At 67.3% G+C, this 57441-nt stretch carries 51 protein-coding genes and 1 tRNA gene (1 of these 52 running past the window's edge); 33 read left to right on the forward strand and 19 right to left on the reverse strand.

Annotated features, from left to right (window positions below):
• Together OPU67_RS02630 and OPU67_RS02635 are read right to left on the reverse strand one after the other, a co-directional pair.
• Window positions 1-300 carry the 5' portion of a vgr related protein gene (locus tag OPU67_RS02630; protein ID WP_267617357.1) on the reverse strand. The gene continues 126 nt to the left of window position 1, outside the view, so only the first 300 of its 426 coding nucleotides appear in the window; it begins with the start codon at window positions 298-300; the stop codon falls past the left edge of the window.
• A gap of 101 nt (window positions 301-401) precedes the next feature.
• The gene (locus OPU67_RS02635) at window positions 402-923 is read right to left on the reverse strand and encodes a copper chaperone PCu(A)C (protein ID WP_267617359.1); all 522 of its coding nucleotides are present in this window, start codon (window positions 921-923) and stop codon (window positions 402-404) included.
• Between the two features lie 169 nt (window positions 924-1092).
• Between OPU67_RS02635 and dnaK the strand changes: the two genes are divergently transcribed.
• From dnaK to OPU67_RS02655, 4 genes are all read left to right on the forward strand, one after another.
• Window positions 1093-3015 (forward strand): molecular chaperone DnaK, encoded by a 1923-nt coding sequence (gene dnaK / locus OPU67_RS02640; protein ID WP_267617361.1) that lies wholly within the window; start codon window positions 1093-1095, stop codon window positions 3013-3015.
• Window positions 3016-3106: 91 nt separating this feature from the next.
• Complete coding sequence (dnaJ, locus tag OPU67_RS02645; RefSeq protein ID WP_267617363.1) at window positions 3107-4261, forward strand: molecular chaperone DnaJ; 1155 nt, start codon at window positions 3107-3109, stop codon at window positions 4259-4261.
• Window positions 4262-4879, forward strand: a complete 618-nt coding sequence (locus tag OPU67_RS02650) for a DUF6445 family protein (protein WP_267617365.1) — start codon at window positions 4262-4264, stop codon at window positions 4877-4879.
• Window positions 4880-4952: 73 nt separating this feature from the next.
• The gene (locus tag OPU67_RS02655) at window positions 4953-6164 is read left to right on the forward strand and encodes a hypothetical protein (RefSeq protein ID WP_267617367.1); all 1212 of its coding nucleotides are present in this window, start codon (window positions 4953-4955) and stop codon (window positions 6162-6164) included.
• Here the strand turns inward: OPU67_RS02655 and OPU67_RS02660 are convergent.
• Window positions 6161-8488, reverse strand: a complete 2328-nt coding sequence (locus tag OPU67_RS02660; RefSeq protein ID WP_267617368.1) for a patatin-like protein — start codon at window positions 8486-8488, stop codon at window positions 6161-6163. The genes OPU67_RS02655 and OPU67_RS02660 overlap by 4 nt on opposite strands.
• Window positions 8489-8560: 72 nt before the next feature.
• Between OPU67_RS02660 and radA the strand changes: the two genes are divergently transcribed.
• The 9 genes from radA to OPU67_RS02705 all read left to right on the forward strand — a co-directional run bounded on the left by radA (window position 8561) and on the right by OPU67_RS02705 (window position 19934).
• The gene (radA, locus tag OPU67_RS02665; protein ID WP_267617370.1) at window positions 8561-9928 is read left to right on the forward strand and encodes a DNA repair protein RadA; all 1368 of its coding nucleotides are present in this window, start codon (window positions 8561-8563) and stop codon (window positions 9926-9928) included.
• Window positions 9929-9943: 15 nt separating this feature from the next.
• On the forward strand, window positions 9944-10498 hold the full coding sequence (locus tag OPU67_RS02670; RefSeq protein ID WP_267617372.1) for a CvpA family protein: 555 nt from the start codon (window positions 9944-9946) through the stop codon (window positions 10496-10498).
• The gene (locus tag OPU67_RS02675; RefSeq protein ID WP_267617374.1) at window positions 10495-10938 is read left to right on the forward strand and encodes an iron-sulfur cluster assembly scaffold protein; all 444 of its coding nucleotides are present in this window, start codon (window positions 10495-10497) and stop codon (window positions 10936-10938) included. Before OPU67_RS02670 ends, OPU67_RS02675 begins: the two co-directional genes overlap by 4 nt.
• Window positions 10939-10988: 50 nt before the next feature.
• Window positions 10989-12620 (forward strand): MFS transporter, encoded by a 1632-nt coding sequence (locus OPU67_RS02680; RefSeq protein WP_267617375.1) that lies wholly within the window; start codon window positions 10989-10991, stop codon window positions 12618-12620.
• Window positions 12613-13704 (forward strand): alanine racemase, encoded by a 1092-nt coding sequence (gene alr / locus OPU67_RS02685; protein WP_267617376.1) that lies wholly within the window; start codon window positions 12613-12615, stop codon window positions 13702-13704. Before OPU67_RS02680 ends, alr begins: the two co-directional genes overlap by 8 nt.
• 75 nt (window positions 13705-13779) lie before the next feature.
• Window positions 13780-14361 carry a polyhydroxyalkanoate synthesis repressor PhaR gene (phaR, locus tag OPU67_RS02690; protein ID WP_267617378.1) on the forward strand — a complete coding sequence of 194 codons (582 nt, stop codon included), beginning with the start codon at window positions 13780-13782 and terminating at the stop codon, window positions 14359-14361.
• Window positions 14362-14421: 60 nt separating this feature from the next.
• On the forward strand, window positions 14422-15966 hold the full coding sequence (gene proS / locus OPU67_RS02695) for a proline--tRNA ligase (RefSeq protein ID WP_267617379.1): 1545 nt from the start codon (window positions 14422-14424) through the stop codon (window positions 15964-15966).
• A gap of 121 nt (window positions 15967-16087) precedes the next feature.
• Window positions 16088-17446 carry a M28 family peptidase gene (locus OPU67_RS02700; protein WP_267617381.1) on the forward strand — a complete coding sequence of 453 codons (1359 nt, stop codon included), beginning with the start codon at window positions 16088-16090 and terminating at the stop codon, window positions 17444-17446.
• A gap of 94 nt (window positions 17447-17540) precedes the next feature.
• Window positions 17541-19934: a ribonuclease R family protein gene (locus tag OPU67_RS02705; protein ID WP_267617383.1), complete on the forward strand. Its 2394-nt coding sequence runs from the start codon at window positions 17541-17543 to the stop codon at window positions 19932-19934.
• 10 nt (window positions 19935-19944) lie between these two features.
• Here OPU67_RS02705 and OPU67_RS02710 read toward each other — a convergent pair whose 3' ends face one another.
• Window positions 19945-20397 carry a universal stress protein gene (locus OPU67_RS02710; RefSeq protein WP_267617385.1) on the reverse strand — a complete coding sequence of 151 codons (453 nt, stop codon included), beginning with the start codon at window positions 20395-20397 and terminating at the stop codon, window positions 19945-19947.
• Window positions 20398-20534: 137 nt separating this feature from the next.
• On the opposite strand from OPU67_RS02710, the gene OPU67_RS02715 reads away from it, so the two are divergent.
• The 3 genes from OPU67_RS02715 (at window position 20535) to OPU67_RS02725 (ending at window position 24518) form a co-directional block, all read left to right on the forward strand.
• Window positions 20535-21962, forward strand: coding sequence for a 2-oxo acid dehydrogenase subunit E2 (locus OPU67_RS02715; protein ID WP_267617387.1), 1428 nt, complete (start codon window positions 20535-20537; stop codon window positions 21960-21962).
• A gap of 40 nt (window positions 21963-22002) precedes the next feature.
• A complete protein-coding gene (gene lpdA / locus OPU67_RS02720) occupies window positions 22003-23412 on the forward strand; it encodes a dihydrolipoyl dehydrogenase (protein WP_267617389.1) in 1410 nt (469 codons plus the stop codon).
• Between the two features lie 302 nt (window positions 23413-23714).
• Window positions 23715-24518 carry a methyltransferase domain-containing protein gene (locus tag OPU67_RS02725; protein WP_267617390.1) on the forward strand — a complete coding sequence of 268 codons (804 nt, stop codon included), beginning with the start codon at window positions 23715-23717 and terminating at the stop codon, window positions 24516-24518.
• A gap of 22 nt (window positions 24519-24540) precedes the next feature.
• Here OPU67_RS02725 and OPU67_RS02730 read toward each other — a convergent pair.
• A tRNA-Ser gene (locus OPU67_RS02730) sits at window positions 24541-24630 on the reverse strand.
• Between the two features lie 149 nt (window positions 24631-24779).
• Between OPU67_RS02730 and OPU67_RS02735 the strand changes: the two genes are divergently transcribed.
• The 9 genes from OPU67_RS02735 (at window position 24780) to mazG (ending at window position 32749) form a co-directional block, all read left to right on the forward strand.
• Entirely contained in the window at window positions 24780-25835 is a 1056-nt protein-coding gene (locus tag OPU67_RS02735; RefSeq protein WP_267617391.1) for a lytic murein transglycosylase, read from the forward strand.
• Between the two features lie 62 nt (window positions 25836-25897).
• Window positions 25898-27073: a D-alanyl-D-alanine carboxypeptidase family protein gene (locus tag OPU67_RS02740; protein WP_267617392.1), complete on the forward strand. Its 1176-nt coding sequence runs from the start codon at window positions 25898-25900 to the stop codon at window positions 27071-27073.
• Window positions 27070-27702 carry a dTMP kinase gene (tmk, locus tag OPU67_RS02745; protein WP_267617393.1) on the forward strand — a complete coding sequence of 211 codons (633 nt, stop codon included), beginning with the start codon at window positions 27070-27072 and terminating at the stop codon, window positions 27700-27702. Before OPU67_RS02740 ends, tmk begins: the two co-directional genes overlap by 4 nt.
• Complete coding sequence (locus tag OPU67_RS02750; RefSeq protein WP_267617394.1) at window positions 27699-28655, forward strand: DNA polymerase III subunit delta'; 957 nt, start codon at window positions 27699-27701, stop codon at window positions 28653-28655. The genes tmk and OPU67_RS02750 overlap by 4 nt, the downstream gene beginning before the upstream one ends.
• On the forward strand, window positions 28648-30195 hold the full coding sequence (gene metG / locus OPU67_RS02755) for a methionine--tRNA ligase (protein WP_267617396.1): 1548 nt from the start codon (window positions 28648-28650) through the stop codon (window positions 30193-30195). The genes OPU67_RS02750 and metG overlap by 8 nt, the downstream gene beginning before the upstream one ends.
• Complete coding sequence (locus OPU67_RS02760) at window positions 30195-30971, forward strand: TatD family hydrolase (RefSeq protein WP_267617397.1); 777 nt, start codon at window positions 30195-30197, stop codon at window positions 30969-30971. The genes metG and OPU67_RS02760 overlap by 1 nt, the downstream gene beginning before the upstream one ends.
• The gene (locus OPU67_RS02765; RefSeq protein WP_267617399.1) at window positions 30968-31750 is read left to right on the forward strand and encodes an MBL fold metallo-hydrolase; all 783 of its coding nucleotides are present in this window, start codon (window positions 30968-30970) and stop codon (window positions 31748-31750) included. The genes OPU67_RS02760 and OPU67_RS02765 overlap by 4 nt, the downstream gene beginning before the upstream one ends.
• Window positions 31747-31920, forward strand: coding sequence for a hypothetical protein (locus tag OPU67_RS02770; RefSeq protein WP_267617400.1), 174 nt, complete (start codon window positions 31747-31749; stop codon window positions 31918-31920). Before OPU67_RS02765 ends, OPU67_RS02770 begins: the two co-directional genes overlap by 4 nt.
• 61 nt (window positions 31921-31981) lie before the next feature.
• A complete protein-coding gene (gene mazG / locus OPU67_RS02775; RefSeq protein ID WP_267617402.1) occupies window positions 31982-32749 on the forward strand; it encodes a nucleoside triphosphate pyrophosphohydrolase in 768 nt (255 codons plus the stop codon).
• A 3-nt stretch (window positions 32750-32752) separates the two neighbouring features.
• On the opposite strand, the gene hflX is transcribed toward mazG, so the two are convergent.
• The 7 genes from hflX to dusB form a co-directional block, all read right to left on the reverse strand.
• The gene (hflX, locus tag OPU67_RS02780; RefSeq protein WP_267617403.1) at window positions 32753-34021 is read right to left on the reverse strand and encodes a GTPase HflX; all 1269 of its coding nucleotides are present in this window, start codon (window positions 34019-34021) and stop codon (window positions 32753-32755) included.
• A gap of 50 nt (window positions 34022-34071) precedes the next feature.
• A complete protein-coding gene (gene hfq / locus OPU67_RS02785) occupies window positions 34072-34665 on the reverse strand; it encodes an RNA chaperone Hfq (RefSeq protein ID WP_267617404.1) in 594 nt (197 codons plus the stop codon).
• 159 nt (window positions 34666-34824) lie between these two features.
• On the reverse strand, window positions 34825-36207 hold the full coding sequence (locus OPU67_RS02790) for a sigma-54-dependent transcriptional regulator (protein ID WP_267617405.1): 1383 nt from the start codon (window positions 36205-36207) through the stop codon (window positions 34825-34827).
• A gap of 45 nt (window positions 36208-36252) precedes the next feature.
• Window positions 36253-38478, reverse strand: coding sequence for an ATP-binding protein (locus OPU67_RS02795; RefSeq protein WP_420708943.1), 2226 nt, complete (start codon window positions 38476-38478; stop codon window positions 36253-36255).
• A 71-nt stretch (window positions 38479-38549) separates the two neighbouring features.
• Window positions 38550-39995: a sigma-54-dependent transcriptional regulator gene (locus OPU67_RS02800; RefSeq protein ID WP_267617406.1), complete on the reverse strand. Its 1446-nt coding sequence runs from the start codon at window positions 39993-39995 to the stop codon at window positions 38550-38552.
• A gap of 1 nt (window position 39996) precedes the next feature.
• Complete coding sequence (locus OPU67_RS02805) at window positions 39997-41088, reverse strand: two-component system sensor histidine kinase NtrB (RefSeq protein WP_267617407.1); 1092 nt, start codon at window positions 41086-41088, stop codon at window positions 39997-39999.
• 3 nt (window positions 41089-41091) lie between these two features.
• Window positions 41092-42108 carry a tRNA dihydrouridine synthase DusB gene (gene dusB, locus OPU67_RS02810; RefSeq protein ID WP_267617408.1) on the reverse strand — a complete coding sequence of 339 codons (1017 nt, stop codon included), beginning with the start codon at window positions 42106-42108 and terminating at the stop codon, window positions 41092-41094.
• A gap of 79 nt (window positions 42109-42187) precedes the next feature.
• On the opposite strand from dusB, the gene OPU67_RS02815 reads away from it, so the two are divergent.
• The 3 genes from OPU67_RS02815 to OPU67_RS02825 are packed head-to-tail and all read left to right on the forward strand — an operon-like array spanning window position 42188 to window position 44445.
• Window positions 42188-43348: a bifunctional 2-C-methyl-D-erythritol 4-phosphate cytidylyltransferase/2-C-methyl-D-erythritol 2,4-cyclodiphosphate synthase gene (locus OPU67_RS02815; protein ID WP_267617410.1), complete on the forward strand. Its 1161-nt coding sequence runs from the start codon at window positions 42188-42190 to the stop codon at window positions 43346-43348.
• A gap of 10 nt (window positions 43349-43358) precedes the next feature.
• Complete coding sequence (locus OPU67_RS02820) at window positions 43359-43925, forward strand: hypothetical protein (RefSeq protein WP_267617412.1); 567 nt, start codon at window positions 43359-43361, stop codon at window positions 43923-43925.
• A 7-nt stretch (window positions 43926-43932) separates the two neighbouring features.
• Window positions 43933-44445, forward strand: a complete 513-nt coding sequence (locus OPU67_RS02825; RefSeq protein ID WP_267617414.1) for a CinA family protein — start codon at window positions 43933-43935, stop codon at window positions 44443-44445.
• Here the strand turns inward: OPU67_RS02825 and OPU67_RS02830 are convergent.
• Together OPU67_RS02830 and lipA are read right to left on the reverse strand one after the other, a co-directional pair.
• A complete protein-coding gene (locus OPU67_RS02830) occupies window positions 44406-44867 on the reverse strand; it encodes a type II toxin-antitoxin system RatA family toxin (RefSeq protein WP_267617416.1) in 462 nt (153 codons plus the stop codon). The two genes, OPU67_RS02825 and OPU67_RS02830, sit on opposite strands and share 40 nt — an antisense overlap.
• Window positions 44867-45841, reverse strand: a complete 975-nt coding sequence (gene lipA, locus OPU67_RS02835) for a lipoyl synthase (protein ID WP_420708944.1) — start codon at window positions 45839-45841, stop codon at window positions 44867-44869. Before lipA ends, OPU67_RS02830 begins: the two co-directional genes overlap by 1 nt.
• 82 nt (window positions 45842-45923) lie before the next feature.
• Between lipA and OPU67_RS02840 the strand changes: the two genes are divergently transcribed.
• Window positions 45924-46637 carry an NYN domain-containing protein gene (locus OPU67_RS02840; RefSeq protein WP_267617420.1) on the forward strand — a complete coding sequence of 238 codons (714 nt, stop codon included), beginning with the start codon at window positions 45924-45926 and terminating at the stop codon, window positions 46635-46637.
• Between the two features lie 78 nt (window positions 46638-46715).
• Here the strand turns inward: OPU67_RS02840 and OPU67_RS02845 are convergent, their stop codons facing one another.
• Entirely contained in the window at window positions 46716-48044 is a 1329-nt protein-coding gene (locus OPU67_RS02845; RefSeq protein ID WP_267617421.1) for a tetratricopeptide repeat protein, read from the reverse strand.
• A gap of 321 nt (window positions 48045-48365) precedes the next feature.
• Here OPU67_RS02845 and gyrA point away from each other — a divergent pair, with 321 nt between their 5' ends.
• Window positions 48366-51197, forward strand: a complete 2832-nt coding sequence (gene gyrA / locus OPU67_RS02850; protein WP_267617422.1) for a DNA gyrase subunit A — start codon at window positions 48366-48368, stop codon at window positions 51195-51197.
• A gap of 4 nt (window positions 51198-51201) precedes the next feature.
• Here gyrA and OPU67_RS02855 read toward each other — a convergent pair whose 3' ends face one another.
• Both OPU67_RS02855 and OPU67_RS02860 read right to left on the reverse strand, forming a co-directional pair.
• Window positions 51202-51591, reverse strand: coding sequence for a VOC family protein (locus tag OPU67_RS02855; protein WP_267617423.1), 390 nt, complete (start codon window positions 51589-51591; stop codon window positions 51202-51204).
• Between the two features lie 79 nt (window positions 51592-51670).
• On the reverse strand, window positions 51671-52336 hold the full coding sequence (locus OPU67_RS02860) for a lysoplasmalogenase (RefSeq protein ID WP_267617424.1): 666 nt from the start codon (window positions 52334-52336) through the stop codon (window positions 51671-51673).
• 71 nt (window positions 52337-52407) lie between these two features.
• Here OPU67_RS02860 and trmFO point away from each other — a divergent pair, with 71 nt between their 5' ends.
• Window positions 52408-53793, forward strand: coding sequence for a methylenetetrahydrofolate--tRNA-(uracil(54)-C(5))-methyltransferase (FADH(2)-oxidizing) TrmFO (gene trmFO / locus OPU67_RS02865; RefSeq protein ID WP_267617425.1), 1386 nt, complete (start codon window positions 52408-52410; stop codon window positions 53791-53793).
• 4 nt (window positions 53794-53797) lie between these two features.
• Here the strand turns inward: trmFO and OPU67_RS02870 are convergent, their stop codons facing one another.
• The gene (locus OPU67_RS02870; RefSeq protein ID WP_420708945.1) at window positions 53798-54259 is read right to left on the reverse strand and encodes an EF-hand domain-containing protein; all 462 of its coding nucleotides are present in this window, start codon (window positions 54257-54259) and stop codon (window positions 53798-53800) included.
• 47 nt (window positions 54260-54306) lie between these two features.
• A complete protein-coding gene (locus OPU67_RS02875; protein WP_267617427.1) occupies window positions 54307-54972 on the reverse strand; it encodes a hypothetical protein in 666 nt (221 codons plus the stop codon).
• Between the two features lie 144 nt (window positions 54973-55116).
• Between OPU67_RS02875 and OPU67_RS02880 the strand changes: the two genes are divergently transcribed.
• Window positions 55117-57156, forward strand: a complete 2040-nt coding sequence (locus tag OPU67_RS02880; protein ID WP_267617428.1) for a pilus assembly protein — start codon at window positions 55117-55119, stop codon at window positions 57154-57156.
• The coding region (locus OPU67_RS02885) for a TadE/TadG family type IV pilus assembly protein (protein ID WP_267617430.1) at window positions 57156-57441 on the forward strand (286 nt) is incomplete at its 3' end. The genes OPU67_RS02880 and OPU67_RS02885, both read left to right, overlap by 1 nt.

Here is a 57441-nt window from a genome sequence, read left to right on the forward strand (position 1 = left end):
CCCGTAGCGCGCCAGCGGCCAGCCCGGCTTGAGCGCGTAATCGTAGCGACAGAAAGGGTGGCGCCGCAGAACGAGATGCCAGCGCCCCAGTTGCTGTGCCTGCCACACATGGGTCATCTCGTGGATGAAGTGCCCTTGAGAATCGAGCGGGGCGGCGGCGAAGTCGTCGCAATAATGCGGCGCTTGCGGGTGGAAATGAAGGTGGCCCATGGGTGCCATCGTCACCCCGCGCGGTTGCAGCGGGAAGAACTTGCGGCGCCTCACCGTGACGCGCGCATAGTCGATGGCGGTGCCGAACACCGTCCGGGCGAGAGCAACCTCGCCGCCCGTCAGCGGCCGCGCGCCCCCGACCGGGCAGGGGGCGACCGCGGCGGGCAGGCCGGTCCCGTCAAGCGCGGGCCTCAGCGCTCGTCCCCGGCCGCCCGCACCGGCGCCTCGAGCGTCTTGCTGCTGCCGTCGGAGAGGGTCAGCGTCAGCTTCGCCGTCGCGCCCGGCGTCAGGGCGCTGCCCGGATCCATCGCCATGACGTGCAGCCCGCCCGGCGCGAAGCTGACCGGCGCACTCGTGGCAAGCGCCACCTTGTCGGCCATCACCATCTGCATCTTGCCGGCGTTCTCGGCATAGTCGTGGATCATCGTCATCCCGGCGCCCTCGATCGCGACGCCGGTAAGGCTCACGCCGTCGGCGCCGCTGTAGGCGAGGTCGAAATAGGCCGCTGCCGGGTTGCCCGCGACGGGGGCGAGCACCACGCGGGCGTTGCTGACGGTCAGCGCGTCCGCCGCCGGCGCCCCGGCCTGTGCCCCCGCCTCGGTCCCGGCCTCGGCCTGCTGGGCAGGCGCATCGCTGCCCCCCGAACAGGCGGAAAGAAGCGGCAGCAGGGCAGCGGCGAGGGCCACCGGGAGGGCGCGGGGGAGGGAAATCACGGGAACTGTCTCCTTGTGGAAAGCGTGCCGAAACTAGAGGCGCGGCTCTCTTGTGCCAAGCGAAAGCACACCTATATCGCCCTCACAAACGAGCCGCCAAGGTGCTTTGCCGGGTCCCGGGAAGCCGACGGCAGCGGTGTCCAACAATGTCCTTATGGATGGGGAAACAATGGGTAAAGTAATCGGTATCGACCTCGGCACCACCAACTCCTGCGTCGCAGTCATGGACGGCGGCAAGCCCAAGGTCATCGAGAATTCGGAAGGCGCGCGCACCACGCCCTCGATCGTCGCCTTCACCAAGGATGGCCAGCGCCTGATTGGCCAGCCTGCCAAGCGTCAGGCGGTCACCAACCCCGACAACACCCTCTTCGCGATCAAGCGCCTGATCGGCCGCCGGTTCGACGATCCCATGACCAAGAAGGACATGGAACTCGTCCCCTACAAGATCACCAAGGGCAAGAACGGCGATGCGTGGGTCAACGCCGGTGGTGAGGATTACAGCCCCTCGCAGATCAGTGCCTTCATCCTCCAGAAGATGAAGGAAACCGCCGAGAGCTACCTCGGCGAGAGCGTGACGCAGGCCGTGATCACCGTGCCCGCCTACTTCAACGACGCGCAGCGCCAGGCGACCAAGGACGCAGGCCAGATCGCGGGCCTCGAAGTGCTGCGCATCATCAACGAGCCGACGGCTGCCGCGCTCGCGTACGGGATGGACAAGGAAGACGGCAAGACCATCGCCGTCTACGACCTTGGCGGCGGCACCTTCGACGTCTCGATCCTTGAAATCGGGGACGGCGTGTTCGAGGTGAAGTCGACCAACGGCGACACCTTCCTCGGCGGCGAGGACTTCGACAATGCGATCGTCGAGTTCCTCGCGGACTCCTTCAAGAAGAAGGAGAGCATGGACCTCAAGACCGACAAGCTCGCCCTTCAGCGTCTGAAGGAAGCGGCGGAAAAGGCCAAGATCGAGCTGTCGAGCGCGGCGACCACCGAAATCAACCTGCCCTTCATCACCGCGCGCATGGAAGGCGGCACCACCACGCCGCTCCACCTCGTCGAGACGATCACCCGCGCCGACCTCGAAAAGATGGTCGACGGGCTGATCCAGCGCACGCTCGAGCCCTGCAAGAAGGCGCTCGCCGATGCGGGCATCAGCAAGGATCAGGTCGACGAGGTCATTCTTGTCGGCGGCATGACCCGCATGCCCAAGGTGCGCGAAGTCGTGGAGCAGTTCTTCGGCGCCAAGCCGCACACCGGCGTCAACCCGGATGAAGTCGTCGCCATGGGCGCAGCGATCCAGGCGGGCGTCCTTCAGGGCGACGTCAAGGACGTGCTGCTGCTCGACGTGACCCCGCTCTCGCTCGGCATCGAGACGCTGGGCGGCGTGTTCACCCGCATGATCGACCGCAACACCACCATCCCGACCAAGAAGACCCAGACCTACTCGACCGCCGAGGACAACCAGAACGCGGTGACGATCAAGGTCTATCAGGGCGAGCGCGAGATGGCGGCGGACAACAAGCTGCTCGGCAATTTCGACCTGATCGGCATCCCCCCGGCGCCGCGCGGAGTGCCGCAGATCGAAGTGACCTTCGACATCGACGCGAATGGCATCGTCAGCGTCTCGGCGCGCGACAAGGGCACCGGCAAGGAACAGACGATCAAGATCCAGGCCTCGGGCGGTCTCAGCGACGCTGACATCGACCAGATGGTGAAGGACGCCGAAAAGTTCGCGGAGGAGGACAAGAAGCGCCGGGCGGCCGCGGAAGCGCGCAACCAGGCCGACAGCCTCGTCCACGCGACCGAGAAGCAGCTCGAGGAGCACGGCGCCAAGATCGACGCCGGCACGAAGGCTGACGTCGAGGCGGCTATTGCAGAGGTCAAGACCGCGCTCGAGGGCGGCGATGCCGACGACATCAACGCCAAGGCGCAGGCGCTCACGCAGGCGGCGATGAAGATGGGCCAGCAGATCTACGAAGCGCAAGCGGCCGCCGGCCCCGAGGGTGAAGCGGCTGCCCCGGCTGAAGATGCGCCGGCCGAGGACGTCGTCGACGCCGAGTTCTCCGAGGTCGACGAAGACAAGAAGGGCTAAGGCCCCGATGCAACCCAGCGTCCCGCCGCAGCGCCCGGAGCACCCCTCCGGCGCGGCGGCGGGCGGTGGCAACGGGGAATAGGTCACGACCATGTCCAGCGCCCAGCTCGATTACTATTCGCTTCTCGAGGTCACCCGCGACTGCGACGGGAACACCCTGAAGAGCGCCTATCGCAAGCTCGCCATGAAGTATCACCCGGATCGCAACCCGGGCGATGCGGAATGCGAGGCGAAGTTCAAGGCGATCAACGAGGCCTATGACTGCCTCAAGGACCCGCAGAAGCGCGCGGCCTATGATCGTTTCGGCCACCAGGCGTTCACCCAGGGGATGAACGGCGGTGGTGGCGGCGGCTTTGGTGGCGGCGGCTTCGGCGGAGGCGGCGACTTTGCCGACATTGGCGACATCTTCGAGACGATCTTCGGCAGCGCCTTCGGCGGCGGCGGCGGCGCGCAGCGCGCGCAGAACCGGCGCGGGGCGGACCTGCGCTACGATATGCAGGTGAGCCTCGAGGAGGCTTTCCACGGCAAGTCCACCGAGATCGAGATCGAGGTCAGCGCGCCTTGCGACACCTGTGACGGCACCGGCGCAACCCCCGGCACCAGCGAACGCCAGTGCAACCTGTGTCACGGCATGGGCTCTGTGCGCGCCAAGCAGGGCCTGTTCGTGATCGAACGCCCGTGCCCGACCTGCAACGGGCGCGGCACGGTGATCGAGAATCCCTGCCGCGTGTGCCGCGGCGAGGGCCGCGTCGACAAGCCGCAGACCCTCAAGGTCGATATCCCCGCAGGGGTCGACACCGGCACCCGTATCCGCCTGTCGGGCAAGGGCGAGGCAGGCCAGCGCGGGGCGCCGCCGGGCGACCTTTACATCTTCCTCCACGTGACGCCGCACCCGGTGTTCGAGCGCGAGGGCACGACGCTCGCCACCCGCGTGCCGGTGAGCTTCACCACCGCGGCGCTGGGCGGCTGCGTCGAGATCCCGGACCTCGACGGCTCGACCAACCGGCTCGACATCCCGGTCGGCATCCAGTCGGGCAAGCAGCTGCGCATCCGCGGAGCGGGCATGCCGGTGCTGCAAGGGCGCGGGCGCGGGGACATGGTGGTCGAGATCGTGGTCGAGACGCCCACGAAGCTGTCGCGGCGCCAGAAGGAAATCCTCGAGGAGTTCAAGGCGACCGAGACCGGCGACGAGTGCCCCGAGAGCCGCAGCTTCTTCGCCAAGCTCAAGGACGCCTTCGGGGGCTAGATGCTACCCTCGCTGCTGATCGTCGACGACTTCCTGTCGGACCCCTGGGCCGCGCGGCGTGCGGCGCTCGGGCTCGGCTATGACCCGGCCGAGCAGCACGGCAATTTCCCCGGATTGAACTCGACCCGCGCGCTCGACACCGCGCCGATCGATGCGGCGGTCTCGCGGCTGCTGGGCGTCCCGCTCGGCCCGGCGCCCGGCACGCAGCACGGGCACTGCCGCCTCACGGGCAAGGGCGCCAAGGGCAGGAGCGGCGTCCATGTCGACCCGGCCGCCTATTCCGGCATCCTCTACCTCTCGCGACCCGAGGACTGCGCGCGGCCGGATGCGGGCGGCACGGATTTCTTCCGCCACAGGCGCACCGGGCTCGAGGCCGTGCCGCAGGATCCGGCGAAGGTCGCCGCCTCGGGCTATGGCGACGTCAATGCGCTGATCGAGGACGTGGTCAACAAGGACACCTGCCTTCCCGCCAAGTGGGAGCGCACCCTGCGCATCCCGGCGCGCTTCAACCGGCTGCTGCTGTTTTCCCCCTGGCAGTTCCACAACGCCGCCCCCGGCTTCGGCACCAGCCCCGAGAATTCGCGCCTCGTGATGCTGCTGTTCTTCGCAGCCGCCTGATGGCCATTTTGGCGGAGCGGCGGATGACTCGTCCTCTCGCCAGTGGTATCTTCGCTTCCAAAGGGGGGCGGCGATGGTCGGAGGGATTGTCGGCAAAAGAGCTTTTATCAAGGCGGGTGCGGCCCTTGCGGCGCTGGGCGGTTCGGCGGCAGCAGCGGGCCAGAGCCAGCGACTGTTCGGTCTCGACATCCCCGACGAACTCGCCAACCTTCTGCCGAGCAAGCCGCTGGAATATGCCCGTCTTGCCGAATCCGTCATCGCACTGGAACGCGAGGCCGAGCGCAAGCGCCTGCCGCCATCACCCCTGTCGCCGCGCAAGCTATCGCCGATCGATGCGCTTGACGAGGCCATCTATCAGACCGTCCTGCCGCGCCTCGTCGCCCTGATCGACCGTACCGAGGCTATCGATCCCGCGCTCGCCGACAAGGCGGGCGGGTTGCTCGCGCAGTTGCACCTGACGCAGCATGAACTGCCCGAAGCCTTGCGCCTCGCCGTGGCGCCGCCCCCCGCCGCCACCGATCGGCGCGGAATGCTGCGGCGGGCGTCGTTTCTGGCCGGGCAAGGGATTGCGGCCGACATCCCGACAATCTCGCAGGAAGTCGTGCAACCATTCCCGCAGGTGCCCACGCCTCCCGAGGCAGGCGACGATTCGGCACCTCAGTCCATGCCCGACACGCAACCCGATGCGCCGCTTAGCCGGGCCAGGTCCTTCGATCCTCTGCGCGAGGAGTATCGCCGCTTGTTCTCTCGCCTCACCGTGCGCGCGGAACGCGCCGAGGCGGCCGAATTCCACCTCGCCATGATCCGCAGATCGCGCAATCGTTATGAACGCACGAGCGCGCGCACCGGGGTGCCTTGGTTCTTCATCGCCGTCACCCACGCGCTCGAATCCAGCTTCAATTTCCGCGCTCACCTCCACAACGGCGATTTTCCTCTGTCAGCCCGCACACGGCAGGTGCCCGCCGGACGTCCGCTCACGTGGCTGCCGCCCTCGGACTGGGAATCGAGCGCTGTCGATGCGATGAAGCTCTTGGGCTTTTCCGGGCAGACCGACTGGAGCCTCGAGCGCACGCTCTACCGGCTCGAGGCCTATAATGGCTTCGGCTACCGGCAATTGGGCGTCCCGACACCCTATCTGTGGAGCTTCTCGCAGCATTATGATCGCGGCAAGTTTGTCGCCGATGGCAAGTTCAGTCGCACGGCGCGTTCGCAGCAATGCGGAGCGGCGGTGATGCTGTGGCTGCTCGATTCCGCAGGCGAGATCGATTGGAGCGGGGTTGTCTAACCCAGCTTCTCGCGCACCTCGGCCCGGATCTGATCGATGAGCCCGCGCTGGCATCGCCCTGATGCTTCCTCTTCGTCGAGCACCGCGAGGAACGCCGCTCGCTTGCCTTCGCGCAAGGCTTCGGGCGCAACGCCACCGTTGACGGTGGACGCCAGCAGGTCGATCATCCGTTCTGCTCCGTGGAGGCGGCCCCACAGGTAGTCGTTCTCGCGGTAGTCACGGCTGAAGAAGGCGCCGAAATTGTAGAACTCGATGCCCCGCAATGTCGCCGCCGTCCCGCCTTCGCGGATGCTGAGCGCATCGTCGGGGGAGATGCGGTCGATCTTGACCGGGTTGAACTCGTCCAGACCCTCGCGCCGCGACAGGGGGAGGGTGGCGACGTCGTAGAAGGGAAAGCCGAGGTAGGTGAGCAGCATCCGCCGCTTGAGCAGGCGCGGCATATCCTCGAGCGCGTCGATCAGCATCTCCTCGGCCTTGAGGTCGGTGGCCGGAAGCAGGCGCTGGGTCGCGAGGTGATCGAGCACCGCGCCCGGCATCTTCAGCGCATCGAGCGCCAGGATGGCGAAGCGCGGGGAGTTCCTCACATCCTCGTCGGCAGCATGGTAGAGCGCGAGGATCTGGTAGAGCCGGTCGCGCGCGCGGTCGCTGGCGTCTTCGGGAATGTCGGGATCGAGCTGCCAGTCGCGCGCGAGCTTGCGTGCGAGCAGTTCCAGGCGCCGGATGCGGAAGCCGGTGTCATGCGCGCGGAAGAAGGCGATCGCCTCGGGCGTCGCGCCGCCGCCCGCGTCCGTCAGGCGGGTGAGCCCGCGCATCTCGAGCTCGCGGCGCAGGGCATGGGCGAGAGGGGCGGGGTCGGCCATCGGCTGGCCTGCCGATTTGAGCGTCAGCGCGGCGAGCTGGTCGAGGATGCCCTCGAACTTGGTGAGCGCATAGGCGCCGAAGGCATAGCCCGCGCGCTCGGCCGCGGCCTGCTGCGCCTTCGCACGCCAGCCTGCAAGGCGCTTGGGCGTCGGGCGGTCGAGGAGGAAGGTGTAGCCGAACAGCTTTTCCACCGCGCGGTCGATATCGGGCTGCAATTCCATCACGATCCGCTTCAGCCGCCCGGCATCGCGCGATTGCTGGGCGATACGTTCGAGATCGTCGCGGATCGGCTGTTCGCGCGGGATGGTGGAGATCGCGCCGAAGATCGCGCCGAAGAAACCGACCTCGCGCGCGCGCATCGCCGGGGTGGGCGCGGCGCCCTCGGGCCGGGGGTCGAGGTAGACGAAGCGGCGGTCCACCTCGCGCTGCGCGGGGCGGCCGTAGAGCGCGGCGAGCGCGGCGCCGAAGGGGGCGCCCACCAGCACCGCCCCGTCGATCAGCGCGACCTCGCTGACCGTGCCGCGCGCGACATGGGCGGGCATGGTGCGCCGCAGGAACCCCTCGCGGGTCTCCCAGCAATGGCCGACCTCTTCGGCGAGGCGGTCGATCTCCGCGAGGGTGAGCGGCGGGAAGGCCCCCGGAAAGCTCGCCGTGGCGCGCGCGGCCAGCACCAGTTCGAGCGGATCGGCAAGCCTGCCGCCCTGCCGCCCCGAGCCCCCTTGGCCGATCCGCGCGCGGAAGGTGATCGGCAGGCGGTGTTCGCTCTCCTCGACCTGCGGCGGGGAATGGAGCCGCAGCGTCTCGGGGTGGCCGCGAAAGTCGGTGGCCGTGACCGCGAGATCGATCGGGTAGCCTTCGGGGAGCAGCGGGATGCCATCCCCCTCCTCCTCCATGCGGCCGAGCGCCTCGTAGAGCATCATCGCGAATTTCTCGCCCGAAAAAGGCGGGCTGAACCAGCGCCCGCGCACGAGGCGGGACACCTTGGCGCGCACCTCGGCACGGGTCTCCGGCGAGACGGTCGCGCTCACCGCGTTGCCCGGCCGCGAGAGGAACCATTCGGCGATCGGCTGCGCCCACAGCTTGGCGTAGCGCCACATGGGCTCGGCCTCCGGATCGGTCAGCGCCTCGGCATCGGCGTTTGTCAGCCACAGGTCGGTCAGCGGCTCGAGGCTGTGCCCGGCATGAATCGCCTGGGCGAGGAACACCGCGTTGATGCCTCCCGCGCTCGCCCCGGTCAGGATGTCGGGAAGCACTCGCAGGCGCAGGCCATGATCGCGCTCGATCTGGCCGAGGAAGTCGCGATACGCGGCGGCCGACCCGTCCAGAGACACGGCTGTGGGATGGTGGAAGGCGCGGCTCGCCCGGGCGAGGTGCCAGACCTCCTTGGTGATCCCGTGCATATAGACCGCAAGGCTGACCCCGCCGTAGCACACGAGAGCAAGGCGCAGTTCCTTTTGGCGCATGAGGCTGTCTAGCGGGGATGCGCGGCGCAATGCAATTGCGTTCGTCATCTGTTCTCTTTATGGCACGCACATATGGCAAAAACGAAGCGCCGCTATGTGTGCCAGGAATGCGGCTCGGTCTCGCACCGCTGGCAGGGTCAATGCGCCGATTGCGGGCAATGGAACACGCTGGTCGAGGACGTTCCGGCAACGGTGTTCTCGCAGAAGCACGACCTGTCGAGCGGCGGGCGGGCGGTAGCCTTCGAGCCGCTGAATGCGCCGACGCAGCTGCCGGTGCGGAAGTCCACCGGGCTCGCCGAGTTCGACCGCGCGCTGGGCGGCGGGCTGGTGCCGGGTTCGGCAGTGCTTTTGGGCGGCGATCCCGGGATCGGCAAGTCGACCCTGCTGCTCCAGACCGCGGCGACCATCGCGCGGGGTGGCAATGACGTCGTCTATGTCAGCGGCGAGGAGGCGGCCGGGCAGGTGCGCCTTCGCGCGAGCCGCATGGGGGTGGCCGACGCGCCGATCCGGCTCGCCTCGGAAACCTCGGTGCGCGACATCCTGACCACGCTGTCGATGGCGCCGCCCCCGGCGCTGCTGGTAATCGATTCGATCCAGACCATGCATTCCGACACCATCGAGGGCGCGCCGGGCACCGTCTCGCAGGTGCGCGGCTGCGCGCTGGAGCTGATCCGCTACGCCAAGGAGAGCGGCTGCGCGCTGGTGCTGGTCGGCCACGTCACCAAGGACGGCACCATCGCGGGGCCGCGCGTGCTCGAGCACATGGTGGATGTGGTGATGAGCTTCGAGGGCGAGCGCTCGCACCAGTACCGCATCCTGCGCGCGCTCAAGAACCGCTTCGGCGCGGTCGACGAGATCGGGGTCTTTGCCATGGCCAGCGAGGGGCTGGAGGAAGTCGCCAACCCTTCGCTGCTGTTCCTCTCCGGGCGCGAGACTCCGCTCGCCGGGAGCGCGGTGTTCCCGGCGCTCGAGGGCACGCGGCCGGTGCTCGTCGAGATCCAGGCGCTGATCGTGCGCCTGCAATCGGGCGCGACGCCGCGCCGGGCGGTCGTCGGCTGGGACTCCGGGCGCCTCGCGATGCTCCTCGCGGTGCTGGAATCGCGCTGCGGGCTCAACTTCTCCTCGGCGGAGGTCTATCTCAACATCGCCGGGGGCTACCGCCTGACCGATCCGGCCGCCGATCTCGCCGTGGCCGCCGCGCTGGTCTCCGCGCTCGCCGACCGGCCGCTGCCCGACAAGGCCGCGTGGTTCGGCGAGGTGAGCCTTGCGGGCGAGATCCGCCCCGTCGCCCACGCGCCGCTGCGGCTGCGCGAGGCGGCGAAGCTCGGCTTCGCGCGCTGCTATGGCCCGGCGGGCGCGGCGCAGGAAGGCGCCGGGGCCCAGTATCGCGGCCTCGGCGCGCTCGCGAACCTCGTTGACCAGGTGGTGGGCAGCGCATAATCGTTGCGCTGCACCATGGCGCTTCTCGACCTCATCATCGCGATCATCGTCATCATCGCCGCGATCGGCGGGTTCCTGCGCGGGCTGGTGCAGGAGGTGCTGAGCCTCGCCTCGTGGATCATGGCCGCACTGGCGATCCACTATCTCCACCCCGCACTGACCGATGGCCTGCGCGCCTTCTACCGGAGCGAACCCGGCGTCTCGCTGCTTGCCTTCGCGCTGCTGCTGCTCATTCCCTATGCGGCGATGAAGGTCATCATCGGCAATGTCAGCGGCGCGTCCGACGGCGCGGTGCTCGGGCCCATCGACCGGGTGCTCGGCTTCGGCTTCGGCGCGATCAAGGGCGCGCTGATCGCGGTCTTCGCCTTCGCCATGCTGGTCACCGGCATGGACGAGACCTGGGGCTATTACGGGCGCCCGGCCTGGATCAGCGGCGCGCGCACCTATGCCGCCGCCGACGCCTTCTCGCGCCAGCTCCTGCCGCAGATCGCGATCCGCCGCGACCGGCTGCGCAGCGAGGCCGAGGCGCGCGAGGCCGCGGCCGAGCGCGCCGCACGGCGCCGGCGGTGAGCGGCGCGGGCACGGCGAAGCTCTATTCGCCCGCGCTGCTCGGCCTTGCAACGGGCCTCGCTCGCTTCCCGCTGACCGGCGACCTGCCGCTCGCCGCCGAGGCGCGCTCGCGAAGCTGCGGCAGCACCATCGCGCTCGGCCTTGCCTTGGCGGAGGACGGGCGGATCGCCCGGATCGGGATGCGGGTCAGCGCCTGCGCGATCGGGCAGGCCTCCGCCGCCTTGCTCGCCGAGGGTAGCGAGGGGGCCGAACCTGACAGCATCCTCGCCACCGCCGATGCGCTCCAAGCCTGGCTGGCGGGGCAGGGGGAGCTGCCCGGCGGCTGGCCGGGGCTCGCGCCGCTAGCCCCCGCGCGCGCTCATCCCGGACGCCATGAGGCGCTGCTCATCCCGTGGAAGGCCGCGCGCGAGGCGCTTTCCCAAGCCGTGGGCAAGCGCTAGGGACGAGGTGCAAGAGGTCGCCAAGCGGCGACGAAGGGGATGCAAGGGATATGTTGGAAGCGCAGGCGCTCGGCAGCCGCGAGCCGAGCGACAAGGAAATCCGCCTGGTGATCGGCGCCTCGAGCGCGGGCACGATCTTCGAATGGTACGATTTCTTCATCTACGGCACGCTCGCCTACATCCTCAAGGACGCCTTCTACGCCACCGACAACGAGACGCTGGGCCTGCTGCTGGTCTGGTCAACCTTCGCTGTGGGCTTTGCCTTCCGGCCGATCGGAGCGGTGCTGTTCGGCTTCCTCGGCGACCGGCTGGGGCGCAAGTACACCTTCCTCGTTACCGTCACGCTGATGGGCATCGCGACGGCGGGGGTGGGCCTGATCCCGACGGTCGCGACGATCGGCATGGCGGCGCCGATCATCGTTATCCTGCTGCGCATCATCCAGGGCCTCGCGCTGGGCGGCGAATACGGCGGCGCGGCGATCTACGTCGCCGAGCACGCCCCCCCGGAAAAGCGCGGCTTCTACACGAGCTTCATCCAGGCAAGCGTGGCGGGCGGCTTTGTGCTGTCGATCATGGTGGTGATCGCCTGCCGCGCGCTGATCCCGGCCGAGGCCTTCGCCGCCTGGGGCTGGCGCGTGCCCTTCCTGCTTTCGCTGATCCTGCTCGGCATCTCGCTGTGGATGCGCCTCAAGCTTTCCGAAAGTCCGGTGTTCCAGGCGATGAAGGCCGCCGGCGAGACCTCGGGCAATCCCTTCATCGAAAGCTTCACCTATCCCGGCAACCCCAAGCGCATCTTCGTCGCGCTGTTCGGGATCGCCGGGGTGCTGACGACGATCTGGTACACCGCCTTCTTCTCGGGGATGAGCTTTCTGCGCGGGCCGATGCACGTCGATGATCTCACGGTCGAGCTCGTGCTGCTCGTCTCGGGGCTGATCGCGATGAGTTTCTACCTCCTTGTCGGCAAGTGGTCGGACCGGGTCGGGCGCAAGACCCCTATCATCGTCGGCGCGATCCTGACGCTGGCGCTGCTCTTCCCGCTGTTCTGGGCGCTGGGTCACTTCGCCAACCCCGGCCTTGCCGAGGCATCGCGGCGCGCGCCGGTGGCGGTGAGCGGCCCGGCCTGCCAGACCGATCCCTTCGCCGAAATGTTCAAGCGCGAGCAGACGGACTGCGGCAAGATCCTCGAGACGCTGACGGCGGCCGGGGTGACCTACACGCTCACCCCCGCCGAGACGCTGAGCGTGACCGCCGGCGGGCAGCCGATCGCCATCTCGCCCGAATGGCTGACCGACGGTGCGGCGCGCAAGCAGGGCTTGCAGGACGCGCTGGCGGTGCACGGCTTCGATTTTTCCAAGCAGCAGCCCCCGCTGATCGGCATCCTCGGGATCATCGCGGTTCTGCTGGGCCTCGGGATGCTCTCGGCGCTGACCTATGGTTCGGTCGCGGCGCTGTTGTCGGAGATGTTCCCGCCGCGCATCCGCTATTCCTCGATGTCGATCCCCTATCATATCGGGGCGGGCTACCTCGGCGGATTCCTGCCGCTCATCGCCGGGGTGATCGTCGCGCGGACCGGCGATATCTATGCGGGCCTGTGGTACACCTGGGCCGTGGTCGCCTTCGGGCTGCTTGTCGCATGGTGGGGTATTCCCGGTGGGCCGCCGCGAGACTTTGTGGATGATTGACAGCTATTTGCCGCGGATGGCCCCGCAATCGGACCCTCACCTGCCCGCATCCACCTTGCGCCTGAACGTCGACAGGGACGCGCTGGCGGCCAACTGGCGCAGCCTTAACGCGCTCTCCGGATCGGCGCGGGCCGGCGCGGCGGTCAAGGCGGACGCCTACGGGCTCGGCGTCGACACCTGCGTGCCGGTGCTCCGCGATGCGGGGTGCGAGACCTTCTTCGTCGCTCACTGGGGCGAGGTCGCCGCGGTCGCCGTCCACGTTGCGGGCGGGCAGATCGCGGTACTTCATGGCCCCCTCAGCGAGGCCGACTGCGCCTTTGCCCGCGCCACGGGAGCCATCCCGGTGATAAACTCGCTGGAGCAGGCGGGCGTGTGGACTGCGACTGGCGGGGGGCCCTGCCACCTGATGGTCGACACCGGCATCAACCGCCTCGGCGTGGCGCTCTGTGAACTCGGCGATCCCGCGATCGCCGCGCTCCGTGTCGACCTGCTCATGAGTCACCTTGCCAGCGCCGACGAGACGACGGCGATGAACCGGATGCAGGCCGAACTGCTGGGCGAGGCGGCGCAGCAAGTGCCCCACCGTCGCCTCAGCCTCGCCAACAGCGCCGGCATCGCGCTGGGTGCGGCCTTCGCCTTCGACATGACCCGTCCCGGCCTCGCGCTTTATGGCGGCGTCCCGCGTGCGGAACTCGCCGAAGCGATCCGCCCGGTCGCCATGATCGCGGCGCAGCTGCTGCAATGCCGCAACATCGCGCCAGGCGAGGGTGTGGGGTACAATGCGACCTTCATCGCGCCCACCCATATGCGCGTCGGCACGGTATCGATCGGCTATGCCGACGGGTTCCTGCGCCAGCGCGGGCCCGGGAATGCCTTCCACCACGAGGGCCGCCGCCTGCCGATCCTCGGCAAGGTGTCGATGGATATGGTGGTCGTCGACCTCGGCGAAGCGCCGGACCTGCGCGCGGGTGACTGGCTCGGCGTACCGTGGAACCCCGCCGATGCAGCGCAGCAATCGGGCCTTTCGCCCTATGAGATGCTGACCGTCATCGGCACTCGTCTGCGCCGTACCGCGGCGTTATGACGAGCGCTTGTTGCGCTGCAATGTGTGCGGGTGCTAAGACCTCGCGATGCGCAACAAGAGGGTCGAATAAGCACCATGGCTGGCAGGACGAAAGCAGCATCGGCTGAGGGCGAGGCCATCACCATCAAGAAGTACGCCAACCGGCGGCTCTACAACACCGCCTCCTCCAGCTACATCACGCTCGAGGATCTTGCCCGCATGGTGCGCGAGAACGTCGAGTTTCAGGTGCTCGACGCCAAGACCGGCGACGACATCACCCATTCGATACTCACCCAGATCATCATGGACGAGGAGGCCAACGGCAGCCAGCAGATGCTCCCGGTGAGCTTCCTCAGGCAGCTGATCGGGATGTACGGCAATTCGATGCAGGCGATGATGCCTTCCTATCTCGAGGCGAGCATGGCCCATTTCCGCGACAACCAGACGAAGATCCGCGAAGCCTTCGAGAAGGGCATCAGCGCGACGCCCTTCGCCGCGATCCACGAGACCAACATGGCGATGATGCGCGCCGCGGCCGACGTGTTCATGCCGGGGCTGGGCAAGGGCAAGGCCAAGCCCGCAGCGCCATCGGCGGCTCCGGAAAGCCGCGACGAGATCGCGGCGCTGCGCGAGCAGATGGCCGCCATGCAAAAGAAGCTGGACGACTTGAGCAAATAACGGGAAAGGCGGCGCGCTCGCGGCGCAGGGCCGCAACCGTGTCAGCAGGAAGAATACCCCGTGTCCCAGATCCGCCACGCGCTCACCGTCAAGCGCGAAGACGATTTCGCCAAGTGGTACCAGGAGGTTATCTCCGCCGCCGACCTCGCCGAGGAATCGGGGGTGCGCGGCTGCATGGTGATCAAGCCGTGGGGCTACGGGATCTGGGAGCGCATCCAGCGGTTGATGGACGACCGGATCAAGGCGGCAGGCGTGCAGAACTGCTACTTCCCGCTGTTCATCCCGCTCGCCAATTTCACCCGCGAGGCCGAACATGTCGAGGGCTTCGCCAAGGAAATGGCGGTCGTCACCCACCACCGGTTGATCGCGGATGGCAAGGGCGGGCTGATCCCCGATCCCGAGGCGAAGCTGGAAGAACCGCTGGTCGTCCGCCCGACCTCCGAGACGATCATCGGCGATGCGATGGCGCGCTGGGTGCAGTCGTGGCGTGACCTGCCGCTGCTCACCAACCAGTGGGCCAACGTCGTGCGCTGGGAAATGCGCACGCGGATGTTCCTGCGCACCAGCGAATTCCTCTGGCAGGAAGGCCACACCGCGCACGAGACCCGCGAGGACGCGCTCGCCGAAACCCACCGCGCGCTGGAAATGTACCGCGCCTGCGCCGAGGATGACCTCGCGCTGCCCGTGATCGCGGGCGAGAAGCCGGAGAACGAGCGTTTCCCCGGTGCGGTCGAGACCTGGTCGATCGAAGCGATGATGCAGGACGGCAAGGCATTGCAGGCGGGCACTTCGCACTATCTCGGCACCAACTTCGCGCATGCGGCGGGCATCCAGTTCCAGGACCGCGAGGGCAGCCAGCAATTTTGCCACACCACCAGCTGGGGCGTCTCGACGCGGCTGATCGGCGGGGTCATCATGACCCACGGCGATGACGACGGCTTGCGCGTGCCCCCGGCCATCGCCCCCCAGCAGATCGTCATCATCCCGATGCTGCGCGAGGCCCCGGGAGACGCGGAGCTCCTCGCATATTGCGAAGAGGTGCGCGGCGCGCTGGCGAAGGCGCACGCGCTCGGGGAGCGCGTGCGCGTGTTGCTCGACACCAAGCCGGGCAAGGCCGCCGCCAAGCGCTGGGACTGGGTGCGCAAGGGCGCGCCGATCATCATCGAGGTCGGCCCGCGCGACATGGGCGAGGGCAAGATCGCCGTGCTGCGCCGCGACCAGCTGTGGAACGCGGCCAACGGCAAACCCGCCTTCACATATCCCAAGCACGCCGATTTCGTCGCCGAAGCGGGCGCGGTTCTCGAAGCGATCCAGCAGAGCCTGTATGACGAAGCCAAGGCGCGCCGCGATGCCAACATCACCCGCGGTGTGACCGATTGGCAGCTGGTGGTCGATCACTTCGAGAAGGGCGGGAAGTATCCGGGCTGGGTTGAGGTCGAGTGGTCAAAGCCTACGGGTGACGCGCTGGAAAAGGTGGTCGAGAAGCTGAAGGCGGTGAAGCTCACCATCCGCAACGTGCCGCGTGGCGCGGAGCCCGCCACAGGCGCCTGCATCTTCACCGGCGCGCCTGCGACCGAGCGCATTCTGGTGGCGCGGGCTTACTAACGCCCATATCGCCACCCCCGCGCAGGCGGGGATCCAGCTCCCTCGCGAAGCAAGCTGGATCCCCGCCTGCGCGGGGATGACGAGGGTTGTGTTTGCGAGGCCCGAACGCGACAAGACTGGCATGCGCAGATTCATCCTCCTCGCCGCCCTCGCAGCGACGCCCCTTGCGGCCCAAACCCACCCCGCTGACAATGTCTCTGCCGAACGGCTGGAGCAGGACGTCGAAACCCTCGTCAGCTTCGGCACGCGCCACACGCTGTCCTCGCAGACTGACCCGAAGCGCGGGATCGGCGCGGCGGTCGATTGGGGGTTGGCGGAGTTCAAGCGGATCGGCGCGAAGTGCGGCGGTTGCCTCGAGGTGCTCCCGGTGGGCGAGACCATCACCGGCCCGCGCGTGCCGACCCCGACGCTGGTGCGCAATGCTGTCGCCATCCAGCGCGGGAGCGAGCGGCCGAACGAAGTCGTGATCGTGCAGGGCCACATCGACAGCCGCGTGACCGACGTGATGGACGCGGTCTCCGATGCCCCCGGCGCCAATGACGATGGCTCTGGCACCGCATTGGTGCTGGAAGCCGCGCGGGTGCTCTCCGGCCAAGAATATCCCACCACGATCATCTACGCCCTGCTCTCGGGCGAGGAGCAGGGGCTTCACGGCGGGCAGATTCTGGCGAGTTGGGCCGAGCGCCAAGGCTTTACGGTCAAGGCTGTGCTCAACAACGACATCGTCGGCAATTCCTGCGGGTCCGACGGCTATTGCGAGCCCAAGCTTGTGCGCGTCTTCTCCGAAGGCCCGCGCGCCGATCTCACCGACCGCCTGCGCGCCGCCGCCACCCGCTTCGGCGGCGAGAACGACACGCCGAGCCGCAACCTCTCGCGCTGGGTGGCGGGGCTGGCGGAAAAGCACCCGGACGGCCTGCAAGTCCGCCAGATCTGGCGCACCGACCGCATGGGGCGCGGCGGGGATCAGGTGCCGTTCCTCCAGAAGGGCTACCCCGCGATCCGCTTCTCGGTGGGGGTCGAGGATTACGACCACCAGCACCAGGATGTCCGCACCGAGAACGGAGTATTCTACGGCGATACGATCGAGGAGATGGATTTCGCCTATCTTGCCGGGGTGACCAAGCTCAATGTGCGCGCATTGGATGCGCTCGCCCGCGCGCCGATGCCGCCCAGGGTGAGCGTTGATGCCGCGGTCAGGGTGGATACCGCGCTCACCTGGCAGACGGTGGCGGCCGAGAGCTACAAGATCCATATCCGCCGACCGGATGAACCTTACTGGAGAGCCGATAATCGGACGGAGAGCTGGAACGGATCGTCGATGGAGGAGATCGCAGGCGCGGGCGCGGGTGAACTGGGCGTGGTGATCCCGCTGCGCGGCGATGACTGGATCTTCGGCGTCTCTGCCTGTGCGGGCGCGTGGTGCTCGCCCGTTTCCAGCGCGGTCCCCGGCGGGGCGTTTGCGCCGGTGGCGAAAGATTGAGCCCCGTTCGCCTCGAGCAAAGTCGAGAGGCCGCTCAGCGCAAGGTATCTCGACTGCGCTCGACACGAACGGGTCGGGGGAATAGGGTCGACCTATGCCAAAACCCCCCAAGCTCCCCCAGGGGATGCCGACGCGCCAGCAGGTGCTCGACTTCATCCAGTCCTCCGACATTCCCGCCGGCAAGCGTGAGATCGCCAAGGCTTTCGGGCTGAAGGGGCAAGAGAAAATCAAGCTCAAGGCCCTGCTCAAGGACATGGCCGAGGAGGGCCTGATCGACGGGAAGAAGAGCGCCTATCACCGCATGGGCGGGGTGCCGAAGGTGACGACGCTCCGGATCGTCGATGTCGATGATGGCGAGTTGATCGCCGAGCCCGACAATTGGGACCCCGAGGCCCCCGGCAAGCCGCCGCGCCTGATCGTGCGCGAGCCGAAGGTGCGTGGCGCCAAGCGTCCCCCGGCACTCAAGCGCGGCGACCGTATCCTCGCCCGCACCGAGGAAACCGAGCGCGGGTGGATCGCACATCCGATGAAGAAGCTCCCGGCGCGGACTGAGGGCCTGATGGGGATTGTCGAGATCGACAAGACCGGCAAGGCATGGCTCGCGCCGGTCGACAAGCGGGTGCGCCAGTCCTCGCCGATTGCCGATCTGGGCGCGGCGGAGGAAGGCCAGCTGGTGATCGCCGAGCGGGTGGGGCGCTCCGAACGCGCGGGCGTGAAGGTGATCGAGGTGGTGGGCGATCCGCTCGCGCCGCGCAGCTTCAGCCTGATCGCCATCGCCAAGCACGGCATCCCGCACATCTTCCCCGAGGAGGTGCTGGAAGAAGCCCCGCGCGCCGCCAAGCTGAAGCTGTCCGAGAAGACGCGCGAGGATCTGCGGCACCTGCCCATCGTCGCCATCGACCCTGCCGACGCCCGCGATCACGATGACGCGATCTGGGCCGAGCCCGACGGGCAGGGCGGGTTCAACGCGCTGGTCGCCATTGCCGATGTCAGCTTCTACGTGCGCCCCGGCTCCGCGCTCGACCGCGAGGCGAGGAAGCGCGGCAACTCGGTCTACTTCCCCGACCGCGTCGTGCCGATGCTGCCCGAGGTGCTGAGCGCAGACGTCTGCTCGCTCAAGGAGGGCGAGGACCGGGCGGCGATGGCCTGCCACCTGCACATCAATGCCGACGGCAAGGTGAGCAGTTTCCGCTTCACCCGCGCGCTGGTGCGGATCGCCCGCAATATCGCCTATGAGGATGCGCAGGCGATTGTGAACAGTAAGCCCCTTCCCTCGGGGGGAGGGGTTGGGGATGGGGGTTCCGCGAGTGATATGTCGAACACCCACCCCCCGACCCCCTCCCTCAAGGGAGGGGGAGATGATGTTCGGCAGATACTCCAGAACCTCTGGGCCGCGTGGCGCGCGCTCGCCGCCGCGCGCGATGCCCGCGATCCGCTCGAGCTCGAACTGCCCGAACGCCGCGTGGTGCTCGACGAGCAGGGCCGCATCGCTTCCATCGCGATCCGCGAACGCCTCGATGCGCACCGCGTGGTCGAGGACTTCATGATCGCAGCCAACGTCGCGGCGGCCAAGGCACTGGAAGCGAAAACCGCGCCGGTGGTCTATCGCATCCACGAGCCGCCGAGCCGCGAGAAGCTCATCGCGCTGCGCGATTACCTCGCCACGATGGGCAAGAAGCTCGCCCTTGGCCAGGTGGTGACGCCCGGCCTGTTCAACCGGATGCTCAAGGACATTTCCGACGAGGCCGAGAAGGCGCTTGTCATGGAGGCGGTGCTCAGAAGCCAGACGCAGGCCTATTACGGCCCCGCCAATGCCGGGCACTTCGGCCTCAGCCTGGGCAGCTACGCCCATTTCACCTCGCCGATCCGCCGCTATTCCGACCTTCTGGTGCACCGCGCGCTGGTCGATGCCTACAAGCTCGAACAGCCCGCGCCTCCCGGCTCGATCCCGGCAACCAGCGGCCTCTCCGACCGCGACAGGGCTAGCCTGGAACAGGTCTCGGACGCGATCAGCCAGACCGAACGCCGCGCCATGGAGGCCGAGCGCGACACCATCGACCGCTACGTCGCCGCCTGGCTTTTAGGCCGCGTCGGCGAGGTGTTCGATACGCGGATCACCGGGGTGCAGAGCTTCGGCTTCTTCGCCACCATTACCGGCCTCGGCGGCGACGGGTTGGTGCCGATCTCCACCCTGGGCAGTGAGTACTTCCGCCACGACGAGGCGGCGAAGGCGCTGGTCGGCACCGACAGCGGGACGACCTACGCGACCGGCGACCGGCTGAAGCTGCGGTTGGCCGAGGCCAATGCGTTGACCGGCTCGCTCAAGTTCGTGCTCCCCGATGCGGACAGCGGCGCCATCGAGCCGCGCGGCGCGAGGCCGGACGAGCGGCGCCGCTCCTCCGGCGGGCCGCCGAAGAAAGCCGGCAAGTTCATGGTCGGCAAACGCGGGCGGCCGGGCAACATCCGTCATCAGGGGCGCAAGAAGTAATCCTGCGAGATCAGGCGCCGTGGTCGGCCTTGGCCTCGTCGTAATCAGCCGGGACGATATAGAGCGGGCAGGGCAACGATCCTGCCGCCGCCGAGAAATGCGTCACCAGCGGCCCCGGCGTCGTCCCCTTGGCCGCTCCGAGCACCAGGGCGGCGACTTCCGAATGCTCGGCGAGAAACTCGCTGACGATCTTCTGGCCGGAGCCGATCTTGACCGAGATGGTCGGCATGATCCCGCTCTCCGCCAGCAGGTTCCCCGCCACCCCGTGGGCGAGCATCTCGGCCCGGTCGCGGGCCTCGGCCTCGATGGTTGCCTGCACCGCGCCGAAGGCCGAGAAATTCTGCTGCCCCACGAGCGCGAGCAGGTGCACCGCGCCCCCCACCGCCGCCGCGCGCCTCGCGGCATAGCGCAGCGCGGCGGTCGCTTCCTCGCTCTCGTCGATGATGACCAGGAATGTGCGCATATCGGGGCCCCTGTGGAGGCGAGGGTATCAATGCATTCGTATGGATTGGCAAGTCCTTCGGGCTCTGACCCCTTGCCCGGACCGGGGGAATTGGCCAGAGACCCGGGCAGGATCGATTACGGGAGTATCAGCGGATCATGGCCCTCGACATCAAGATGCCGGCTCTGTCGCCCACCATGGAGGAGGGCACCCTGGCCCGCTGGCTGGTGAAGGTCGGCGATACGGTCGCCTCGGGCGACGTGATGGCCGAGATCGAGACCGATAAGGCGACCATGGAGTTCGAGGCGGTCGACGAGGGCGTGATCGCGGAGATCCTTGTCGAGGAGGGTACCGAGGGCGTGAAGGTCGGCGCGGTGATCGCGCGGCTGACGGTCGAGGGTGAGGAGACCGCCAGCGCACCGGCTCCGGCGCCCGCCGAAGCGCCTGCACCCGCGCCCGCGCCGGCAGCGAGCGCGCCAGAGGCCTCCCCGACGAAGGATGCTCCTGCCGCCACGCCGCTTGCCAAAAGGCTTGCCGAGCAGAACGGGATCGCGCTGGACAGCCTCACCGGCAGCGGGCCCGGGGGCAAGATCGCCAAGCAGGACGTCGAGGCCGCGATGGCCGGTGGCGGCACGGCGGCGGCGAGCGCCGCTTCGGGCGATCGCATCATCGCCTCGCCGCTCGCCAAGCGCATCGCCGGCGAGAAGGGCATCGACCTTGCGCAGGTGAAGGGCAGCGGCCCCAATGGCCGGATCGTCAAGGACGACATCGACAACTTCACCCCTGCGCCAGCTGCCTCCGCGCCCGCGCCAGCACCCGCTGCGTCGCCTTCGCCCGCAGCCGATGCGCCCGCAGCAGCCCCTGCGCCCGCTCCGGCCCCGGCGATCGAGGGCGGGGCGCCCTTCACCGACGAGAAGCTTTCGGGCGTGCGCAAGGTCATCGCCCGCCGCCTGACCGAAAGCAAGCAGACCGTTCCGCACTTCTATCTCACCATCGACATCCGGCTCGATCCGCTGCTCAAACTGCGCGCGGAACTGAACAAGTCGCTGGAGCCCGACGGGGTGAAGCTGTCGGTCAACGACCTGCTCATCAAGGCGCTCGCCCGCGCGCTGATGCGGGTGCCGCAGTGCAATGTCAGCTACCAGGGCGACACGCTGCGCCGCTACGAGCGCGCCGACATTTCGGTGGCGGTCGCTGCGCCCTCGGGCCTCATTACGCCCGTCATCACCCGCGCCGACACAAAGGGTCTTGCCGCAATCTCGACCGAGATGAAGACGCTCGCCGGCAAGGCGCGCGACGGCAAGCTGATGCCGCACGAATACCAGGGCGGCACGGCGAGCCTCTCCAATCTCGGCATGTACGGGATCAAGCAGTTCGACGCGGTGATCAACCCGCCGCAGGGCATGATCCTTGCGGTCGGCGCGGGCCAGCAGCAGCCCTATGTGGTGAACGGCGCGATCGAGGTGGCGACGGTGCTCCACGCTTCGGGAAGCTTCGATCACCGCGCCATCGACGGCGCCGACGGCGCGCAGCTGATGGAAGCGATCAAGCAGCTGGTCGAGAACCCCATGGGGCTGGTGGTCTAGGCCGCCGCCCACCTCCCTTTCCTCCCCAAGGATGACACCAATGGCGACAGAATATGACGTGATCGTGCTGGGCTCGGGCCCCGGCGGCTATGTCGCGGCGATCCGCTGTGCGCAGCTCGGGCTGAAGACCGCCATCGTCGAACGCGAGAACCTCGGCGGCATCTGCCTCAATTGGGGCTGCATCCCGACCAAGGCGATGCTGCGCTCGGCCGAAATCTTCCACTATATGCAGCACGCGGGCGACTACGGCCTCGTCGCGCAAGGGATCGAGGCGGACCTTTCTGCCATCGTCAAGCGTAGCCGCGGGGTGGCGAAGCAATTGAACCAGGGCGTCACGCACCTGATGAAGAAGAACAAGATCGCCGTGCACATGGGTGAGGGGCGGCTGACCGGGCCGACCGCGCTAACCGTCACCTCCGACAAGGGCGAGGAGCAGCTCACCGCCAAGCACCTGATCCTTGCCACCGGCGCGCGCGCCCGCGACCTGCCCTTCGCGCCGGCCGACGGCAAGCGCGTCTGGACCTATCGCCACGCCATGACCCCCACCGAACTGCCGGAAAAGCTGCTGGTGATCGGATCGGGCGCGATTGGGATCGAATTCGCGAGCTTCTACAACGATCTCGGCAGCGAGGTGACTGTGGTGGAAATGCTCGACCGGATCGTCCCAGTGGAGGATGCGGACGTTTCAACCTTCCTCGAGAAATGCCTCAAGAAGCAGGGCATCACGATCATGACCGGCGCCGGGGTCGAGGCGCTGAAGGTCTCGGACAGCGGCATCAGGGCAACGATCAAGGACAAGGCGGGCGCCAGCACAACCAGCGACTACACCCACGTGATCGTCGCCATCGGCATCGTGCCCAACACCGAGAACATCGGCCTCGAAGGTCATGTCGAGATGGACCGCGGCTTCATCCAGATCGACCCCTATGGCCGCACCGGCGCGCCGGGCCTGTGGGCGATCGGCGACTGCACCCCGGGACCGTGGCTGGCGCACAAGGCGAGCCACGAGGGCGTCACCGCCGCCGAGGCGATCGCGCAGGAGCTCGGCAACACCGAGGTCCATCCCCACCCCCTGAACCGACTGGCGATCCCGGGGTGCACCTATTGCCACCCGCAGATCGCCAGCGTCGGCATGACCGAGGCGAAAGCGAGGGAGGCCGGCCACGAGGTCCGCGTCGGCAACTTCCCCTTCATCGGCAACGGCAAGGCCATCGCGCTGGGCGAGGCGGAGGGCTTCATCAAGACCGTCTTCGACGCCAGTACGGGCGAGCTGCTGGGCGCGCACATGATCGGCGCGGAGGTGACCGAGCTGATCCACGGCTACACCATCGGCAAGGTGCTCGAGACCACCGAGGCCGAACTGATGCACACCGTCTTCCCGCACCCGACGCTTTCCGAAATGATGCACGAAAGCGTGCTCGATGCCTACGGGCGGGCGCTGCACTTCTGACGCCGAGCGTGGGACTCTCGGTGGTGCCGGCCAGCGAAGAGCATCGCGGGTCCCGCTGCTTGCGCAGCGTACCAGGCCAGTCAGCTTCGCGTGCGTGAACCTTCACGCGCCTGACCGTGCCGATCGTATCAGCCCGGCCGGCCGCTCGTCGCCGGGTGGCAACACGGCCGCCCGGGGCGAAAACATGCCGAGCAACGTGGGCAGCCCCCTTGGCGCATTGCTGATTGCGCAGCCCCATGCCCTGCGATAGCGTCCGGCACGCAGCCAAGAATGGCAGGATCTCTTAATTCCAAGGCCGCCGCATGAACATCAATGAGCGCCTCGAGCGCCTCGAGGCTCAGGTAAAGCTGGTAGAGGCCTATTCGGTTCAGGCTTTCTGGCAAGCAATCGACCGTGTCTATGAGCTGATGCTTCCGAAAATGGAGCTGCATTGCATAATCTGTGGTCATCGCGACGGCCGTTCGGGGTTCGCAGTTCACGTGTCACAATGCCAATTCGGAGGCGGCTTGCTTGAGCGGTATCAATGCCCCAAGTGCGATGCCATATTCGGCCCCCAGAAGTATCTGGATTTGAGCGACAGCTTCGTTACTGCCGATTATGACCTCCTTTACTCTCGATATAGTGAGGGTGATAGCACCACTAACGAGATTAGGACGTTCCTGTCGACGTCACCTCGGTCAGGCGGTCTCTACCTCAATTGGGGTTGTGGCGCATGGTCTGAGACCATCCCCGAGTTGCGGAAACAAGGCTACGACGTGTGGGGACATGAGCCGTCCATTCGTGAAACCTCCGACGTGATCGTCAAATACCGAGATGAAATATCAGCCAGGTTCAACGCAATCTTTTCGAACAATGTCATCGAGCATTTCCGCGATCCTGTCGCTGAGTTTGAATACTTCAAGTCGATATTGTCCGATGATGGAGTGATGGCCCACGCATCTCCCTGTTATGATTACGCCTATGCGGATACGCGATTTCACACGTTGTTTCTGCTCGGAAAGTCGCCGTATATTCTTGCCGAGCGCACGGGTTTCCATGCAAGGCAAGCTGTTCGCGACGGAGAATATATCAACTTCGTCTTCGAACGCGTGCCAGCGCCTGCCTGATCGAACGCCCGCGAGAGATGATTGGCGGACAGGGTGGGATTCGAACCCACGGTAGGCTTGCACCTACGGCGGTTTTCAAGACCGCTGCCTTAAACCACTCGGCCACCTGTCCTGCGCCGCGTTCGGCTAGCGGCCTCGCGCAGGTTTGTCACCTGCCTTGACGCACCGCTCGGCAGCCAATTCCCGAATGTCCGAGGCTCAGGGGGGAGAACCGCGGTTCGGTTGTTGGGAATTCAGGCAAGGTGTGACATCCCTGGGCTCATGATTCCCCGCCTCCTTCCTGCCGTCGCCGCCCTCGCTCTCGCCGGCTTCGCCGCACTCGGTGTCGCGCCGGCCGAAGCGCCCGCCGTGGCCCAGGCCACCAGCGCCGACGGCATCGGTTTCGAGGCCTATCTCGAGCGCCTCAAGGCGCGCGCCCAGGCCGAAGGCGTACGCCCCGCCACCATCGAGCGCATGACCGTGGGCCTCACGCCGAACCAGCGGGTCATCGCCCTCGACCAGAACCAGCCTGGCAGCGGCACTGCACGCGGCTATCCGCCGATGTCCGGCTATATCGCCGCCCATGTCGATGCGGCGCGGATCGGCGGCGGGCGCGCGGTCTATGCGCAGCATCGCGATCTCCTCGCCCGCCTCGAGGCGCAATATGGCGTGCCGGGTTCGATCCTTGTCGCGATCTTCGGGCACGAGACCAGCTATGGGCGGGTGAAGGGCGACTTCGATCTCGCCCGCAGTCTCGCCACACTGGCCTGGGAAGGGCGGCGCCGCGAACTGTTCGCCGACGAGTTCGTGGCGTTGATGAAGGTCGCCGACAAGGGCTACGACCGCTCGCAACTGGTCGGGTCCTATGCCGGTGCTTTCGGGAACCCGCAGTTCCTGCCCAGCGTCTACCTGCGGCTTGCGACCGACGGCGACGGGGACGGGCGGGCGGACATCTTCACCAACAGGGCCGACACCTTCGCCTCCATCGCCAACTACTTTCGCGACGCCGGTTGGCGTCCCGGACAGCCGTGGGGCGTGCGCGCTTTCGTCCCGAGCGGGTTCGACGTCACGGCCTATCGCACCAGGCTCGTCTCTCCCGTCTGTCCGCGGGTTCACGAGCGGCTCAGTCGCTGGATGACGGTCGGAGAATGGCGCGCGGCGGGCGTCACCCCGCAGCGAGCGCTGGCCGATGACGTCATGGCGTCATTCTTCCAGCCCGACGGCCCAGGTACCCCGGCCTGGCTCCTCACCGGCAACTACCGCGCGATCCTCGAATACAATTGTTCGAGCTATTATGCCCTGAGCGTCGGCCTGCTCGCCGACGAAATCGTGAACTGAAGCCCGCCCCTGCCTCGCAAATCCTGGGGGGTGCCTGTATAGGCCGCGCCGTGATACCGCCCATGACCATGCGCGCTCCGATGCGCCTGCTTGCCCTCGTTGCCCTGTGCTTCGCCTTGCCGGTGCGGGCGTTGCTGCCAGAGGTGGGCGCTGTGCCGCCTGCGGTCCCCACCGCTGCGGAAGCTCCGGTTGCGCTGCTCGTCGACCTCGGCAGCGGGCAGGTGCTCCACGCGCGCAATCCGGACCGGCGGTTCATGCCGGCCTCCGTCACCAAGGTCATGACCCTCTATCTGGCCTTCGAGCTGTTGAAGGCCAAGCGCCTGCACCCCGATCAGGTCTTCACCATGCGCCCCGAGGTCGCGCGCGAATGGCGGCGCAAGGGCTCGACGATGTTCCTCGACCCGGGCGAGCGGGTGCGCGTCGAGGACCTCCTGCTGGGGATCGCGAACGTCTCGGCAAATGACGGTGCGGCCGTGCTGGGGGACGGGCAGGCCGGCTCGGTCGCGGCCTGGACCGCGCAGATGAACCGCACCGCCTGGAGCCTCGGGATGAACGGGAGCCACTGGGGTTCGCCCAACGGCTTTCCCGACGAGGGCCGGACCTTCACCACCGCGACCGACCTCGTGACGCTGGCGCGGGCGATGATCACCCGCCACCCGGACGAATTCGGCTATTACATCGGCCGCATGGGGTTCGACTACAAGGGCATCGTCCAAGTCAATCACGATCCGATGATCGGACGCGTGCCGGGGGCGGACGGGATCAAGACAGGGTTCACCAACGAATCCGGCTTTTCCTATCTCGGTACCGCCCGCCGCAGCGGGCAGCGGCTGGTGCTGGTGCTCGCCGGGGTCGAGAACGGACGGCTGCGCGCGCGGCTCGCCAGGGCCTATGTCGAGTGGGGCTTTTCCGCTTTCGAGCGCCGCGAACTTTTTGCAGCCGACATTCCAGTCGGCGAGGCGCGGGTGCAGGACGGCGCGGCTCGGTCCGTAGCGCTGAAGGCGGCCGGGCCGGTCACCATCAACCTCCCGCGCGGGACCACGCCCGACTTGACGGCGACGATCCGCTACGAGGGCCCGCTGCGCGCGCCCATCGCCGCAGGTCAGGAAGTGGCAATGCTCGAGGTGACGGCGCCGGGCGTCTCTCCGGCGCACATCCCGCTCTACGCCGCCGAGGCCGTGCGGACCGCCGGCCCGCTCGACCGGATCGTCAATGGAGTCGCGGGGCTGTTCTCGTGACCGCTACGAGAAGCAGGTTTATCGCCTTCGAGGGCGGGGAGGGGGCGGGCAAGTCCACCCAGGCGCGCCTCCTCGCCGAGGCGCTGCGGGCGCGGGGGATCGAGGTGGTGGTGACCCGTGAGCCCGGCGGAACGCCGGGCGCCGAGGCAATCCGGGCGCTGCTGCTCACGCCGCCCGGCGATGGCTGGCCGCCTCACGCCGAAGCCCTGCTCTTTGCCGCGGCGCGTGCCGATCATGTCGCCCACCTGATCCGTCCGGCGCTGGCCCGCGGTGCATGGGTCGTGTGCGACCGCTTCGTGGATTCGAGCCGCGCCTACCAGGGCGGGGCGGGGGGGCTGGGCGACGATGCGATCACCGCGCTCCATGCCTTCGGAAGTGATGGTATCCGCCCCGACCGCGTGATCCTGCTCGAGGGCGACGAGACGGCGCTCGCAGGGCGACTAGCCGCGCGCGGGCAGGCTGCCGACGCCATCGAGGGGCGCCCTGCCGAGTATCACCGCGCCGTTGCCGCCGCTTTCCGGGCGCTGGCCGAAGCGGCTCCGGATGAATTCGCGCGCATTGAGGCGCTAGGCGATCCGCAGGAGGTCCATGCCCGCGTGCTCGCGGCGATCGCGGACCTGCTGCCGTGACCCGCTGGCCCAATCATGCCGAGGCTTGGCGGGCGTGGCGCGACGCGCTGGCGGGTGAGCGTATGCACCACGGCTGGATCCTCGCGGGCAAGGCAGGGCTCGGCAAGCGCGACTTCGCAGTGGCCGCCGCGCGCGAACTCGTCGCCGAACCGGGGGTGCCACAGCCCCCGGGCGATCACCCCGACATCATCACCCTCTCTTACGGCCCCAAGGACGACAAGGCCGAGCGCGCGGCGGGCGAAGGCAAGCCATTCGAACTCGCCCGCTCGATCCGCATCCGCCAGATCCGCGCCATGCAGAAGCGCCTTGTCACGCGCCCGACGCTGGGGAGCCGCCGCGCGATCATCATCGATCCGGCCGACGACATGGAGAAAGCGGCGGCCAACGCGCTTCTCAAGAGCCTCGAGGAGCCGCCCGGGGGCACGTTCTTCCTGCTGGTCACCCACCGCCCATCGCGGCTTCTGCCGACCATCCGCTCGCGCTGCCGTACCCTGCGCTTCCCGGTTCTGAGCGAGCGCGAGCTTGCCGCGATGATCGCGGACGCGGGCCTCCCACCCGATCCCCAGGCGCTCGCTGCCGCGGACGGATCGTTCGGGGCGGCGCTGCGCTTTGCCGAACAGGATCTTGCACCCGTCGCGCGCGCCATTTCGGGCCTCCTGGCGGGCGGCGACAGCGGCATGACCGGCCGCAGCGAACTGGCGCGCTTGATCGGCCCGCGCGCCGATCGCGAACGGATGCAGGCGGTGCTCGATCTCGCCCAGTCGCTCGCGGCCCGCGCCGCGCGCACGGCCGATGACCCGGCGCGGCGCGCGCGCCTGATCGACACCCACGCCGCGCTGGTGCAACTCGCCGCCGAGGCGCCGACCGCCAATTTCGATCCCTCGCTGCTCCCCTTCGAGATCGGCACCTTGCTTGTCGCCGCCGCCCCCGCTAGCGAACCGGCCCATGGCTGACCCCTTCTACATCACCACCGCGATCAGCTACCCCAACGGGCGTCCGCACATCGGCCACGCCTACGAGGCCATTGCCGCCGATGTGATCGCGCGCTTCCAGCGCCTAAGGGGCCGCCGCGTGCGCTTCCAGACCGGGACCGACGAGCACGGCCTGAAGATGGCGAGGAAGGCCGAGGAGCAGGGCCGGACCCCCGCCGATCTCGCCGACGAAATGTCGGGCTATTTCCAGCAGATGTGCGACGCTCTCGATGTATCGTATGATCGCTTCATCCGCACGTCGGAGCCCGATCACCACCGCGCCAGCCAGGCCATCTGGCAGGCGATGGAAGCCGCGGGCGACCTCTACCTAGACCGCTACGAAGGCTGGTATTCGGTGCGCGACGAGGCCTACTACGACGAGAGCGAGTTGGCCGAAGGCGAGGGGGGCGAAAAGCTTTCCCCGCAGGGCACGCCGGTTGAATGGACGGTCGAGGAGAGCTGGTTCTTCCGGCTTTCGAAGTACCAGGATCAACTCCTTAAATTGCTGCGATCCCCCGGCTTTCTCGAGCCGGCGAGCCGCCGCAACGAGATGATCGCCTTCGTCGAGCAGGGCCTGCGCGACCTGTCGGTCAGCCGCACCTCGTTCGACTGGGGCGTGAAGGTGCCTGGGAGCGAGGGGCACGTCATGTACGTGTGGGTCGATGCGCTCACCAACTACCTGACGGGCCTCGGCTATCCTGACGAAATGGGCGACCTGTGGCCGGCCAGCCTGCACCTCATCGGCAAGGACATCGTACGCTTCCACACGATCTACTGGCCGGCCTTCCTGATGAGCGCCAAGCTGCCCTTGCCCCAGAAGGTGTTCGGGCACGGGTTTCTGCTCAACCGCGGGCAGAAGGAATCGAAGTCGCTCGGCAACGTCACGGACCCGCTCGATCTCGCCGAGCGGTTCGGCGTCGATGCCTTGCGCTACTTCCTGATCCGCGAGGTCGCCTTCGGACAGGACGGCAGCTATTCGCCCGAAGCCATTGTTCAGCGCGCCAATGGCGAGCTCGGCAACGCCTTCGGCAATCTCGCCCAGCGCACCCTTGGCTTCATCGCCAAGAACCTCGACGGCGCCCTGCCTGCGATCCGTGGCCACGCTGCGGCGGATACCGAACTTTTCGAAACGGTCGAGCGAGCGATCACGACCGATATGCCGCAGGCCTTCGAAGCGCTCGCGCTCCAGCAGGCGGTCGAGGCCTGGCTTCAGGCGGTATTCGCCTGCAACGCCTATATCGACGCCCAGGCCCCCTGGACGCTGCGCAAGACCGATCCGGAGCGCATGGAGACCGTGCTCGCCACGCTCTATACCTGCATCGCGCAGCTCGCGGTCGCGATCAGCCCGGTGATCCCGGCAAGCAGTGCCAAGCTCCTGGATATGCTCGGCGTTCCTGCCGATCTTCGCAACCTCCAAGGGATCCGCAGCCACTGGTATTCGCCGCTGGCCGAGAGCGATTTCCGGCTTTCGGCGCCGACGCCGCTGTTCCCCCGGCTCGAACTGCCGGCGGAGGCCGCCTGATGCTGGTCGATAGCCACTGCCACCTCGAATACAAGGGCCTCGTCGAGGACCGCGAGGGCGTGCTCGCGCGGGCGCGCGCGGCAGGGGTAGGGGCTTTCCTCAATATCTCGACCCGTCAGAGCGAGTGGGGCCAGGTGGTCGGCACTGCCGCGCGCGAGCCGGACGTTTTTGCGAGCGTCGGCATCCACCCGCACGAGGCGGACGCGCACAAGGACCTCGGCCGCGCCGCGCTGCTGGAGGCGACGCGCCACACCAAGGTCATCGCGATCGGCGAGACGGGGCTCGACTATTATTACGACAAGTCGGACAGAGAGGCGCAGAGGTCCCTGTTCCGGATGCATATCGACGTCGCGCGCGAAACGCAGCTGCCGCTCATCATCCACACCCGCGATGCGGAAGGCGACACCCATGCAATTCTTGCCGAGGAAATGGGGAGGAGGGCCTTTCCCGCCTTGATCCACTGCTTCACCGCCTCGTCCGATTTTGCCGAAAAGGTGCTCGCGTTGGGGCTGACAATCTCGCTGTCCGGTATCGTGACCTTCAAGAATGCCAAAGACTTGCAGGAGATCGCCAAGATCATTCCTGAAGACAGGCTGCTTGTCGAAACCGACAGCCCCTTCCTTGCCCCTGTGCCGCATCGCGGGAGGGTGTGCGAGCCGGCCTACGTCGCCGATACGACCGCATTCGTGGCGGGCCTGCGCGGAACGGACAGGGAACGCCTGATGGAGGTTACCACCGCAAATTTCTTCAAACTTTTCAGCAAGGCACGGCTGTGAAGCTGGTGATGCTCGGCTCGGGCACCTCAACAGGGGTGCCGCGCCTGGGCGGGCCGGACGGCACCGGCGACTGGGGCGACTGCGATCCGGCCGAACCGCGGAACCGCCGCACACGGGTTTCGATTCTGGTCGAGAGCGACGAAGGCAAACGCTTGCTCGTCGACACCTCGAGCGACTGTCGCGCGCAGTTGCTGGCAAATCGCGTCGGTCATGTCGATGCGGTGTTCTGGACGCACGACCATGCCGATCACTGCCACGGCATCGATGACCTCAGGGTGCTGCGCTACGGCCGCGCCGCTCCGATCCCGGGGTTTGCCTCGAGCGAGACGGTCCGGAGGCTGCGCCAACGCTTCGGCTATGTTTTCGCAGGACATGACGGTTACCCGACGATCTGCACGATCGACACATTGGACCGACTGCGGATGATCGCCGGCTTCGGCGTCGACTGGTGCCAGATGGCGCATGGCCCGGGCGAGACCACCGCATACCGATTTGAAGCCGATGGGAAGAGTATCGGCTATGCTACCGATTTCAGCCAGATTTCAGATGCCATGGTTGACCTGTTCTACAAGGTCGACATCCTCGTCAGCGACTGTCTGCGCCGCGAACCGCATCCCACGCACGCGCATCTCGCCATGGCGATCGAGCTGGGCGAGCGCACGCGGGCTGGCCGGGTCGTGCTGAGCCATCTCGACAAGAGTATGGATTATCGGGCGCTCTGCGGCGAAGTGCCGGATCACGTGACGGTCGGCTACGACGGGCTGGAACTGGTCGCGTGAGCGTGGATGGGATCCTTCCGATCATCACGAGCATCGGTTGGCTGATCCTGGTCGGCAGCGCGCTTGCATCCTATCGGCTCGGGTGGAGCAAGCTCGCCAGATTGGGGCTGACCTGGCTTGCGATCTTCATCGGGCTCTATCTGATCGTCACGTGGTTCTACGCCGGATGAACCCGCCCGTCGCGCCGCCACATATTTTACATAATATATATTATCCATCTTGAGGATCAGGATGATCAGCCCCCCACCGCAGTCCCCTCTCGACCGCCTGATCGCGATCATGGCGCGCCTGCGCGATCCCGAACGTGGCTGCGAATGGGATCTCGCCCAAGACTTTTCGACCATCGCACCTTACACGATCGAGGAAGCCTACGAAGTCGCCGACGCGATCGCGCGCCGTGACATGGGCGATCTTCGATCCGAACTCGGCGACTTGCTGCTCCAGGTCGTTTTTCACGCCCGCATGGCCGAGGAAGCGGGCCACTTCGCCTTCACCGACGTCGCCTCCGCGATCGCCGACAAGATGGAGGCACGCCACCCGCACATTTTCGGCGATGCTGGCGGGAGCATGACCGAGGCGCGCTGGGAGGATCTCAAGGCCGAGGAGCGCGCGGCCAAGGGGATAGCGAGCGCGCTCGATGGCGTCGCGCTTGCGCTACCGGCCTTGATGCGCGCGGAGAAGCTTCAGAAGCGCGCCGCGCGCACTGGCTTCGACTGGCCCGACCCTTCCGGCTCGGAAGCCAAAATCGCCGAGGAGATCGCGGAGCTGAAAAGCGCGCCTTCGGATGAGAACAGGTTCGAGGAGGCCGGCGACCTGCTGTTTGCCGTCGTCAATTTCGTTCGGGCCTACGGGATCAGTGCCGAGGAAGCCCTGCGCGCGGCCAACGCCAAGTTCGAACGACGCTTCCGCGCGATGGAGGATCTTGCCGGGCCGGCGTTCCCGACCTTGCCGCTGGAGGCCCAGGAAGAGCTATGGCAGCAGGTCAAGAAAGGCGCATAAGTCTCAATCCAGGCTGGCGAACTGCCCCAACTCCTTGGGATTGAGCCGAACGGTCAGGCGGCGCATCGGGCCTTCGTCACCCTCACCCGCATCCTCTTCGCCGAGCACGTCGCCATGTGCGTGAAGCCAGGCGATCTTCCGCCCGTCGCTCAGCGGCAGGAGGAAGCTCACCTCCTGAGCCCCGCCCGTCAGGAGGCGCGCGAGCTCGGCTTCGAGCAGATCGACGCCCTTGCCCGTCGCGGCAGAAAGGATGACGGCGCCCTGCCCCTCCCCCGCCTCGCGAAGTTCTTCAAGCCTTTCAGCGTCGAGAAGGTCGGACTTGTTCCAGACTTCGAGGATCGGGATGGCGCTGGCGCCGGTCTCGGCGTCGACGACGCCGAGGTCCGAGAGCACCTCCAGCACCTGCTTCTTCTGCGCGGCGTGCGAGGGGTTGGCCATGTCGCGCACGTGGCAGATCACGTCGGCCGCCGTGACCTCCTCGAGGGTCGCGCGGAACGCCGCGACGAGCTGCGTGGGAAGATCCGAAATGAAGCCCACGGTATCGGACAGAATGGCCTTTTCCACCCCCGGCAGGCCGATGGCGCGCATGGTGGGATCGAGCGTCGCGAAGAGCAGGTCTTCGGCCAGCACACCGGCGCCGGTCAGGCGGTTGAAGAGCGTCGACTTGCCCGCGTTGGTGTAGCCGACCAGCGCCACGACCGGCCAAGGCGCACGCCCGCGACGATCGCGGTGGAGCTGGCGGGTCTTGCGCACCTGGTCGAGCTCGCGGCGCAGGCGGCCCATGCGCTGGCGGATCATCCGCCGGTCGGCCTCGATCTGGGTTTCGCCCGGACCGCCGAGGAAGCCGAAACCGCCGCGCTGACGTTCAAGGTGGGTCCAGCTGCGCACGAGGCGGCTCTGCTGGTAATCGAGGTGCGCAAGCTCGACTTGCAGGCGCCCCTCCGCCGTCGCCGCGCGCTCGCCGAAAATCTCGAGGATGAGGCCGGTGCGGTCGATCACCTTGCGCTTCAGCCGGTCCTCCAGATTGCGCTGCTGGATCGGGGTCAAGGCGCCGTCGACGATCACCAACTCGGCCTCGTGCTGCTCGCACCAGATGCCGATATTTTCGACCTGGCCCGAGCCGAACAGCGTGTTGGGCTGCATCTGGCGCACCGGGAGAATTGCCGAATGCACGATCACCACGCCGATGGCGAGCGCGAGCCCCTTGGCCTCGGCGAGGCGTTCGGCCGCGTCGAGATCGTAGCGCAGGGCGCGAATGTCCGGGCACAGCACCAGCGCCCGCGCGCCGCGGGTGACCTCGTCCTGCAGATCGCTGTCGAAGCTCAGTCGTCTATCCCGTCATGGTCGCCGTCATCGTCATCGTCGACCGTGAGGTCAACGGGCGATGCGGGTTGGATGGTCGAGACGGCATGCTTGTAAGCCAGTTGCACAGCTCCGTCGCGTTCGAGCAGCATACAGAACAGGTCGTAGGCCGCGATGCGACCCTGGAGCATGACGCCATTGACGAGGAACATGGTCACCTGCACCTCGGCCTCGGCCACGCGGCTCAGGAACACGTCCTGCAGCAGCTTCTGCTTGCGCCCGGCGGGCTGGTTTCCGAACTGCGCGGGGTCCAGCGACTGGCCCGGCATGATCGTGCTGATCGCGTGCTTGTAGACGAGCTGCGACTGGCCATCGCGGCGCAGCAGGATCGAGAAGTTGTCGAACCAGGTGACGATCCCCTGCAGCTTCACGCCCTTCACAAGGAACATGGTGACGGGAATCTTGTTGCGACGCAGCAGATTGAGAAAGGCGTCCTGAAGATTGCCCTGCCGAGTCGCCGCACCGCCGGACTTCGTTTCGCTTTCGATGCTGCGGGCCTCGCTCGGGGCGGCGCGCTTGATCGGACGGGGGGAGAGCGTTCGCCCGCTGGACATGGTCGTGGCTCCTGTTCTTGGCGGCCGTTGTTGCGGTCCGCATGGGTCCGGCCTGTCCGCTTGAGGGGAACGAAGGGCCGCGCGACTTTCATAATGGCGACTGCAGCCGCGTGCGACAAGGCTTGAATCGCCGCAAATTTTCCGTCCGTCGCCGCTGTGTCAATCCTCGTCGTCGCGCCGGTCCGCCATGCCCAGCAGCTTGAGCTTGCGGTGCAGGGCCGAGCGCTCCATCCCGATGAAGCTCGCGGTCTTGGAGATGTTGCCCGAGAAGCGCCTTATCTGGATCGAGAGATACTCGCGCTCGAAGCTGATGCGCGCCTCGCGCAGCGGCACGCCCATGATCGCCGAAAGGCTGTCGCTGGCGAGCCCGATCTGCCCGCCGATGATTTCCGGCGGCAGCATATCGGGCTCGACCACACCGAGTCGGTCGCGCGGGGTCATGATGATGGTGCGCTCGACCACGTTCCTCAGCTGCCGGACATTGCCTGGCCAGTCGTAGGCTTGCAGCGCCGCCATCGCCTCGGCCGAAACCTCCGGGGGGCTGAGGCCCTGATCGTTCGAATAGCGGGTGAAGAAGTGATCGGCGAGCGCCGGGATGTCCTCGCGGCGCTGGGCGAGCGAGGGGATCGTCACCGGCACCACGTTGAGCCTGTAGAAGAGATCCTCCCGGAAGCGCTTCTCGGCCATCTCCACGGTAAGGTCCCGGGTGGTCGAAGAGACGACCCTGACGTCGACGCCGATCTGCCGGGTGCCGCCGACCCGCACGAAGCTCTGGTCGGTCAGCACCCTCAGGATGCGCGCCTGGGTGGAGAGCGGCATGTCGGCGATCTCGTCGAGATAAAGCGTGCCCCCGTCGGCCATCTCGAGGAGCCCGGGGCGGACCTGCTTGCCATTCGCCTCCTCGCCGAACAGTTCCTGCTCGAAGCGCTCGGGCGTGATGCGCGCCGAGTTGACGAGCACGAAGGCGCCGTTGGCGCGCGCGCTCCAGGCGTGGAGCAGGCGCGCCGCGACTTCCTTGCCCGCGCCTGCCGGGCCCGAGATCAGCACGCGGCTGCCGGTGCTCGCCACCCGCTTCAATGTGGCGCGCACAGAGTTGATGGCGGGCGAGTTGCCGGTGAATTCGGCGCTGCCCCAGCTGCCTTCGCGAAGGCGCGAGTTCTCGCGGCGCAGCCGCTCGGTCTCGGTGGCGCGGGCGACCAGCAGCAGCAGGCGTTCGGCCTCGAAGGGCTTCTCGATGAAGTCCATCGCCCCGCGCCCGACGGCAGCGACCGCGGTGTCGATGTTGCCGTGGCCGGAGAAGATGATGACCGGCAGATTGGGCTCGCGCGCCTTGATCGCGTCGAGCAGTTCGAGCCCGTCCATCTGGCTGCCGTGGAGCCACACGTCGAGCAGCACCAGCGAGGGGCGCCGCTCGTCGATGGCGGCCAGCGCCTCGGTGCTGTCCGCTGCGGTGCGGCAGGCATAGCCCTCGTCGCCCAGCACGCCGGCCACCAGTTCGCGGATGTCGCGTTCGTCGTCGACGATGAGGATTTCAAGCGCCATTGCGCGGGTCCTTCGGCTGGAATGGGGATGCAGCTGGAACGGCGATCACGGGGTGCCGCCTTCAAGTGGTTTGGGATTGCGGGCGAAGCGCAGGGTCACGCGGGTGCCGCCGCTCGGCGCGCTGGCGAAGCTCATGTCGCCGCCGTGCTCGTCGACGATCTTGTTGACTATGGCGAGGCCGAGGCCGGTGCCCTTGTCGCGGGTCGTGACATAGGGTTCGATGATCCGCTCCGGATTTGCCGGAAGGCCGATCCCGTTGTCCTCGATGGTGACGATGATCGCCTCGCCGGCATCGCGCACGCAAACGGCGATGGTGCCGGCGACGGCGCCCTTCCCCTCGCCCGCCCGCGCCTCGACCGCTTCCACCGCGTTCTTGAGCACATTGGTCATGGCCTGCCCGAACTGGTGGCGATCGCAGCGCACCTCGCGATCCGAGAGATCGGTCGAATCGACGCTGAAGGCGATTCCCTGATGCGCGACCTCCTGCAGGAACACCGCCTGACGGACGAGATCGAGCGCGTCCTCGTCTCGGAACACGGGCTTGGGGAGCCGCGCGAAGGAGGAGAATTCGTCCACCATCGTCCTGAGGTCGCCGACCTGGCGCACAATGGTGCTGGTGAGATCGTCGAACAGCTCCCGGTCAGCGTCGACCACCTGCGTGCGGTAGCGACGCTTGAGCCGCTCGGTCGCGAGCTGGATGGGCGTGAGCGGGTTCTTGATCTCGTGCGCGATCCGCCGCGCGACATCGGACCAGGCCGCCTGGCGCTGGTCGAGGAGCTGGCGGGTGATGTCCTCGAAGGTGATGACGTGCCCGCTTGTGCCCGGCGCCACCTTGACGGCGAGCGTGAGGAGCTCGTTGCCCTTGGCATGGGTGATAACGGCGCGTTCCTTCCCCTCGGCGATCACGCGCGCGATCTCGGGCGAGACGGTGCGCAAGGCCTGGCCGGTCAGCGCCGGGGCGAGCGCCGGGGCGAGCAGCGCCTGCGCCGAGGAATTCATCAGGGTGATCCGCGCCTCGGCATCGACCGAGACGACCCCGGCTGTCACGGATTCGAGCACCGCTTCGGTGAAGGCGCGGCGGTCGTCGATCTGGCGATTAGCGCTGACCAGCGCCTGGGTCTGTTTCTCGAGTTGCGCGGTCATGCGATTGAAGGCGCGGTTGAGAAGGCCGATCTCGTCCGCGCCGGTGCGCCCCTCGAGCCGCAAGGCGAAGTTGCCCTGCCCGACCTTGCGCGCCGCGCCCACGAGGTCAGTCAGCGGCTCGACCTGGCGATCGGCAAAACGCAGGCCGAACCAGATGGCGAGGCCCACCAGCAGCAGGCTGACCGCGACGAGTGCGATGTTGAAGCGCAGCTGCAGCGTACGCGCGCTTCCGGTCAGACGGTTGTAGGCCGTCACGATCGATTGCGCCCGCGACCACGAATTGAACATCGTCTCCTCGGTGGTGCGCGCGTTGTAGAGGTAGACGCCCGACTGCGCGTCGATCGGCACCAGCGCCTCGATCCGCGTGGGGCTGCCGATCACAACCGCAAGCTCGCCCCTGTCGAGCCGCGCGAGTGCGGCCCGGCTGAAGGCGAGCGGGCTGTTGTCCTTGCTGAGGTTCAGCGCGGCCGCCGTCCGGAACGAGCCATCGGGCATCCGCTGAAGCACGGCGCTTTCCGAAATCTCGCGCGCTTGTGCCTGATAGGCATAGAAATCGGGGAAGTCGGGGTCGGTGATCGGCACCCGCGCAAGGATGTCGCGCATATCGGAGGCCATAACCACCGAGTACTGTTCCACCTGCCGCTGGTTGGTGTCGTAGTAGTTCTTGGCGAGCGCGTTGGCGTTCTCCATCAACCCGCGCGACTGGTCGGAAAACCAGAAGTCGACGCCGCTCTGGAACAGGAAGGCGGCAAATCCGGCGACCAGCAGGGTCGGGACCGCGGCGACCATGGAAAAGAAAAACACGAGCCTTACGTGCAGCCGCGCCGTGCTTCCGGCCGCGCGGCGCAGAGCAAGACGGCGACCGATCAGCACCAGCAGCATCATCGCCGGCACGAGCGTCGCCATCAGCAGCCCCGAGACCTGGATCGTCGGCAGGAGATTGTCGGGCGCGCCCGAGCCTCCATAGACCGACCAGGTGGTGACGATCGCCGCGACAAGGGCAACTGCGGCGAGGCCTTCCAGCCACAGGAACACGTTGGCCCGTCGCGCCGCGACCATCATCCGTCGCCACCAGCGCGGCGTCTGCCGGGGTGCCTTGGTCACGGCGCGAGGCTTGGGCGGCTCCATCGTTGCAAGCATACAACAATGGTGTGGCAATTTTGCAAGGGCAAAACGCGAATGCCCTGTGCAGCACGCAATCAGGGCCCCGCGTATCGATCGGGCTCGAGCCCGAGTTCACCGATCCGCTTGCGCAGGGTGTTGCGATTGATCCCGAGCAGCTGCGCCGCCCGCAACTGGTTCCCGCCCGTCCGGCCCAGCGCATATTCGATGAGCGGCTTCTCGAACGCCGCCAGCGCGCGGTGATAGAGCGCGCCGGGTGGCGGGCTTTCGGTATTCAGCCATGCCGCCAGGGCAGCGCCGAAACCGCCGCTCCGCTCGGCTGCGGGCGCCGCGCTCGGGGCGATCTCGGGACCGATGATGTCGCCGACTGCGTCCCCATCGATGCGCTCCTCGCGCGCCATCAGTGCGAGCCTGTAGATGACATTGCGCAACTCGCGCACGTTGCCGCGCCAGCTGCGCGCCTCGAGCCGCTCGATCGCATCGGCAGTCAGTACCCGCCGCGGCAGGCCGTCCTCGGCGGCGAGCAACAGGAAATGCTGCGCGAGCGCGGCGATATCTTCGCGCCGTTCGCGCAACGGCGGCAGCACGATGGGGACGACGTTGAGACGATAGAACAGGTCCTCGCGGAAGGTGCCGGCCGCGATCATTGGCGTAAGGTCGCGGTTGGTGGCGGCGATGATGCGGACGTTGACGGCGATCTCCTGCCGACCGCCCACCCGCCGGATGCGCCCCGATTGCAGCGCGCGCAGCAGGCGGGTCTGCGCCTCGGCCGGCATATCGCCGATCTCGTCGAGGAACAGCGTGCCGCCATTGGCCTGTTCGAACTTGCCGATCGCCTGGGCGATGGCGCCGGTGAAGGCTCCCTTCTCGTGCCCGAACAGCTCGCTCTCGACGAGCTCGGCCGGGATTGCGGCGGTGTTGACCGCCACGAAAGGCCCGGTGCGGCGGCTGCCGAGCTCGTGGATCGCCTCGGCCACCAGTTCCTTGCCGGTGCCGCTCTCGCCAGTGACGAGCACGGTAAGGTCGTTGCGCAGCACCCGGGTGATCATCCGGTAGACAGTCTGCATCGCCGGACTGCGCCCGACCAGCGGCATCTTCTCGCCCTCGCCGCCCGGCGGTGCCGCGCCGCCCTCCTCCGCTGGCGCCCGTGCGCCTGCCGCCTGGCGCACCGCGTGGACCAGCTCGTCGAGGTCGAAGGGCTTCGGAAAATACTCAAAGGCGTCGCTCTCGCTCGCGCGCACCGCGGTATCGAGAGTGTTCTGTGCCGAAAGGACGATCACCGGCATATCGGGCGCGCGGTCACGCACCGCCGAAAGACTGGCGAGCCCATCGCCGTCTTCGAGGATCACGTCCGTCAGCATAACGGCGAACCCGCGCGCAGCGAGCTGGCGGTCGCGCGCCGCGATGCTCGTGCAATGGGTGATGGTGAAGCCCTCGTCCTCGAGCGCGGCGACGATCACCGTGGCGATCGCGGCGTCATCCTCGACCAGCAGGATAGGATCGGGCGTGAGGGTGGCGGCCATCTCAGCCTGCGTCCTGCGCCTGCGGCAGGTGCAGGCGGAAATGGGTGAGGCCGCTACGCGGGTCGCGCTCGTGACTGACGTTGCCGTTCATGTCGCGCACCAGCTTCCTCACCAGCGACAGGCCAAGGCCCTGTCCTGAAGGCTTGGAGGACACGAAGGGCTCGAAAACGTGATCGCGCAAGGCTGGATCGATCCCCGCGCCGTCGTCGCTGACGGTGATCTCGATCGGCAGCGGCACCGCGCGACCGTTGCGGATCGCGCTGAAGGCAAGGCCGCTCACGAAGCGCGTCTGCACGATGATGAGCCCCGGACCGCCATCGGCCAGCGCCGCATCGCGCGCGTTCGAAAGCAGATTGATGAGCACCTGCTCGAGCGCATCGCGGTTGGCGAGCACCGGCGGCAAGGAGGGATCGAACTCTTCGCGGATCTCGATACCGCTCGCCTCGGCGCTCGCTGCACGCATCGTCGCGACGGCGGCGCGGATCGCTTCGTGGGGGTTGCACGGATCGACCGGGCCGGGGCGGGTGCTGCCCAGTTGCTGCATCCGGTCGATCAGGCGGGCGATGCGGTCGACCTCGTCGGTAATCATCCGCGCGAGTTTTCTGTCGGCGTGCGGCAGCTTGCGCGCGGCCAGCTGCCCCGCGCCCCGGATCGCGGCCAGCGGGTTCTTGATCTCGTGCGCAAGCACCGCCGGCGCGCCGAGCATCGCCTCACGCGCGCCCGGCCCCGGCTCGTCGTGACCGATCTGCGAGAGCGTCACCACCCGCCAGCCAGGATAGCCCCCGATCGGCGATGCGGTGAGATTGACACGCGCCTCGTGCCCGCCGACGCGGACCGCGAGATCGCGCGCCACCAGCGCTTCGTCGCTCGCCGCCAGACGCGCCTCGACCCGCGGGTCGAGCGGGCCGATGCGGTCCATCAGCCGCGTGCCGACGAGGCGACTGGCGCTGGTGCCGAGCAAATCTTCGGCAGCGTGGTTCACTTCGGCGATGACGCCCTGCGCATCGATCAGCACCAGCGCGAAGATCAGGCCGGACAGCTGCGCGCGGGCATCGGGGCGCCCTTCATCGAAGTCGCTGGCGACGCTCGCCACGCGTCAGGCCGCTTGCCGCATGACGAAGGGCGCATAGAAGCGCTCGATCTCGCCCAGCACCTGGCCCGCGTCGTCGATGAAGTTGACGCGGTTGCGGAACTCGGCCGAGCCGTGCAGGCCCTTGGTGTACCATCCGAGGTGCTTGCGCGCCATCTTCACGCCGGTATCGCGGCCGTAATGATCGAGCATCCGGTGGTAATGCTCGACAACAAGGGCATACTGCTCCTCCATAGCCGGGGCGGCGCGCGCCTCCCCGGTCCGCCACCAGTGCATCACCTCTCCGAGCAACCATGGCTTGCCATAGGCGCCGCGCCCGATCATCAACCCGTCGGCACCCGATTGCTCCAGAGCCTTGGCGGCGTCGGCTATGGTGCAGATATCGCCGTTGACGATGACCGGGATGCTCACCGCCTGCTTGACCCGGCGGACGAAGGCCCAGTCGGCGTGGCCCTTGTACATCTGGTTGCGGGTGCGGCCGTGGACCGTCACCATCTGCACGCCGAGATCCTCGGCGATCCTCGCAAGCTCAGGTGCGTTGAGGCTGTCGTGGCACCAACCCATCCGCATCTTCACGGTGACCGGCACCTTCACCGCCTTGACCGTCGCCTCCATCAGCCGCACCGCGAGCGGCACCTCGCGCATCAGCGCGCTGCCGGCGAACTGGCCGACGACTTTCCTGACCGGACAGCCGAAATTGATGTCGATGATGGCGGCGCCGTTGCCTTCCTGGATCTTCGCCGCCTCGGCCATGCTGGCCGGGTCGCAGCCGACCAATTGCATTGAGACCGGCTCCTCGATGCGGTCCCACGCGGTCTTCTGCGTGCTGACCCGGGTCTCGCGGATCGCCGCCTCGCTTGCCACCATCTCGGTGACGTTGAGTCCGGACCCGTAGCGCCGCACCAGGGTACGGAACGGCATATCCGTGACGCCGGTCATCGGCGCGAGCACCACCGGCTCGGCAACCGTGACCGGGCCGATGGCGATGGGACGCAAGGCCGGCGGAGGAGGAAGCGTGTTCATTATGGAGCAATTGCCTAAAATTTGTGCAAGCGCTTAGTGGATTGCCGTGAGGCCGTCCAGACCCTAAGCGATGGCCCCGATGGCACCCCCTTCCCCCCTCTCACCGTTTGCCGCGATCGTGGTGGCGGCCGGCAAGGGTCTGCGCGTGGGGGGTGAGATCCCCAAGCAATTCAGGTTGTGGCGCGCAAAGCCGCTCATACGCCACTCGGTCGAAGCACTGCTCGATCACGGAGCGATGGAGGTCGTGATCGCCATTCCCGAAGGCGGCGAGCCATTGGCGGCGGACGCCTTGTCAGGGCTCGGCCGATATCGGCTGGTCACCGGTGGTGAGACCCGGCAGCAATCGGTTCGCAACGCGCTGGAGGCGCTCGCCGATGGCTCCTACACGCGCGTGCTGATCCACGACGCCGCTCGGCCCGATCTGCCGCGGCACGTCACCCAGCGCCTCGTCGAGATGCTTGACGTCCACCAGGGCCTGATCCCGGTTCTTCCGGTGGTCGACAGCATCGCGGTCGCGGGCGAGGCGGATCGAATGGCCGGAAAGGCCGACCGGGAGGTCCTGCGCCGTGTCCAGACTCCGCAGGCCTTCCGCTTCGACGAAATTCTCGCGGCACATCGTGCGTGGTCCGGCTCCGCGGATGCTGGCGACGATGCGCAGGTCTTCATGGCCTGGGGGGGCGACGTTCGCTTCGTCGAAGGTGACGAACGCCTCAAGAAGATCACCTTTGCCGAGGACCTGATGGACCACACCCATGCTCCCGCCTTCCGCATCGGACAGGGCTATGACGTCCACCGCCTCGAGCCGGGCGAGGAGCTGTGGCTGGGCGGCGTGCTGATCCCCCATGACAAGGGACTTGCCGGGCATTCCGATGCCGATGTGGCGCTTCACGCGATCACCGACGCGGTGCTCGGCGCGGTCGGCGAGGGCGACATCGGCACCCACTTCCCACCGAGCGACCCGCAGTGGCGCGGCGCGCGTTCGGGGCAGTTTCTTGAACACGCCGTCAGCCTCGCCCGCGCTGCCGGCTATGTCATCGCCAATGTCGATCTCACGCTGATCTGCGAGGCGCCGAAGATCGGCCCCCACCGCGCCGCCATGCGCGCCGAGGTCGCGCGGCTGATGGGCGTCGGCGAGGACGCGGTCAGCATCAAGGCCACCACCACCGAGAAACTCGGCTTCACCGGCCGCGGCGAAGGCATCGCCGCCCAGGCCATCGTTCTTGTCACCCGCACCGCTTGAGGAACGCCCAATGACCCCTCGCCTTGCAACCACCCTCTTTGCTCTTGCCGCGCTGGCTTCGGCCCAGACGGCTCAGGCCCAGCAGCAGCAATCCTGCGTCAAGGCTGGCGATCTGTCGGACGCGGTGGTCTACGCCCTTCCCATCGCGTTCGATGCGGTGCGGACGACCTGTGCCAATCGCCTCACCCGCAGCGGCTTCGTCGCCTCTCGCGGGGAGGCCTATGTCGCCCAATTCCGCGGCCGACAGGCGCAGGCATGGCCGGGAGCCCTGCGCGTGTTGAAGAGCTTCATGACCAGTCCGGACGCGGGCGAGGCAGCCGCTGGCGCCGATATCGGCGCGATGATCGCCGGGATGCCCGATAGCGCACTGCGTCCCTTCGTCGATGCACTTGTCGGTCAGATGATCGCCGAGGAGATCAAGCCGGACAGCTGCGGCAGGATCGAACGCGGGCTCGAGGTGATCAGCCCCATGCCGGCCGAGAACGTGGGTCCGCTGGTCGCCTTCATCTTCGAGGTATCGGACATGAAGAACCCCGAGATCTGCCCCGCCGCCTCGGCTTCCACGTCACGGCGCTGATCTGCTCATGGCAGTCTCGCTCCTTCCTGAAGAGATTGCCGCGCTCGCCGCGCGGGTGGTTTCCGAGAATGCGGCGCTCGGCCGCAAGGTCGTGACCGCCGAGAGCTGCACCGGCGGGCTGGTGGCAGGGGCCATCACGGAGATCGCCGGTTCCTCGGCGGTGCTTGATCGCGGCTTCGTGACCTATTCCAACGAAGCGAAGATGGAGATGCTGGGCGTCTCGCGCGACATCATCGAGACCTTCGGCGCAGTCTCGATTGCCTGTGCCTGGGCGATGGCAAAGGGTGCGCTCGACCGCAGCCGGGCGGACATCGCGGTGGCGATCAGCGGCGTGGCCGGCCCCGGCGGCGGGACGGCTCAGAAGCCGGTCGGCACGGTGGTCTTCGCCAGGGTGGTGCGCGACATGACAGGCGAGCCCGAGGGCGAGCTCAGATTTTTCGACGGGGGCGAAGGTCCGGGCGGCCGCGCCGAGATCCGCCGTCAGGCGACGCTCTGCGCGCTCGAGCTGCTGCTGCCGTAAAGCTGCGCGGCGCGGTTTTCGAAGGCCTCCACCATCTTGCGGAAGGCCTTGTCGAAATACTGGCCCGCGATCTTCTCGAACAGGCGGTTCTTGAAGGTGAAATCGACGAGGAAGTCGATCTCGCAGGTTCGCTCGTCGATGGCGCGGAAGGTCCAGACATTGTCGAGATCGGAAAGCGGCCCGTCGACATAGTGGACAGCGATCTCGCGCGGTCGATCCTTCTTCACGCGCGAGGTGAAGCTTTCGCGGATCGCCTTAAAGCCCACCACCATGTCCGCGACCATCTCGGTCTCGCTGTTTGATCGCACGCGGGTGGCGATGACCCAGGGCAGGAACTCGCCATAGCGGCCGACGTCGGCGACCAGATCGAACATCTGTTCGGCGCTGTAGGGCAGGCGGCGGGTTTCGCGGATGCCTGGCACTAAGCTTGCGCCTTGGCTCCGGCCCGGGCGAGCTTCTCCTCGCGCGCGGCGCGCATCTTCGCGAAATCCTCGCCCGCATGATAGCTCGAGCGGGTCAGCGGTGAGGAGGCGACCTGGAGGAAGCCCTTGGCCCGGGCGATCGCGCCATAGGCGGCGAACGCCTTGGGCGTCACGAACTCCTCGACCGCCGCGTGCTTGGGCGTGGGCTGGAGATACTGCCCCATGGTGATGAAATCGACTTCGGCCGAACGCATATCGTCCATCACCTGGTGAACTTCGAGCCGCTGTTCGCCCAGCCCCAGCATGATCCCCGACTTGGTGAAGATCAGCGGATTGTGCGCCTTCACTTCCTCCAGCAGCCGCAGCGAGGCATAGTAGCGCGCGCCGGGGCGGATGGTGGGGTAGAGCCGCGGCACGGTTTCGAGGTTGTGATTGTAGACGTCCGGCCCCGCCTCGCAGATCATCTCCACCGCACGGCGCATCTTGCCGCGGAAATCGGGGGTGAGGATTTCGATCGTGGTGTTCGGCGTGGTGCGGCGCAGCGCCTCGATCACCTTGACGAACTGCGAGGCCCCGCCGTCGGGCAGGTCGTCGCGGTCGACGCTGGTGATGACGATATGCTCGAGCCCCATCTTGGCCGCGGCGATCGCGGTGTTTTCGGGCTCGAAAGGATCGACCGCCTTGGGCATCCCGGTCTTGACATTGCAGAAGGCGCAGGCGCGGGTGCAGACGTCGCCGAGGATCATCACCGTCGCGTGCTTCTTGGTCCAGCACTCGCCGATGTTCGGGCAGGCCGCTTCCTCGCACACGGTGTGGAGATTGAGCTCGCGCATCAGCCGGCGCGTTTCGTTGTAGCCCTCGCTCACCGGCGCGCGCACGCGGATCCAGTCGGGCTTGCGCTGGCGGGCGGGCCGGGCTTCGGCCGCGGGCTCGGGTGGCTGCGGCGTGCGGGCGAGGTCGTTCATCAGGGCCATTTAGGCGCAGCGGGCCACTCCCGCAAGCGCGTGCGCGGTGCCAATCCTTGCACGGTTCTTGCACGCGCTGCATAGTCCGGCCATGACAGACCCCACCTTGCGGAATATCGCTCTCCTGATCGATGCCGACAACACCAGCCCCCAGGCGATCGACCCCGTCCTCACGGTCATGGCCGAGCTTGGCCAGGTGAACATCCGCCGCGCCTACGGCAATTTCGCCAAGGACAATCTCGCGCGCTGGGACCGGATCACCAACAAGTTCGGCATTCGCCCGCAGCAGCAGTTCGACATTTCCAAGGGCAAGAACGCCACCGACATGGCGATGACCATCGACGCGATCGACCTTCTCTATCAGGGCAAGGTCGACGGGTTCGGGATCATGACCTCGGACAGCGACTTCACCCCGCTCGTCACGCGCCTCAGGCAGGACGGCATCCTCGTCTACGGCTTCGGCGAGAAGAAGACCCCCGAGGCCTTTCAGGCAGTGTGCACGCGCTTCCTCTATATCGACGAGTTGATCGCCAGCACCCGCGACGAGAGCGTCGAGGCCAAGCCCGCGGCGAAGCCTGCCACCGAGGACCTGCAGGATCTCATTCTCGCCGCCTACCGTGAAGCCAAGCGCGACGACGAGGGCTTTGCGCTGCTCCATCAGGTCGGCCAGATCGCCGGCAACCGATCCAGCTTCGATGTGCGCAATTACGGCTTCAAGCGATTGTCGGACCTGTTCGCTTCGATGGGCAATTTCAAGGTCGAGCGGCGCGAGGACAACCAGGTTTACGTCAAGCGCCTGCGCTGAACCGCCCGCTTGCCCAAACGAAAGGAGCGCCGGACCTCGCGGGCCGGCGCTCCCTTGCTTCGAGGACGTAGAGATCAATCAGCCGCCCGTGGCGCCGCCCGCTGCCTGCTGCGCCGCATAGGCGCTCCACAGCCGCGCGACCGGGATGCGCGAACCCTCGATCTTGGCAAGGGTCTGCTGCGCCTCGGCGTGGTTCCCGAGGCCGATCTGCGCGATCCCGAGGCGGGTCAGCACGAGGTTCTTGTCCGCCCCCGGCAGGCCCATCGCCTTCTCGTAAAGCGCCGCCGCCTTGGCGTATTCGCCATAGCCCAGCAGCGTCTCGGCTGCGGCCATCACGGTGCGCAGTTGGGCTCCGGCCGCGTTGGCATCCCGCTCCAGCGTCGGCAGGGCCGTCTTGTCCTGCGCGATGAGATTGGTGGCGAGCTTGTACTGTTCCTCGACCCAGCTGTCGCTGCCCTTGGGAACGACGCCGCGGCTGTAGGCCTCGTCGATCACGCGCTTGACCTCGGCCGGCAGGCGGCGCGTGTCGGCGATCTCGATATAGGCGAGGTAATCGTTCTTGGCATTGAGCGAGCCGACCCGATCACCAAGGCGGAACAGGTCGAGCATGATCGGTGGCTCGTAATCGTTGAGGTTGCGGGTCAGGTTGACCGCGTCGCGCCAATTGGTCTCGGTCGGGTAATCGGCAACCCAGCCCTGCACGAATTCGTAGACCTGAGGCACGATCTGGCCGTTGTAGGCCACCGAGACCCCGCGCTTGTACCAGCGTTCGTCGACTTTGGCGCCCTGCGCCTTCTGTGCGGCGATCGCATCGGCGAGATACTTCAGACCCTCGGTGTCGCGGTTCTCGGTGAAGTAGAGCTCGGCCATGCTGAGCTGCAGGTCGGCAGGCTTGATGTTCGTGTCGGTAAAGCCGAGGTCGATCGCCTTCTGGAGATAGGTGCGCGCCTTCTCGTACTGCTTCAGCTGTGTGGCAAGCTGCGAGGCGACGAGGTTGTAGCGGCCGAGCTCCGCGCCGGTCGCCTTGCCGCTGGCGAGCATCAGCTCGACGCCCTGGAACTGGAATGCCTGATCCTTGGCCATGATGCCCGCATTGAACATCGTGACGCCCAAGGCGAGCTGTTCGTCAGGCGACTTGGCGAGCGGGACAAGTGCGGTGATCTGCGGCTTGATCGCGGACGCATCCGCACCGGGAGCCTTGAGCGCGGCATCGACCGGCTGATAGGCCTTCACGAATTCCGGCGAATAGGCGGCCTTTGCGGCCTTGTCTTCCTTCTTCTTCTGCGCGAACGCGGCACCGGTAACACCCGGGACGGCCAGCAGCGCGGTCCCGCTGGCGAGCGCCGCGGCAAGGGCAAGCTGGCGCGCGATGCGGGCCGGACGACGGGACAGGATCAGGTTGGTCAATGCATCCTCCACAAAAAGCGCAGCCGGACGCTTCCGTTCGGAAGCGCGCGCTGCCCGAATTTCCGCCACGCCTTTGAACGGCTTGAGCGGCATTTGCAATTCCCGCTAGGCGTGCCGTGCTGAACGGGCTTTGAATGCCGTCGGCTGCGCCGATGGCGCACCGCGCCGCTAAATGTGGAAAAAGATGCAGCGTTCCCGACCTGTTCCGGGTCCGTGGTGGCGAAACCTCAGGCAAGTGCCTAAATGGAGGCGACCTGCCGGCCTTGCTATGGCCGGCCCGCCGCGCATGGCGCATGAACACAAGCAGAAACGGTCCCGATCTTGAGCGACGACAGCGACATCCTCGATTCTCCCCCGGCTCCGATGGGCGGCTTCGACCGCGTCGACATCGTCGACGAGATGAAGTCGAGCTATCTCGACTATGCGATGAGCGTGATCGTGGCCCGCGCGCTGCCCGATGTGCGCGACGGGTTGAAGCCGGTGCACCGCCGCATTCTGTTCGCGAGCCAGGAAGGCGGATTCGTCGCCGGGCGGCCCTATCGCAAGAGCGCCAAGATCGTCGGCGACGTGATGGGTAACTATCACCCCCACGGCGACAGCGCGATCTACGATGCGCTCGCGCGCATGACGCAGGACTGGTCGATGCGGGTGCCGCTGATCGACGGTCAGGGCAACTTCGGCTCGATGGACCCCGATCCGCCGGCCTCGATGCGCTACACCGAAGCGCGGCTGGCGCGGGTGGCGAACAGCCTTCTCGACGATCTCGACAAGGACACGGTCGATTTCACCGACAACTACGACGGCTCCCGCAAGGAGCCGACGGTGCTGCCGGCGCGCTTCCCCAACCTGCTGGTCAACGGCGCAGGCGGGATCGCGGTCGGCATGGCGACCAACGTGCCCCCGCACAACCTTGGCGAAGTGATCGACGGCTGTCTCGCCTTCATCGAGAACCCGCACATCACGTCCGAAGAGCTCATCAAGTTCATCCCCGGCCCCGATTTCCCGACCGCCCCGCTGATCCTCGGCACCCACGGCGCGCGCCAGGCCTACACCACCGGGCGCGGATCGATCCTGATGCGCTGCCGTCACGAGATCGAAAGCACCCGCGGCGCCAAGAGCGAGGGCCGCCAGAGCATCGTCTTCACCTCGATACCCTACCAGGTCGGCAAGAACAGCCTCGTGGAGAAGATCGCCGAGGCGGCCAAGGATCCGGACAAGGACCGCCGCATCGAAGGCATCGCCGACATCCGCGACGAAAGCTCGCGCGAGGGCGTGCGGGTGGTGATCGACCTCAAGCGCGACGCGACGCCCGAAGTGGTGCTCAACCAGATCTGGCGCCGCACGCCCGCGCAGTCGAGCTTCCCGGCGAATATGCTGGCGATCCGCGGCGGCCGTCCGGAAGTCCTCACCCTGCGCGACATCGTGCAGAGCTTCATCGCCTTCCGCGAGGAGGTCATCACCCGCCGCACCAAGTTCGAGCTGAACAAGGCGCGCGAGCGGGCGCACCTCTTGCTCGGCCTCGTGGTCGCAGTCTCGAACCTCGACGAGGTCGTGGCGATGATCCGCTCGGCCCGCAATCCCGCCGAGGCGCGCGCCAAGCTGCTCGCCAAGGAATGGCCGATCGGCGAGATCGCGCAATATATCCGTCTCGTCGAGGCGATCGAGCCTTCCGCCGACGAGCATGGCGGCACCTACCGCCTGTCGGAACGGCAGGTGAAGGCAATCCTCGAATTGCGCCTCCACCGCCTCACCGCGCTGGGCCGCGACGAGATCGGCGACGAGCTGAAGGAACTGGCGGTCTCGATCGAGGAGTATCTCGCGATCCTCGCCGACCGCGTGAAGCTCTACGCGGTGATGCGCGGCGAACTCGAGGAAATCCGCGCCACCTACGCCACCCCGCGCCTGTGCGAAATCGCGCCGGCCTGGGACGGGCTCGACGACGAGGACCTGATCGAGCGCGAGGAGATGGTCGTCACCGTCACCCACGGCGGCTACATCAAGCGCACCCCGCTCGATGCGTTCCGCGCCCAGGCCCGCGGGGGCAAGGGCCGATCGGGGATGGCGACCAAGGACGAGGACGCGGTCGTAGAGCTGTTCGTGACCTCGACCCACAACCCGGTGCTGTTCTTCACCAACACCGGCCGCGTCTACCGCATGAAGGTGTGGAAGCTGCCCGAGGGGGGCCCGCAGACCAAGGGCCGCCCGATGGTCAACCTCCTGCCGCTGGGCGAGGACGAGCGTGTCACCAACGTGCTCCCCCTGCCCGAGGACGAGGCGCAGTGGGAAAGCCTCAACATCGTCTTCGCCACCGAACAGGGCATGGTCCGTCGCAATTCGATGGACGCCTTCACCAACATTCCGACGGCAGGCAAGTACGCGATGGGCTTCGTCGAGGGATCGGGCGACCGGCTGATCGGGGTGCAGCTGCTCACCGAGGACCAGGAGATCTTCCTTGCCAGCGACAGCGGCAAGGCGATCCGTTTCGCCGCCACCGATGCGCGCGAGACCAAGAGCCGCACCGGCATCGGTGTGCGCGGCATGAGCCTCAAGAAGGGCGGCAAGGTCGTGTCGATGGCCGTGCTCGGGGCCCTCACCGCCAGCATGGAGACGCGCGAGGCCTATCTCCGAGCGGCGGCATGGAAGAACAACGGCGCTGCTTCGACCCTCCCCGCCGAACAGATGGAAGCGATGGCGGCGGCCGAGGAGTTCATCCTCACCATCACCGCCAATGGCTACGGCAAGATCTCCTCGGCCTACGAATACCGCAAGACCGCGCGCGGCGGTCAGGGCATCACCAATATCGGCGCGCCCGAAAGCAACCCGGAGCGGAACGGCCCCGTGGTCGCGAGCTTCCCGGTCAAGCACGGCTCCCAGCTGATGCTGGTGACCGACCAGGCCAAGCTGATCCGCGTTGCGGTAGATTTGCGCCACTGCATCGAAGGCGGCTTCGAGAGCCTCAAGGGCTTCGCCATATCCGGCCGCGGCTCGTCGGGCATCCGCATCTTCGACGTGGCCCGGGGCGAGCACATTGTCGGCGCGGCGCTGATCGACGAGACCACCGAGCCTGAGAACCCCGCCGAAGAAGCCGTCGTCGCCGAGATGATCGACCACGGAGCGGACATCGCGACGCCGGGTGACGAGGGCGGGGCCTGAGGGGTCAGGCCGGCACGCGGCAGACCGCCTCGAGATTGATCCCGTCGGGGTCCAGCACGAAGGCGGCGTAGTAATCCGGCCCGTAGTGCGGCCGGAGGCCCGGCGCGCCGTGGTCGCGCCCGCCTGCGGCGAGCGCGGCGGCATGGAACGCGTCGACGGCGGCGCGGGTGGGAGCGGACAGCGCGATATGCGTGCCCTCGCCGACCTTTTCGTTGTCGCCAATCCAGAAGAAGGGATCACCCTCCCGCCCGTAGCCCAATGCCGTGCCGCCGCTCTCGGTCTCGCCGGGGCCGAACTCCATGATCGGCGCGAGGCCGAGCGGCTCAAGCGCCGCGTCGTAGAAGGCGCGGCTGCGCGCGATGTCGCTGACGGCAAATCCGATGTGGTCGATCATGGGGACCTCGCGGGGACGGACCGCGCCAGTGTAACACGGCCACTCGCCTGCCGCGATGCGCCCTGCCGCAAACCTCGTCCTAGCGGACCGGCTGCTCCCCCCGCAGACATTGCACGATCCCGGTCGCGATCATCAGCTGCCCGGCATAGTAGAGCGGCCAGATCAGGAGGTCGGGGAGCGGCTCGAGATCGAAAGCGCCCATGCGCGCGAAGATCAGCCAGTCGCTGAGCACGAACAGCACCGCCCCTGTGCCGACCCGGTAGCGCGGATAGTGGCTCATCCATGCGGCCGAAGCCATCGCGCCGAGAAAGCCGCCATAGACCGCGACCAGCACCTGCCCGCTCAGGACGTAGCTGACCAGCGGGGTCCCGATCAGCAACGCAACGCCCGCAAGGTTCTGCGTGGGCGATGGCCGCTTGTGGCGGTTCCTCAGATAGAGCACCACCGCCACCACGTGCGCCGCCGAGAAGAACGCCGCGCCGGCCATCAGGTCGAGCTCGATCGCCACGTCGCCGCAGGCCGCCAGCGAAAGCGCGACGACCAGCAACCATCCGTCGCCCCGGTGCTTGCCCTGGGGCACACGCGCAAAGGCATAGGCGGCAAGCAACGCGACGCCCGCGCCCTTCATCGCCATGCCCCACACGCCCTCGCCCACCGGGTTGTCGCGCAGGAAGTAATAGGCGACCGCCGCCGCAAGACTCGCCAGCAACCACGGCCTGCTTTCGATCAGTGCACGCTTGGGCATTGGTTCCCTTCCCCGGCATCGGCCCGCGAGCGGGCTTGCAGGCGGGCTAACACGCATCTACCTGCCCCGCCATGACCAGCACGGCATCTTTGCACGATGTGCACATCATCGGCGGCGGTCTCGCTGGGAGCGAGGCGGCCTGGCAGCTCGCGAAGGCGGGCGCGAAGGTTCGCCTGTCGGAGATGCGCGGGAGCGGAAGCATGACCCCGGCGCACCAGACTGCAGGGCTGGCAGAGCTGGTGTGCTCCAACTCCTTCCGCTCGGACGACGACACCAAGAACGCGGTCGGCCTGCTGCACCATGAGATGCGCGCGCTCGACAGCCTCGTCATGCGCGCAGGCGAGGTGGCGCGGGTGCCGGCGGGAAGCGCGATGGCGGTCGACCGCGACGTGTTCTCGGCCGCCGTCGAGCAGGCTTTGCGTGAGCACCCCAACGTCACCATCGTGCGCGAGCGGGTCGATGAGCTGCCGACCGCAGGCCTCACCATCGTCGCCACGGGGCCGCTGACTGCCGAGGCGCTGGCTGCCAGCATCGTGCGCGCCACCGGCTCCGAGCGGCTCGCCTTCTTCGATGCCATCGCCCCGATCGTCCACCGCGACTCCATCGACATGAGCAAGGTCTGGATCCAGTCCCGCTGGAACAAGCGGACCGAGGCCTCGAACGAGGGCGGCGACTACATCAACTGCCCGATGACCAAGGAGCAGTATCTCGCCTTCCACAAGGGGCTGATCGAGGGCGAGAAGACCGAATTTCGCGAGTGGGAGAAGGACACGCCCTATTTCGACGGCTGCATGCCGATCGAGGTGATGGCCGAGCGCGGGGTCGACACGCTGCGCTTCGGGCCGATGAAGGGCGTGGGGCTCGACAACCCGTTCGACGTGACCCCCGAGTTTCCGCAGGGCCGCTGGCCCTATGCGGTGGTGCAACTGCGGCAGGACAACAAGCTCGGCACGCTGTGGAACATGGTCGGCTTCCAGACCAAGCTCAAATATGGCGCGCAGGTTGAGCTGTTCCGCACCATACCGGGGCTGGAGAACGCCGAATTCGCGCGGCTTGGCGGCCTCCACCGCAACACCTTCCTCAACTCGCCGGAGGTGCTCGACCGGCAGCTCAGGCTGAAGGCCGCGCCCCACATTCGCTTCGCCGGGCAGGTCACGGGCTGCGAGGGTTATGTCGAGAGTGCGGCGATCGGCCTCGTCGCCGGCCTGATGACCGCGGCGGAACTTGCGGGGCGCGGCTGGCAGCCGCTCCCGGCGACGACCGCGCTCGGCGCCCTCCTCAGCCATATCACCGGCGATGCCGAGGCCGAGACCTTCCAGCCCATGAACGTCAATTTCGGGCTCTTCCCGCCCCTGCACGAGGTCGGCAAGAAGGCGCGCAAGGAGGCCTACACGAGCCGCGCCAAGGCCGATCTTGCCGCATGGATTGCCGCGCAGCGCGAGGCTGTCCCCGCCTGACGGTTCAGCACTTGCACGCGGGCTTCCTGGCGGGAGGCTTGGGCGCGGTGGCGGCGAATTCGGCGCGGGTGAGCCGCCCGTCCTTGTCCTTGTCGGCCTGTGCGAACCGATCGACTGTGGTCACCGCCCACTCTTCGAAGGTCAGCAGGTTGTCGCCGTCCTTGTCGAGCTTGCGGAAGGTCTCCGTCCGGGGCGCCAGCATCTCGTTCCGCGAGATGAACCCGTCGCGGTTCCGGTCGAGCCGGTCGAAGCGCTGCTGTTCGCGGGTGCGCTCGGTGAGTTCCGGCGGGGCAGGCCCGGTGCCATGTCCGGGGTCGGCGACCGGGAGCGTCATCGGGTCGGGCCTGACCGGCTGAAGCGCCGGGGGAGGCGCGCCCTTCTCTATCGCGGCGCGGCCCTGCCACCAGAACACCCCGACACCGGCAAGCGCGAGACCGCCCAGCACTCCAAGCACCACCTGTCGCAAAAGTCTGCCCCCCTTGCGCCGTCGCAAGCGCAAGGAATTACACCCTTTCAGGCGCGAAAGATAGCGGCCCGCAGCGCCGCGAGCGGCGCGCCGCGCCCCTCCATCAGCGGCCGCCCGCCGCGCCGCAGCGCCCTGAGGCCAAGGCCGCCAAGCACCGCAAGACCCCGCGCCTCGCGCGGCAGCGGCGCGGCAGGCCTGCCCTGCGCAAGCCCGAGGCGCACCAGCAGCGCGCGCTCCCGCGCATCGCTCACCCGCGCCGCGAAATCGGCGAGGCTCCAATGCCATGCGGCAGCCATGCAGGGATCGGATGGGTCGAGAGCGACCGGCTCCCTACGGTGTGCAGCGATCAGCGCCTCGCATCGCCCTGCCGCAAAGAGCCGTGCCGCCTCTTCGGATAGCGGCGGCTCCTCCAGCACCTGCTCCCAGCCATCGACCAGCGCCACCAGCGCAGGCTCGCGCCCTGCCCAGTGGACGCCGATCGCGTCGAGCACCGCATCGCCGCGCGGCCGATCGGCCGGCGGCTTGCCCAGCGCCTCGCGCCACCACGACAGGCGCATCTGTCCGAGCATCGGCTCACGCGTCCGGGCAAGAATGCGGGCAAGGCGGCGATCGAGCCGGAGCACCGTGCCCAAGGCGCTGCGGACCTCCGGCGGGCTCCATGCAAGCGCGATGACGGCTTCGGGCGGCAGGGGATCGGCGGAATCTTCGGTCACGGCATGGCGCGCCTAGCGCTGCGCTTCATCGCTTGGCAAGGAAATGTCCCGCTGCGGAACGTCCCTGCCGACGCCTGGCCGCGCTGCCCGGCATTAGCACTTCTCTAACCATGATCCTTGAAAGTGCGCTTACCAGATCGGGCTATGGCGGATGCTGATCTGAGGATTCCGCGCAATGCGTGCGGATGTCAGGGGAAGGGCACCGGACCGATGGGGCGAGACAATCAGGCTGACAGGTCGTTCATGCAACGCCTGCTGCACGACACCACCGCCAACACGCTCGCGATTGCGGCGGCATCGCTGATTCCGCTGATGGCGATGGTCGGCGGAGGGATCGACGCGAGCCGGTTCTACATGGCGCAGGCGCGCCTGCAGAACGCGTGCGACGCCGGCGCGCTCGCCGCCCGGCAGGCCATGGTCAACGCAACCTTCGATTCAAGCCACCAGGCCATCGCCAACACCTTCTTCGACCAGAATTTCAACGACGGCATGTTCGGCACCACGGGCCGGACGCGCAACTACACGGCCAATTCGACCGGCGTCGTCACCGGCACGGCAAGCGCCACCTTGCCGACCACGATCATGAACGCCTTCGGCTTCACGCAATTTCCGTTGAGCGTAACCTGCAGTGCGGAAGTCAACGTCGCGAACACCGACGTCATGTTCGTGCTCGACGTCACCGGCTCGATGGCCGAGTGCGTCGCCGGCGGCAACTGCAACTCTGGTCCGGGTTCGCGAATCGTCGGGATGCGTGCGGCGGTGATGAGCTTCTACGACACGCTGGAAGCGGCGGCAGCTCCGACGGCGCAGGTGCGCTATGGGGTGGTGCCCTATTCGCAGCAGGTCAATGTCGGTTTCGACATCCCGCGCGCGCACATGGCCAGTTCCAGCACCTACCAGTCACGCGCCGCCCGCTTCGATCCGGCCCTGTGCCAAGGGAGCAGGGTTGGCGATCCGTGCCAGTATAGTGACGCAACCGAATGGCTGCCGCGCCTCAGCACGAACCTCAATGCGACCGGCACCGATCCCTATCGTTTCCGGACCGACGGCACCGCTGGGACGGATGCACAAACCGCCTGCACAAACTACCCCGGGACCTACACCGTCTCGGTCAATGGTCAGAGCGAGACCTGGCGGGTGTTCGCGACGCCGCAATTCGTCACCGGCCAGTGGTCGGGCGGGGATTCGAACAACCGCGCCGGCTGCCGCGCGCGGGTCACCAAGACTCGCCCGGCGACCGTTGCCGACGTCACGCCGGTTTTCCGCGACTGGGCCTACTGCGTCGTCCAGACCGGCGACTCGCGGCAATGCATAAACAACGTGATAACCAACCCGGCCAACAGCCCGGCCGGGTGGGAGGCGGTCAACCTCACCGATGTCTACAACGCCGGCAACACGATCCAAATGCCGATCGGGGACAACGGTCAGATGACCGCTGTGACGTGGGACGGCTGCATCGAGGAGTCGGCCACGGTTCTGACCGACAACTACAACCCCATCCCGGCGAACGCGTTCGATCTCAACATCAACCTCGTCCCCACGACCGAGGCGCAGCGCTGGAAGCCGGCTCTGCCGGGCGCGGCGTGGGAGCGCCGTGCCAACAACGGCAATCGCACGGTGTGGACAGTCTATGGCAACATGAACCAGAGCCGTCCCGGGTGGGCCTGCCCGCGCGCTGCGCGCCGACTTGCCGATATAACGCGCAACGATCTGCAGGCCTATGTCGATTCCCTTAGTGCCGGTGGCAACACCTATCACGATATCGGCATGCTGTGGGGCGCCCGCTTCATCAGCCCGCGCGGCATTTTCGCTGCGGCAAACACCTCGGCACCCAACGGCGACCCGATTTCGCGCCACATCGTGTTCATGACCGACGGCGATCAGGTCAACAACGTCGAGAACTATTCCACCCACGGCATCGAGTGGTGGGACCGCCGCATCAGCGGCAACGGCGACAGCACCACCGAGTTCAACCGCCGCGCCGCGCGTCTCCAAGCCATCTGCCGCGCCGCGCGGGAGGAGAATATCACCGTGTGGGTCGTCGCATTCGGCGTGCAGCTCAGACAGAACCTGATCGACTGCGCCTCCCCTGGCCGCGCCTTCCAGGCGAACGACAGCGCGACCCTCAACGCGCAATTCCGGGAAATCGCGCAGCGGATCGCGCAGCTGAGGCTCACCCAATGATGAACCGCATTCCCACCCCGCGCCGCGCCCTGCGAGGGCTCGCCCATGCCGCCGACGGAGCCACTCTGGTCGAGTTCGCCTTCGTCGCGCCGGTGCTGATGCTGATCATCTTCGGCCTGTTCGACATCGCGCACACCCAATACACCTCATCGATGATGAATGGCGCGATGCAGAGATCGGCCCGCGGCTACACTCTGCAATCTGCCGCGACCAACGAGGCCGCGCTCGACAATGCGGTGATTTCGCAGGTGACCGCTGTGGGGGGGGGGGGGGGGGGGGGGGGGG

This window comes from Erythrobacter sp. WG (assembly GCF_026586795.1).
Classification (GTDB): Bacteria; Pseudomonadota; Alphaproteobacteria; order Sphingomonadales; family Sphingomonadaceae; genus Erythrobacter.

Excerpts from the sequence above, each read along its gene's own strand:
- dnaK (WP_267617361.1), top strand. The coding sequence starts at position 1,093 with ATGGGTAAAGTAATCGGTATCGACCTCGGCACCACCAACTCCTGCGTC.
- dnaJ (WP_267617363.1), top strand. The coding sequence starts at position 3,107 with ATGTCCAGCGCCCAGCTCGATTACTATTCGCTTCTCGAGGTCACCCGC.
- OPU67_RS02650 (WP_267617365.1), top strand. The coding sequence starts at position 4,262 with ATGCTACCCTCGCTGCTGATCGTCGACGACTTCCTGTCGGACCCCTGG.
- OPU67_RS02655 (WP_267617367.1), top strand. The coding sequence starts at position 4,953 with ATGGTCGGAGGGATTGTCGGCAAAAGAGCTTTTATCAAGGCGGGTGCG.
- OPU67_RS02660 (WP_267617368.1), bottom strand. The coding sequence starts at position 8,488 with ATGCGCCAAAAGGAACTGCGCCTTGCTCTCGTGTGCTACGGCGGGGTC.
- radA (WP_267617370.1), top strand. The coding sequence starts at position 8,561 with ATGGCAAAAACGAAGCGCCGCTATGTGTGCCAGGAATGCGGCTCGGTC.
- OPU67_RS02670 (WP_267617372.1), top strand. The coding sequence starts at position 9,944 with ATGGCGCTTCTCGACCTCATCATCGCGATCATCGTCATCATCGCCGCG.
- OPU67_RS02680 (WP_267617375.1), top strand. The coding sequence starts at position 10,989 with ATGTTGGAAGCGCAGGCGCTCGGCAGCCGCGAGCCGAGCGACAAGGAA.
- alr (WP_267617376.1), top strand. The coding sequence starts at position 12,613 with ATGATTGACAGCTATTTGCCGCGGATGGCCCCGCAATCGGACCCTCAC.
- phaR (WP_267617378.1), top strand. The coding sequence starts at position 13,780 with ATGGCTGGCAGGACGAAAGCAGCATCGGCTGAGGGCGAGGCCATCACC.
- OPU67_RS02700 (WP_267617381.1), top strand. The coding sequence starts at position 16,088 with ATGCGCAGATTCATCCTCCTCGCCGCCCTCGCAGCGACGCCCCTTGCG.
- OPU67_RS02705 (WP_267617383.1), top strand. The coding sequence starts at position 17,541 with ATGCCAAAACCCCCCAAGCTCCCCCAGGGGATGCCGACGCGCCAGCAG.
- OPU67_RS02710 (WP_267617385.1), bottom strand. The coding sequence starts at position 20,397 with ATGCGCACATTCCTGGTCATCATCGACGAGAGCGAGGAAGCGACCGCC.
- OPU67_RS02715 (WP_267617387.1), top strand. The coding sequence starts at position 20,535 with ATGGCCCTCGACATCAAGATGCCGGCTCTGTCGCCCACCATGGAGGAG.
- lpdA (WP_267617389.1), top strand. The coding sequence starts at position 22,003 with ATGGCGACAGAATATGACGTGATCGTGCTGGGCTCGGGCCCCGGCGGC.
- OPU67_RS02725 (WP_267617390.1), top strand. The coding sequence starts at position 23,715 with ATGAACATCAATGAGCGCCTCGAGCGCCTCGAGGCTCAGGTAAAGCTG.
- OPU67_RS02735 (WP_267617391.1), top strand. The coding sequence starts at position 24,780 with ATGATTCCCCGCCTCCTTCCTGCCGTCGCCGCCCTCGCTCTCGCCGGC.
- OPU67_RS02740 (WP_267617392.1), top strand. The coding sequence starts at position 25,898 with ATGACCATGCGCGCTCCGATGCGCCTGCTTGCCCTCGTTGCCCTGTGC.
- metG (WP_267617396.1), top strand. The coding sequence starts at position 28,648 with ATGGCTGACCCCTTCTACATCACCACCGCGATCAGCTACCCCAACGGG.
- OPU67_RS02760 (WP_267617397.1), top strand. The coding sequence starts at position 30,195 with ATGCTGGTCGATAGCCACTGCCACCTCGAATACAAGGGCCTCGTCGAG.
- mazG (WP_267617402.1), top strand. The coding sequence starts at position 31,982 with ATGATCAGCCCCCCACCGCAGTCCCCTCTCGACCGCCTGATCGCGATC.
- hfq (WP_267617404.1), bottom strand. The coding sequence starts at position 34,665 with ATGTCCAGCGGGCGAACGCTCTCCCCCCGTCCGATCAAGCGCGCCGCC.
- OPU67_RS02790 (WP_267617405.1), bottom strand. The coding sequence starts at position 36,207 with ATGGCGCTTGAAATCCTCATCGTCGACGACGAACGCGACATCCGCGAA.
- OPU67_RS02795 (WP_420708943.1), bottom strand. The coding sequence starts at position 38,478 with ATGGAGCCGCCCAAGCCTCGCGCCGTGACCAAGGCACCCCGGCAGACG.
- OPU67_RS02800 (WP_267617406.1), bottom strand. The coding sequence starts at position 39,995 with ATGGCCGCCACCCTCACGCCCGATCCTATCCTGCTGGTCGAGGATGAC.
- dusB (WP_267617408.1), bottom strand. The coding sequence starts at position 42,108 with ATGAACACGCTTCCTCCTCCGCCGGCCTTGCGTCCCATCGCCATCGGC.
- OPU67_RS02815 (WP_267617410.1), top strand. The coding sequence starts at position 42,188 with ATGGCACCCCCTTCCCCCCTCTCACCGTTTGCCGCGATCGTGGTGGCG.
- OPU67_RS02820 (WP_267617412.1), top strand. The coding sequence starts at position 43,359 with ATGACCCCTCGCCTTGCAACCACCCTCTTTGCTCTTGCCGCGCTGGCT.
- OPU67_RS02825 (WP_267617414.1), top strand. The coding sequence starts at position 43,933 with ATGGCAGTCTCGCTCCTTCCTGAAGAGATTGCCGCGCTCGCCGCGCGG.
- lipA (WP_420708944.1), bottom strand. The coding sequence starts at position 45,841 with ATGGCCCTGATGAACGACCTCGCCCGCACGCCGCAGCCACCCGAGCCC.
- OPU67_RS02840 (WP_267617420.1), top strand. The coding sequence starts at position 45,924 with ATGACAGACCCCACCTTGCGGAATATCGCTCTCCTGATCGATGCCGAC.
- OPU67_RS02855 (WP_267617423.1), bottom strand. The coding sequence starts at position 51,591 with ATGATCGACCACATCGGATTTGCCGTCAGCGACATCGCGCGCAGCCGC.
- OPU67_RS02860 (WP_267617424.1), bottom strand. The coding sequence starts at position 52,336 with ATGCCCAAGCGTGCACTGATCGAAAGCAGGCCGTGGTTGCTGGCGAGT.
- trmFO (WP_267617425.1), top strand. The coding sequence starts at position 52,408 with ATGACCAGCACGGCATCTTTGCACGATGTGCACATCATCGGCGGCGGT.
- OPU67_RS02880 (WP_267617428.1), top strand. The coding sequence starts at position 55,117 with ATGGCGGATGCTGATCTGAGGATTCCGCGCAATGCGTGCGGATGTCAG.